General features: G+C 66.1%; 43 protein-coding genes and 1 tRNA gene. 11 read left to right on the top strand and 33 right to left on the bottom strand.

What is annotated here, in order from left to right:
- Window positions 1–712 precede the first annotated feature (712 nt).
- Window positions 713–789 (bottom strand) — tRNA-Arg (locus BM297_RS19105).
- Between the two features lie 210 nt (window positions 790–999).
- Between BM297_RS19105 and gabD the strand changes: the two genes are divergently transcribed.
- From gabD to BM297_RS19120, 3 genes are all read left to right on the top strand, one after another.
- Window positions 1000–2454, top strand: coding sequence for an NADP-dependent succinate-semialdehyde dehydrogenase (gabD, locus tag BM297_RS19110; RefSeq protein WP_092434734.1), 1455 nt, complete (start codon window positions 1000–1002; stop codon window positions 2452–2454).
- Window positions 2455–2595: 141 nt separating this feature from the next.
- Window positions 2596–3876 carry a 4-aminobutyrate--2-oxoglutarate transaminase gene (gene gabT, locus BM297_RS19115; RefSeq protein WP_092434737.1) on the top strand — a complete coding sequence of 427 codons (1281 nt, stop codon included), beginning with the start codon at window positions 2596–2598 and terminating at the stop codon, window positions 3874–3876.
- A 270-nt stretch (window positions 3877–4146) separates the two neighbouring features.
- The gene (locus BM297_RS19120; protein ID WP_092434740.1) at window positions 4147–5217 is read left to right on the top strand and encodes an FAD-dependent oxidoreductase; all 1071 of its coding nucleotides are present in this window, start codon (window positions 4147–4149) and stop codon (window positions 5215–5217) included.
- Window positions 5218–5230: 13 nt separating this feature from the next.
- On the opposite strand, the gene siaD is transcribed toward BM297_RS19120, so the two are convergent.
- From siaD to rpmH, 28 genes are all read right to left on the bottom strand, one after another.
- Window positions 5231–6055 (bottom strand): biofilm regulation diguanylate cyclase SiaD, encoded by an 825-nt coding sequence (gene siaD, locus BM297_RS19125; protein WP_092434743.1) that lies wholly within the window; start codon window positions 6053–6055, stop codon window positions 5231–5233.
- Window positions 6056–6062: 7 nt separating this feature from the next.
- Window positions 6063–6443: a biofilm regulation phosphoprotein SiaC gene (gene siaC / locus BM297_RS19130; RefSeq protein ID WP_092434746.1), complete on the bottom strand. Its 381-nt coding sequence runs from the start codon at window positions 6441–6443 to the stop codon at window positions 6063–6065.
- A gap of 21 nt (window positions 6444–6464) precedes the next feature.
- The gene (gene siaB / locus BM297_RS19135; RefSeq protein WP_092434748.1) at window positions 6465–7007 is read right to left on the bottom strand and encodes a biofilm regulation protein kinase SiaB; all 543 of its coding nucleotides are present in this window, start codon (window positions 7005–7007) and stop codon (window positions 6465–6467) included.
- An 8-nt stretch (window positions 7008–7015) separates the two neighbouring features.
- Window positions 7016–9007 carry a biofilm regulation protein phosphatase SiaA gene (siaA, locus tag BM297_RS19140; protein WP_092434751.1) on the bottom strand — a complete coding sequence of 664 codons (1992 nt, stop codon included), beginning with the start codon at window positions 9005–9007 and terminating at the stop codon, window positions 7016–7018.
- Window positions 9008–9138: 131 nt separating this feature from the next.
- A complete protein-coding gene (locus BM297_RS19145) occupies window positions 9139–10179 on the bottom strand; it encodes an NADP(H)-dependent aldo-keto reductase (RefSeq protein WP_092434754.1) in 1041 nt (346 codons plus the stop codon).
- Window positions 10180–10280: 101 nt separating this feature from the next.
- Window positions 10281–13199, bottom strand: coding sequence for a bifunctional diguanylate cyclase/phosphodiesterase (locus tag BM297_RS19150; RefSeq protein ID WP_175526690.1), 2919 nt, complete (start codon window positions 13197–13199; stop codon window positions 10281–10283).
- Between the two features lie 270 nt (window positions 13200–13469).
- Window positions 13470–14654: a C17 cyclopropane fatty acid synthase CfaB gene (gene cfaB / locus BM297_RS19155; RefSeq protein ID WP_092434760.1), complete on the bottom strand. Its 1185-nt coding sequence runs from the start codon at window positions 14652–14654 to the stop codon at window positions 13470–13472.
- A gap of 197 nt (window positions 14655–14851) precedes the next feature.
- Window positions 14852–16687, bottom strand: coding sequence for a glutamine--fructose-6-phosphate transaminase (isomerizing) (glmS, locus tag BM297_RS19160; RefSeq protein ID WP_092434763.1), 1836 nt, complete (start codon window positions 16685–16687; stop codon window positions 14852–14854).
- Window positions 16688–16701: 14 nt separating this feature from the next.
- A complete protein-coding gene (locus BM297_RS19165; RefSeq protein ID WP_092434766.1) occupies window positions 16702–17466 on the bottom strand; it encodes a DeoR/GlpR family DNA-binding transcription regulator in 765 nt (254 codons plus the stop codon).
- A 316-nt stretch (window positions 17467–17782) separates the two neighbouring features.
- On the bottom strand, window positions 17783–19150 hold the full coding sequence (glmU, locus tag BM297_RS19170) for a bifunctional UDP-N-acetylglucosamine diphosphorylase/glucosamine-1-phosphate N-acetyltransferase GlmU (protein ID WP_092434770.1): 1368 nt from the start codon (window positions 19148–19150) through the stop codon (window positions 17783–17785).
- Window positions 19151–19232: 82 nt separating this feature from the next.
- Window positions 19233–19667 (bottom strand): F0F1 ATP synthase subunit epsilon, encoded by a 435-nt coding sequence (locus BM297_RS19175; protein ID WP_092434773.1) that lies wholly within the window; start codon window positions 19665–19667, stop codon window positions 19233–19235.
- A gap of 76 nt (window positions 19668–19743) precedes the next feature.
- Window positions 19744–21120, bottom strand: a complete 1377-nt coding sequence (gene atpD, locus BM297_RS19180; protein ID WP_092434776.1) for a F0F1 ATP synthase subunit beta — start codon at window positions 21118–21120, stop codon at window positions 19744–19746.
- A gap of 28 nt (window positions 21121–21148) precedes the next feature.
- The gene (gene atpG / locus BM297_RS19185) at window positions 21149–22018 is read right to left on the bottom strand and encodes a F0F1 ATP synthase subunit gamma (RefSeq protein ID WP_092434779.1); all 870 of its coding nucleotides are present in this window, start codon (window positions 22016–22018) and stop codon (window positions 21149–21151) included.
- 50 nt (window positions 22019–22068) lie between these two features.
- Complete coding sequence (atpA, locus tag BM297_RS19190) at window positions 22069–23613, bottom strand: F0F1 ATP synthase subunit alpha (RefSeq protein WP_092434782.1); 1545 nt, start codon at window positions 23611–23613, stop codon at window positions 22069–22071.
- A gap of 15 nt (window positions 23614–23628) precedes the next feature.
- Window positions 23629–24165 carry a F0F1 ATP synthase subunit delta gene (locus BM297_RS19195; protein ID WP_092434785.1) on the bottom strand — a complete coding sequence of 179 codons (537 nt, stop codon included), beginning with the start codon at window positions 24163–24165 and terminating at the stop codon, window positions 23629–23631.
- A gap of 12 nt (window positions 24166–24177) precedes the next feature.
- Complete coding sequence (locus BM297_RS19200; protein WP_090313488.1) at window positions 24178–24648, bottom strand: F0F1 ATP synthase subunit B; 471 nt, start codon at window positions 24646–24648, stop codon at window positions 24178–24180.
- Between the two features lie 103 nt (window positions 24649–24751).
- Window positions 24752–24979, bottom strand: coding sequence for a F0F1 ATP synthase subunit C (atpE, locus tag BM297_RS19205; protein WP_072325766.1), 228 nt, complete (start codon window positions 24977–24979; stop codon window positions 24752–24754).
- Between the two features lie 65 nt (window positions 24980–25044).
- Complete coding sequence (gene atpB / locus BM297_RS19210; protein WP_092434787.1) at window positions 25045–25863, bottom strand: F0F1 ATP synthase subunit A; 819 nt, start codon at window positions 25861–25863, stop codon at window positions 25045–25047.
- A 15-nt stretch (window positions 25864–25878) separates the two neighbouring features.
- Window positions 25879–26277, bottom strand: coding sequence for a F0F1 ATP synthase subunit I (locus tag BM297_RS19215; RefSeq protein WP_092434790.1), 399 nt, complete (start codon window positions 26275–26277; stop codon window positions 25879–25881).
- A gap of 145 nt (window positions 26278–26422) precedes the next feature.
- Window positions 26423–27292, bottom strand: coding sequence for a ParB/RepB/Spo0J family partition protein (locus BM297_RS19220; protein WP_092434793.1), 870 nt, complete (start codon window positions 27290–27292; stop codon window positions 26423–26425).
- Between the two features lie 10 nt (window positions 27293–27302).
- The gene (locus tag BM297_RS19225; RefSeq protein WP_092434795.1) at window positions 27303–28091 is read right to left on the bottom strand and encodes a ParA family protein; all 789 of its coding nucleotides are present in this window, start codon (window positions 28089–28091) and stop codon (window positions 27303–27305) included.
- A gap of 17 nt (window positions 28092–28108) precedes the next feature.
- Complete coding sequence (gene rsmG / locus BM297_RS19230) at window positions 28109–28756, bottom strand: 16S rRNA (guanine(527)-N(7))-methyltransferase RsmG (RefSeq protein WP_092434798.1); 648 nt, start codon at window positions 28754–28756, stop codon at window positions 28109–28111.
- Complete coding sequence (mnmG, locus tag BM297_RS19235; RefSeq protein ID WP_092434800.1) at window positions 28756–30648, bottom strand: tRNA uridine-5-carboxymethylaminomethyl(34) synthesis enzyme MnmG; 1893 nt, start codon at window positions 30646–30648, stop codon at window positions 28756–28758. The genes rsmG and mnmG overlap by 1 nt, the downstream gene beginning before the upstream one ends.
- Window positions 30649–31208: 560 nt before the next feature.
- Window positions 31209–32576: a tRNA uridine-5-carboxymethylaminomethyl(34) synthesis GTPase MnmE gene (mnmE, locus tag BM297_RS19240; RefSeq protein ID WP_092434803.1), complete on the bottom strand. Its 1368-nt coding sequence runs from the start codon at window positions 32574–32576 to the stop codon at window positions 31209–31211.
- Between the two features lie 78 nt (window positions 32577–32654).
- Window positions 32655–34325 carry a membrane protein insertase YidC gene (gene yidC, locus BM297_RS19245; RefSeq protein ID WP_092434806.1) on the bottom strand — a complete coding sequence of 557 codons (1671 nt, stop codon included), beginning with the start codon at window positions 34323–34325 and terminating at the stop codon, window positions 32655–32657.
- Between the two features lie 4 nt (window positions 34326–34329).
- The gene (gene yidD / locus BM297_RS19250) at window positions 34330–34575 is read right to left on the bottom strand and encodes a membrane protein insertion efficiency factor YidD (protein ID WP_092434808.1); all 246 of its coding nucleotides are present in this window, start codon (window positions 34573–34575) and stop codon (window positions 34330–34332) included.
- A complete protein-coding gene (rnpA, locus tag BM297_RS19255; protein WP_092434811.1) occupies window positions 34568–34972 on the bottom strand; it encodes a ribonuclease P protein component in 405 nt (134 codons plus the stop codon). The genes yidD and rnpA overlap by 8 nt, the downstream gene beginning before the upstream one ends.
- 13 nt (window positions 34973–34985) lie before the next feature.
- Window positions 34986–35123: a 50S ribosomal protein L34 gene (rpmH, locus tag BM297_RS19260; protein WP_090313513.1), complete on the bottom strand. Its 138-nt coding sequence runs from the start codon at window positions 35121–35123 to the stop codon at window positions 34986–34988.
- A gap of 647 nt (window positions 35124–35770) precedes the next feature.
- Here rpmH and dnaA point away from each other — a divergent pair.
- From dnaA to BM297_RS19285, 5 genes are all read left to right on the top strand, one after another.
- Window positions 35771–37240, top strand: coding sequence for a chromosomal replication initiator protein DnaA (dnaA, locus tag BM297_RS19265; protein WP_092434814.1), 1470 nt, complete (start codon window positions 35771–35773; stop codon window positions 37238–37240).
- 31 nt (window positions 37241–37271) lie between these two features.
- A complete protein-coding gene (gene dnaN, locus BM297_RS19270; RefSeq protein ID WP_092434817.1) occupies window positions 37272–38375 on the top strand; it encodes a DNA polymerase III subunit beta in 1104 nt (367 codons plus the stop codon).
- Between the two features lie 152 nt (window positions 38376–38527).
- Window positions 38528–39628, top strand: a complete 1101-nt coding sequence (recF, locus tag BM297_RS19275) for a DNA replication/repair protein RecF (protein ID WP_092434819.1) — start codon at window positions 38528–38530, stop codon at window positions 39626–39628.
- Window positions 39625–42045 carry a DNA topoisomerase (ATP-hydrolyzing) subunit B gene (gene gyrB, locus BM297_RS19280; RefSeq protein ID WP_092434824.1) on the top strand — a complete coding sequence of 807 codons (2421 nt, stop codon included), beginning with the start codon at window positions 39625–39627 and terminating at the stop codon, window positions 42043–42045. Before recF ends, gyrB begins: the two co-directional genes overlap by 4 nt.
- A gap of 161 nt (window positions 42046–42206) precedes the next feature.
- On the top strand, window positions 42207–42455 hold the full coding sequence (locus tag BM297_RS19285) for a hypothetical protein (RefSeq protein WP_092434827.1): 249 nt from the start codon (window positions 42207–42209) through the stop codon (window positions 42453–42455).
- Window positions 42456–42469: 14 nt separating this feature from the next.
- Here BM297_RS19285 and zapE read toward each other — a convergent pair whose 3' ends face one another.
- From zapE to BM297_RS19300, 3 genes are read right to left on the bottom strand one after another with little or no spacing between them, the layout of a single operon-like run.
- The gene (zapE, locus tag BM297_RS19290; protein ID WP_175526691.1) at window positions 42470–43612 is read right to left on the bottom strand and encodes a cell division protein ZapE; all 1143 of its coding nucleotides are present in this window, start codon (window positions 43610–43612) and stop codon (window positions 42470–42472) included.
- Complete coding sequence (locus BM297_RS19295) at window positions 43609–44001, bottom strand: cupin domain-containing protein (RefSeq protein ID WP_092434830.1); 393 nt, start codon at window positions 43999–44001, stop codon at window positions 43609–43611. The genes zapE and BM297_RS19295 overlap by 4 nt, the downstream gene beginning before the upstream one ends.
- A gap of 25 nt (window positions 44002–44026) precedes the next feature.
- Window positions 44027–44917, bottom strand: a complete 891-nt coding sequence (locus BM297_RS19300) for a pseudouridine synthase (protein ID WP_092434833.1) — start codon at window positions 44915–44917, stop codon at window positions 44027–44029.
- A 168-nt stretch (window positions 44918–45085) separates the two neighbouring features.
- Here BM297_RS19300 and ald point away from each other — a divergent pair, with 168 nt between their 5' ends.
- Complete coding sequence (gene ald, locus BM297_RS19305) at window positions 45086–46207, top strand: alanine dehydrogenase (protein ID WP_092434836.1); 1122 nt, start codon at window positions 45086–45088, stop codon at window positions 46205–46207.
- Window positions 46208–46241: 34 nt separating this feature from the next.
- Here the strand turns inward: ald and BM297_RS19310 are convergent, their stop codons facing one another.
- The gene (locus BM297_RS19310; protein ID WP_092434839.1) at window positions 46242–47945 is read right to left on the bottom strand and encodes a sigma-54-dependent Fis family transcriptional regulator; all 1704 of its coding nucleotides are present in this window, start codon (window positions 47943–47945) and stop codon (window positions 46242–46244) included.
- Window positions 47946–48472: 527 nt separating this feature from the next.
- On the opposite strand from BM297_RS19310, the gene BM297_RS19315 reads away from it, so the two are divergent.
- Window positions 48473–48700 carry a hypothetical protein gene (locus BM297_RS19315; RefSeq protein WP_092434842.1) on the top strand — a complete coding sequence of 76 codons (228 nt, stop codon included), beginning with the start codon at window positions 48473–48475 and terminating at the stop codon, window positions 48698–48700.
- Window positions 48701–48708: 8 nt separating this feature from the next.
- Entirely contained in the window at window positions 48709–49011 is a 303-nt protein-coding gene (locus BM297_RS19320) for a 2Fe-2S iron-sulfur cluster-binding protein (protein WP_092434845.1), read from the top strand.
- Window positions 49012–49164: the final 153 nt, after the last annotated feature.

Consider the following 49164-nt stretch of genomic DNA (forward strand, 5'->3'; position numbering starts at 1 on the left):
TGATCAAACTCTTCAGTTCACATCATTGCGGGTTTTGAGAAAACCCTAAACTTGGCTCAGCAATCGCAAATAAACTCATGAATTCACGAGACTACTTGTGACGCTGATAATCTTGCGACCATCAGTCTTATCTCACAAGCACCCACACGAATTGCTTGATTCAACTTGTTAAAGAGCGTTTCGATCAAGTCTTTCGTCTCAACCGAGGCCGCGAATTCTACAGCAGCCTTGCAACCTGTCAAGCGTTTTTCGAAATTTTCTTTTCTACTCAACCACTTGCGTAACTCTTCCGCTGAGACAACCCGGGGGCCGCTGCAGCGAGGAGGCGAATAATACAGCCTGGAAAAATGCTGTCAACACCCCGATTAACTTCTTTCGTTTCAGTAACTCGGTCGGCTGATGCCTGCATACCCACATGTGAATGGCCATGCATCTCACGACAGCAATCCACCGGTTACCTCTCCGCGCCTCCATATATATAAGAAACGCGCCTGAGCACCGTAGCGCCACTACACCGCGACCATGGATCGCGCGAAACCTCACCACCCATTCGTCATGGGCATCGACACGCTGTCGCTTGCTGCCCCCCCCCTTCGCCGGCGAGGCCACCTCAACAGGTCAGAGCAGTTGACTACAGCAATCCGAACCTGCGCCTACACTCAGGTGCGGCACACAAAAAAGGCCTGCGTTTTCACGCAAGCCTTTCCGTATATGGCGCACCAGGCGGGATTCGAACCCACGACCCCTGCCTTCGGAGGGCAGTACTCTATCCAGCTGAGCTACTGGTGCGTGCGGGCGCATGATACGCATCTTGGCTGACGTCGTCCATCACCCGACACTCGTTCGCGATCTCGAACGCACGCGCTCAGAAAGCCACAAAAGGCAGTGGAAATCTTACAATCGAGACATCTTTGTTGTTTTTTTTGCACGGACTCTTGCCATCCAGCCAATCTGATCCTAGGATTGTTTGACATTTCGAACATACCGCCGGAGACCGCGATGGAACTGAAAGACCCCAGCCTGTTCCGCCAGCAAGCCTATCTCAATGGCCAATGGTGCGAGGCCGACCACGGTGCGCGGACCGACATCCTCAACCCGGCCACCGGCGAGAAGCTGGGCAGTGTGCCGAACATGGGCCGCGCGGAAACCCGCCGTGCCATCGAGGCCGCGCGTCTGGCCCAGCCGGCCTGGCGTCGGCTCACCGCCAAGGAGCGCGCCGGCCGGCTGCGCCAGTGGTTCGAGCTGATCATGGCCAACCAGGAAGACCTGGCGCAGATCATGACCGCCGAGCAGGGCAAGCCGCTGGCCGAGGCCCGCGGCGAGGTCGCCTACGCCGCTTCCTTCATCGAGTGGTTCGCCGAGGAGGCCAAGCGCGCCTACGGCGACGTGATCCCGGCGCATGCCGCGGACAAACGCATCCTGGTGCAGAAAGAGCCGGTCGGTGTCACCGCAGCGATCACGCCGTGGAACTTCCCCAGCGCGATGGTCACCCGCAAGGCCGGCCCCGCGCTGGCGGTAGGGTGCGCGATGGTACTCAAGCCGGCCCCGCAGACGCCCTTCTCCGCCCTGGCCCTAGCCGAACTTGCCGATCGCGCCGGCATTCCGGCCGGGCTGCTCAGCGTGCTGCCTGCGGATGTCGCCACCAGCCGCGAAGTCGGCGCCGAGCTGTGCGAGAACCCGGTGGTTCGCAAGCTGTCGTTCACCGGCTCGACCGGCGTCGGCATCAAGCTGATGGAGCAGTGCGCGCCAACCCTGAAAAAGCTGTCCCTGGAGCTGGGCGGCAACGCACCGTTCATCGTCTTCGAGGATGCCGATCTGGATGCGGCGGTCGAGGGCGCGATCATCTCCAAGTATCGCAACGCCGGGCAGACCTGCGTCTGCGCCAACCGCCTCTACGTGCAGGACAAGGTCTACGACGCCTTCGCCGCCAAGCTGGCCGACGCCGTCGCCAAGCTCAAGGTCGGCAACGGTGCCGAACCGGGGATTACCACCGGCCCGCTGATCGATGGCAACGCCGTGGCCAAGGTGCGCCAGCACCTCGACGATGCGCTGAGCAAGGGCGCCCGGGTGCTGGCCGGCGGCAACGGACTGGGCGGCAATTTCTTCGAGCCAACCATCCTCCTCGATGTGCCGCAGAACGCCAGGGTCGCCAAGGAGGAAACCTTCGGCCCGCTGGCTCCGCTGTTCCGCTTCAGCGACGAAGCCGACGTGATCGCCCAGGCCAACGACACCGAATTCGGCCTGGCCGCCTACTTCTACGCCCGCGACCTGGGCCGGGTGTTCCGCGTCGCCGAGGCGCTGGAGTACGGCATGGTCGGCATCAATACCGGGGTGATCTCCACCGAGGTGGCGCCCTTCGGCGGCATGAAGGCTTCCGGCCTCGGTCGCGAGGGCTCCAAGTACGGTCTCGACGAGTACCTGGAAATCAAATACCTGTGCCTGGGCGGCATCTGATTGCACGAACTCCGGGCCACGGCCCGGGGTGGGTGAAGGCCATGTTTTTGTCGGCGATGGTCCTTCACCCCTCTATTCCGGCGGCGCCTGCAACCTGACAGACCGCGCCCGACCTACGAACCTCTGTTGCGAGATGAATCCATGAGCAAGAGCAACGAATCCCTGATGCAGCGCCGCCAGGCGGCAGTCGCCCGTGGCGTCAGCGCGATCCATCCGATCGTCGCCGACCACGCCAAGAACAGCACCGTGGTCGACGTCGAGAGCCGCGAGTTCATCGACTTCGCCGGCGGCATCGCCGTGCTCAACACCGGCCACCTGCATCCCAAGGTGATCGCCGCGGTACAGGCGCAGCTAGGCAAGCTCACCCACACCTGCTTCCAGGTGCTGGCCTACGAGCCGTACATCGAGCTGTGCGAGAAGATCAACGCGCGGGTGCCGGGCGACTTCGCCAAGAAGACCCTGCTGGTCACCACCGGCTCGGAGGCGGTGGAAAACGCGGTGAAGATCGCCCGCGCCGCCACCGGCCGCAGCGGGGTGATCGCCTTCACCGGCGGCTACCACGGCCGCACCATGATGACCCTGTCGCTGACCGGCAAGAAGGTACCCTACGCCGCCGGCATGGGCCTGATGCCAGGCGGCGTGTACCGCGCCCTGTATCCCTGCGAACTGCACGGCGTCAGCGTGGACGAATCCATCGCCAGCATCGAGCGGGTGTTCAAGAACGATGCCGAGCCGCGCGACATCGCCGCCATCGTCATCGAGCCGGTGCAGGGCGAGGGCGGCTTCTACCCCGCGCCGAAGGAATTCATGCAGCGCCTGCGAGCGCTGTGCGACCAGCACGGCATCCTGCTGATCGCCGACGAGGTGCAGACCGGCGCCGGGCGTACCGGCACCTTCTTCGCCATGGAGCAGATGGGGGTGGCCGCCGACCTGACCACCTTCGCCAAGTCCATCGCCGGTGGCTTCCCGCTGGCCGGCGTATGCGGCAAGGCCGAGATCATGGATGCCGTCGCCCCCGGTGGGCTGGGCGGCACCTATGCCGGCAGCCCGCTGGCCTGTGTCGCCGCACTGGCGGTACTCGAGGTCTTCGAGGAAGAGCAGCTGCTGGATCGCTGCCAGGCGGTGGGTGAGCGGCTGAAGGCCGGCCTGCGCGACATCCAGGCCCGCCACCCAGTGATCGGCGACGTGCGCGGCCTTGGCGCGATGATCGCCGTCGAGCTGTTCGACGCGGGCAATCCGGAAAAGCCCAACGCCGAGCTGGTCGCCAAGGTCGTCGCCCGTGCCCGCGACAAGGGACTGATCCTGTTGTCCTGCGGTCCCTACTACAACGTGCTGCGCATCCTGGTACCGCTGACCGCCGAGGACGAGCTGCTCGACCGCGGCATGGCGATCATTGCCGAGTGCTTCGACGAACTGGCCTGAGTCATCACGACGCACTCCCCTGGCGCGGGTTGCCTGCCTCGACATGGCAACCCGCGAGCAGACCAGTAGCGCAAAGCCCGCGACCGCCATGGTCGCGGGCTTTGCCATTTCTGTGCCCCGCCCGCAGCGGAACCTGGCGGGGCTGTGCTACAAAAGGCCGACAGTGCCGGCCGGCGCGATGCGGAACCTCCCGACCGGCCAGTGCCCCTGCACCCGCCCCACGGAGCCGCCCCGCCATGTTCGTCCCCGCCGCAGTCCCACGAGGCGCCGATGCCCAACCATGACCTGCTGCTGGTCGGTGCCGGCCACAGCCATCTCGGCGTGTTGCGCCGTTGGGCGCGTGGCCAGCGGCCACCAGGGCGCCTGGCGCTGCTGACGGACAGCGCGCACGCCTGGTATGCCGGACGTCTGCCGGGGCTGCTGGCTGGCCGCTACCAGGAAGCCGATAGCCGCATCGAGCTGGCCCCGCTGTGCCGCGCCGCCGGGGTGGAGCTGCTGCTGGGCGAGGTGACAGGGCTGGACGCCAACGAGCGGCGCCTCACGCTGGCCGACGGCCGCACCCTGCAGGCTAGCTGGCTGTCGCTGAATGTCGGCGCGGCGCCAGCGACTCCCGAGCAGCGCAGTGGCGGCATGCAGGTGCTGGCGATCAAGCCCTTCGCGGCGTTCCTTGCCACCTGGGGCGAATGGCAGCGCGACCCGCAACCGCTGGCGATCGTCGGTGGCGGCGCGGCGGGAGTCGAAGTGGCGCTGGCCCTGGCCGAGCAGGTGCCGGAGCTCAGCCTGTTCTGCGCCGGTTCCCTGCTCGAGGGCGGCTCGCCGGGCCTGCGCCTGCGCGCCCTCGGCCACCTGCGCCAGCGCGGCGTGATCGGTCGCGAACACTGCCCGGTCAGCCATGTCGACGGGCAGACCCTGTACAGCGACGCCGGCAGCGTGTGGGAGGGCCCGCGCCTGCTGCTGACCAGCGGCAGCCAGCCGCTACCCTGGCTGATCCACAGCGGCATGGCGTGCGCCGACGACGGCTTCATCCAGGTCGGCAGCACGCTGCAGAGCCACAGCCATCCACGGATCTTCGCCAGTGGCGACTGCGCCAGCCTGGCCGACGCACCACGCAATGCCTGGCAGGCCACACGCCAGGCGACACGGCTGGCTGCCAACCTCGTCGCGGTGCTGCAGGAACGACCACTGCTCCGCTACCGGCCATCCCGCCAGCGGGTGCTGCTGCTCGCCACCGGTGACGGCGGTGCCCTGCTCGACTGGAACGGCTGGTCCGCCGGTGGCCGGCTGTGCGGCTGGTGGCGCGACCTGCGCGACCGCCAGTTCATCATGCGTCATCAGGGCTGAGCGTGCTGGCGCCTCAGGAGGGCTGCAGCGCCGCCGCCGAGAGGCTGCCCCCGGCCGCCGCCAGCACGCAGCGGTCGCGGCCACTGCGCTTGGCCACCAGCAACGCAGCATCGGCGCGGTTGAGCACCTGCGAGTAGCCTTCCGGCGCCTGGTACTCGGCCACGCCGAAACTGGCGGTGATCGACAGGCGCTCGGTACCGACCATCACCCGCAGCTCGCGCAGCGCGTCGCGCAACCGCTCGATCAGCGGTTGCGCCTCGGCCAGCCCGGTTTCCGGTAGCAGCAGCAGGAACTCCTCGCCGCCCCAGCGCCCGCACAGATCGCTGCCGCGCACCGCGCCCTGCAGCACCCGGGCGATCTCGCTGAGGGCGCGATCACCGACCTCGTGACCCCAGGTGTCGTTGATCTGCTTGAAGTAGTCGATGTCGATCATCGCCAGCACGAACGAGCGCCCGCTGCGCTGGCTGCGCAGCTCCTCCTCACGCAGGCGCTCCATCAGCAGCCGGCGGTTGGCAAGGCCAGTCAGCACGTCGCGCTGCGAGGCGGTCTGCAGCGCCTGATTGAGATCGCGCAGCATGTCCTGGTAGCGGTCGGAAATGCGCGCCACCTTCTCGAGCTGGCGCAGCTGGCGGTGGTAGCGCTCGGACAGCGAGAGGTTCTGTTCGCGCGCCAGCGACTGGTAGCCGTCGGAAATCCGCGCGATGCGCTCGAGCCGCGACAGCTGGTCGAGGTTCTGCTGCTGCAGGCGCGCCAGCGCCTCGCGCAGCGGATGCCCGTAATGCAGGGGGTCGCTCAACAGCCCTTCCACCAACAGATCCAGCTCGCGCTCGCTGCTCATCGTTCGCTCACTCGCCGTAGGGCAGGATGGCAAAGGGAAAACTGCAATCCTCGCGGAACTCCTCGGCCAGCTCGGCGACCCGCTCGTTGCGGCTGTCGTAGTGCCAGTTGACGCTGACTGGCTGGCCCTTGCGGTGTGCCTCCTCGAGCAGGTCGAGGATGTCCATCAGCGCCTTGATCGAACTGGTATTGAGGTACAGCAGGCGCAGCTCCAGGGCCAGCGGCCGGGCCGTCTCGTCCAGGAAGCGTTCGACCCAGTCGATCACCTGGCCGAACAGCTCGAAGGAGTTCTCCGGATAGGAGTCGCCCTGCATGGCCAGCACGCCAGCGAGCCAGTCGCCCTGAATCGCCGGCGTTGACTGGGTTGCGTCAATGTTCAGTGCAGTCATGGTCATTCCCGTGAAAAGTGGTCAGATGACGGCGCGCAGGCTGAAGAAGGCGCGTCCTTCCGCCTGCTCGCTGAGCGAGGCCAGCAGCGGCACACTCGATTTGCGAGCGATATCGAGCAGACCGAGACCGGCGCCACTGGCGCTGTCGCCGTTGCGCGGCTTGCGCAGCTGCTCCTTGTAGGCGGCCTTGAGCTGGGCCTTGTCCAGCGGCGCCAGACCCTCGACCCACTCGACCAGGCGCCGGCCATCGTCGCACTCGACCAGATTGCCGGCCGCCACCACATAGCGGCCCTGCTCATCGCGGGAAATCGCCACGGTGGCCGCCGCATCCGCCTCGGCGTAATTCATCCGGGTGGCATAGTGGCGGATATTCTGGGTCATTTCGATATACACGGCGAACACGTCCATCGCCGCCGAGGGCTGTGCCTGTTCGGCGCTCAGGTAGTTGCGCAGGGCATTGCCGATTTCCTCGATCAGGCTGCGCGAAATCGGCCCGTTGAAGCAGAGCATGATGCGCTGGCGATTGTAGTTCTCGCGCATGGCCAGCAGGTCGTAGGTCTCCATGAGCACCCCTAGTCGAAGCGGAAGGAAAGAACGGTGATGTCGTCGCGCTGCGGCAGCTCGCCCTGATAGGCAGCGAGACTGGCAACGAACAGCTCGGCCTGCTCGGCCAGCGGCCTTCGCGCATGCTGGCGCAGCAGCTCGGTGAAGCGCCGGTTGCCGAAACCGAAACCATGCTCGCCGCCCGCCTGGTCGAGGAAGCCGTCGGTGCACAGGTAAAAGGTCCAGCCCGACTGCAGCTCGATCTCGAGGTTGGCGTAGTCGCCCTGGCGCTTGTCCGCCAACGCCCGCCGCGCTCCCTTGAACTCGCGCACCTCGCAGCCATCGCTGGCGAACAGGGCGATCTTCGCCCCGGCAAAGCGCAGGCGCCGGCCGACGGGGTCGACCCACACCAGGCCGGCGTCCATGTTGGTCGCCAGCACCCGCGACACCTGCTCTTCGCGCAGCATGCCACGCACGGTGCGGTCGGTCTCGCGGAGAATGGCTGCCGGGTCGTCGACACCGGCCACGCCGATGGCATGGTCGATGGCCGCCTGCGCCAGCATGGTCATCAGCGCGCCGGGCACGCCATGGCCGGCACAGTCGACCACGCCAAGCAGATAGCCGTCGGCGCGTTCACGGTAGACGTAGAAGTCGCCGCCGACCACGTCGCGCGGCTTCCACAGGACGAAGTGGTGCTCGCCCAGCGAAGCGGACAGCTGGCGATCCGGAAGGATGGCGCGCTGGATCAGGCTGGCATAGTCGATCGAGTCGTCGATCTGCTTGTGCGCGGCGGCCATCTCGCGGTTGGCCTGCTCGAGTGCGTGGGTCCGCTCGCGCACCCGGCCCTCCAGCTCGGCGGTGTGCCGGTGCACCTGCGCCGCCATGCTGGCGAAGGCCGCCGACAGCTCGCCGATCTCGTCGCCGCGCGCCGGCGGCAGGCGGGTGTCGTAGTGACCGGCGGCAATCGCCTTGGCCGAGTGCTTGAGGCTGCGCAACGGTTGCAGAAGCAGGCGATCAACCGCATAGGCAAAGCCCAGCAGCAGCGCGGCCAGCAACACCACCAGGGTACCGAGCAGCGGCCACAGCCAGCGGTTGTCGAGCACCTGGGCGGCGTGCAGATCGACGGCGGTGAGCAGGTGCCAGCGCAGCGGCGCGATGTAGCTGAGGGCCAGCAGTTGCGGCTTGCCGTCCAGGCTGGCATGCAGGATCTGCACCCCGTCCGGCTCAGCCTCGGCGCGGCGCATGGCCGCCTGCAGCGCGTCGCGCTCGCCCGGGCGGGGCAGCAGGTCGAACACCCGCGCGCCGTCGCCGCTGCCGTCGACCCCCGAGTTGAAGGCAATCCGCGCCCGATCCGGGTGGGCCTGGATGGCACCGTCGGCGGCGAGAATCATCGGCGTCACCCCCGGCTCGCGACTGACCATGAAGCTGTCGAGAAAGCCGCTCAGGTCCAGTCCGGTCCCCGCCAGACCGAGCACCCGCGCACCATCGCGGACCAGGATGTTGAACCACACCTTGGTGACCTTGAGCTTGGCGTCGACATTGACGTTCAGGTTGTAGTCGGCCGTCCCCGCCACGCTGGCGAAGAACCAGGCATCCTGCGGGTCGTCCGGGTTCAGCACATAGCGCGGCTGCTGGCTCTGCGGCTGCAGGGCGTCGTTGAAATAGTAGTGGCGGCTGGCATGGGCGATGACGAACCAGGAGTGGTCGCGGAAGTCGCGCTGGTAGCCTTCGGCCTCGGCGAAGAACTGCGCGCGACGCTGCGGGTCGTCCTCGGCCTGCAGCCACTGGCGGGTCAGCTGCGCGTCGGCGAAACGCCGCGCCAGCGCCAGCTCGCGGGTCACCGGAGCGAGGATGCGCTCGCGGTGCAGCAGGGTGAAGTTGCGCGCATAGGCTTCGCCGAAGTGCTGGCGGATGTCCTCCATGGCCCGCCAGCCGAGCAGGATCGCCGGAATCAGCGCCAGCACGCACGCCAGCAGCAAGGCCAGTACCGACTTGCTGCGCAGCCCCCAGTTCGCCGCCATGAAGTGTCCCCCGGCCCCCGCCGCCCCACCGATACGGTGGGCAAAGCCGACATTGTGCAATGCGCGCGCAGCAAGGGGTATGGTCTGCGCCAAAAAAATGTCTGCTCGGCGGGCGGCGGCGGGGCGCGCCCTCAGGGCGCCGGGTTCGGCTGCGCGCTGTGGATGCGCTCGATGCCGGCCAGCAGCTCGTCGCTGAGCGTCAGGTCGAGGCTGGCCAAGTTGCTGTCCAGCTGCTCGAGGGTGGTGGCGCCAATGATGTTGCTGGTCAGGAACGGCCGGCTGTTGACGTAGGCCAGCGCCAGCTGCGCCGGGTCGACGCCATGCTCGCGGGCCAGCGCGACGTAGGCGCTGGCGGCCTGGCGCGCCAGCGGGTTGTTGTAGCGCTGGAAGCGCTCGAACAGGGTCAGTCGTCCCTTGGGCGGCTGCGCGCCGTTCTCGTACTTGCCGCTGAGCAGACCGAAGGCCAGCGGCGAATAGGCCAGCAGACCGACCTGCTCGCGAATCGCCATCTCCGCCAGGCCCACCTCGAAACTGCGGTTGAGCAGGTTGTAGGGATTCTGGATCGACACCACCCGCGGCCAGCCACGGCTCTCGGCCAGCTGCAGGAAGCGATGCACGCCCCAGGGCGTCTCGTTGGACAAGCCGATGTGGCGGATCTTGCCGCTCTGCACCAGTTCGGCGAGCACTTCCAGCGAATCCTCGATCGGGGTGATGTGCGCATCCGGCTCGTGCCGGTAACCGAGCTGGCCGAAGAAGTTGGTCTGCCGGTCGGGCCAGTGCAGCTGGTAGAGGTCGATGTAGTCGGTGTGCAGGCGTTTGAGACTGCCCTCCACCGCGGCGATCAGGTTGGCGCGGTCGTGGTGCGGCTGGCCGCCGCGAATATGGCTGATGCCGTTGCCCGGCGCCGCCGCCTTGCTGGCAATGATCCAGTCGCCACGTCCGCCGTGGCGCTGGAGGTAGTTGCCGATGATGGTCTCGGTGGCGCCACAGGTCTCGGCCCTGGGCGGCACCGGATACATCTCGGCGGTGTCGATGAAGTTGATCCCCGCGGCCTGGGCGCGGCGGATCTGCGCGAAGCCCTCGGCTTCGCTGTTCTGTTCACCCCAGGTCATGCTGCCCAGCGCCAGTGCGCTGACCTGGATGTCGGTCTTGCCGAGTGGGCGGTAAATCATCGGGAACTCCTGCAGGGAAGAAGGCTGAACGAAGCTGGGGGCTAAATGTACCGCAGATCGTCCCCGCTACCCGGCCGCCGATGCCTGTCGCCCTGCCCCGATCAGCAGGTGGTTGCGGCGCGCTGCGCATGGCGTCCCGTGACCAGCTGCTGCTGGCGCACCCGGGCGTCGAACTCCGCCGCCGCCATCGGCTTGCCGAACAGGTAGCCCTGCACCTCCGCGCAGCCGAGCCGCTCGAGCTCGGCCAGCTGCGCAGAGGTTTCCACCCCCTCGGCGATGGTCAGCATTCCCAGGCTGCACGCCATGCCGAGGATCGCGCGCACGATGGACTGGTCGTGACCGTCCTCGCTGATCTGGCGGATGAACGACTGATCGATCTTCAGCTTGTGGACCTGGAATTGCTTGAGGTAGCTGAGCGACGAATAGCCGGTACCGAAATCGTCGACCGACAGCCGCACCCCGAGGGCATGCAGGCGGCGCACCACCGCGATGGCCGCTGCCGGATCGTGCATGGCCACGCTCTCGGTCAGCTCCAGCTCCAGGCAGTGGGCCGGCAGGCCGCTCTCCTGCAGGACATCCACCACCAGCTCGACCAGCCCCGGGTGGCGGAACTGTACCAGCGACAGGTTCACCGCGATCGTCATCTCCGACGGATAGTCCTGATCCAGCCAGGCCTTCATCTGCCGCACGGCGCTGCGCAGCACCCATTCGCCGATCGGCAGGATCAGCCCGCTGCCCTCGGCGATGGGAATGAACTCGGCCGGGCTGATCACTCCCAGTTGCGGGTGGGTCCAGCGCAGCAGGGCTTCGGCGCCGACCAGCCGCTGTCCGTCGATGCTCACCTGCGGCTGGAAGCACAGGTGCAGCTCGCGGTTGGCCTGCGCCTGGCGCAGGGCGCTCTCCAGCTGCAGGATGCGCGCGGACTGGCGCTGCATCTCGCTGGTGAAGAAACGGTAGCCGTTGCGCCCCTCCTGCTTGGCACGGTGCATGGCGATGTCGGCGCGCTGCGACAGACTCTCGAAGTCGCGGCCGTCCTCGGGAAACACCGCGATGCCGATCGAGGTGGTGACCACCAGACCGTGCTCCTCGACCTGGCAGGGGCTGGCCAGCAGGTTCTTGAGCCGCTCGGCGACATGCGCGGCCCCCTTGGCATCGGTGTAGGGCAGCACCAGCACGAACTCGTCGCCGCCCTGGCGCGACAGGGTGTCCTCGTCGCGCAGCACCGACTTCAGGCGCTGGGCAACCTCGACCAGGAAGGCGTCGCCGACCCGGTAGCCCAGCGAATCGTTGATGTGCTTGAAGTGGTCGAGATCCAGGTACAGCACCGCCAGCGGCTGGTGGCTGCGCTCGGAGAGGCTCAGCGCCTGCTCGCAGCGGGAGGCGAACAGCTTGCGGTTGGGCAGGTCGGTCAGCGCATCGAAATGCGCCAGACGCTCGATACGCTGCTCGTCCAGCTTGCGCTGGGTGATGTCTTCCTTGATCGCCAGGTAGTGGGTGGGCAGGCCGGCATCGTCGAAGACCGGCGAGATCAGCACCGCCTCGGTGTACTCGCTGCCGTCCTTGCGCCGGTTGACGAACTCGCCGCGCCAGGCCTCGCCGCGGGTGAGCTGCTGCCACATGTCCTCATAGGTGGCCTGCGGCGTCTTGCCCGAGTGCAGCAGCTTGGGATTCTGGCCGATGGCCTCCTCCAGGCTGTAGCCGGTGGCGCGGGTGAACGCCTGGTTGGCGTATTCGATGCGCGCGTCGAGGTCGGTGATGACGATGGTGCTCGCGCTCTGCTCGACGGCCTGGCTCAGCTTGCGCAGGGTGGCCTGGTCGCGGGTGCGTGCGGTGATATCGCGCGACAGCATGACCAGGCGCGGTTCTTGATGCTGCGCCTGGCGCATCAGCGACACCGACAGCTCGAACCAGTGGTTGCCGTCGGCCAGCGGGATCTGCACCTGCCGGCCGACCGAATAGCCGTGGGCCAGCGCCTCCTGCAGCGCTGCCATGCAGATCTGCGCACTCTCGACCGGCAGTACCTCGTGGAGGGTCCGGCCGAGCAGCTGATCGGCCGCCGCGCTCAGCTGCTCGCTGCGCGGCGCGCGCACCTGCAGATAGCGACCGTCGCGGTCGAACTCGAACAGCAGGTCGGGAATCGCCTCGACAATCGCCTGCGCGTGCTGGCGGGCCTCGCTCAGCGCCCGGTAGGGGGCGGCAATCATCTCGACGAAGACCGCGCGATACAGCAGCAGGTAGGCCAGCACCTTGTAGACGTGGCCCATCAGGTTGAACACATCGGTGGCCGAGGCGTACAGGGTGAAGAATCCCTCGCTGAGGATCATCGCCAGCACCGCACCGAGCAGCAGCGAGACGTTGAAGTCGCCGGCCTGGCGCAGACGGCCGAACAGCACGCCGACGGTCAGCAGGTGCACGACGATCACCCCGTACTCCGCGCCCAGCTTGAAGGCGGTGAGTCCCTGCCCGGGCACGAAGGTCGCCGGCACCCATTGCGGGTGAACGAGGAAGACCCAGTGGACCACGGCCACGCCGCTCAGCACGCCCAGCAGCGGCAGCCAGCGCCGCCGCGCGGAGCGGCGGTCCTGGGCGACGCCGAGCGCCGACCAGGGTAGCCAGGCAACCAGCAACAGGGCGCCGGCGGCCAGGTAGCGGGCCACAAGCCAGAAGTGGATGGCCTTTTCCACCCCGCTGGGGGTCACGTAGTCGGGCATCCCCAGGTACGACAGCATGTGGGAAAAGTCGAGAATGGCGACGCCGAGAAACCCGCAGGCCAGCAGCAGGATATTGCGCTGCGGATGCAGGCTGTGGGTGTTCCAGCCGACGGCAAAGACCAGCACCGCCACGGCGATGGCGGTGGTTTCCAGCAGCATGTGCCAGACCAGGTAGCTGTCGACAGACGGCAGCGCCGCGCCGAACTGCACGGTCAGCAGCACGCCGGCCAGCAGGAGGACCAGAACCGCCAGTGGCTGGCCGAGGGATTCCCGGTGTTGCGGATGCACCCGCTTCAAGCCCAATCGCACGCGCTCACCACCCCTATCCATGAGAAGCGCCGCCAGCCCCGTTCGGCGGTCGACAACCGCCAGTCTGCCGGTTGCCCGCGGCACCAATGTGACGCGCGACTGTGCCTGCATGCCCGACGGGCGTCAATGACTGTCGGTGCGCACGCGGATAGGCCGCAAAACCGAGCGGAATTGCCGTTTTTCTGGCGACAACGAAACAAGCCAAACCCAGCAAGGCGCACCGCCAACCGCTGCCGTCATACCGCAGTCGCTCCCCCGCCGCGCACGGGATCAGCGATAGATATCCGCCCGACTCCACGGCAGATCGTGGGAGCCATCCGCGCGCGGGCGCACGGCGAGGATCTGGTGCAGGTTGATCCAGTCGTGTTCGAAGCCGTAGGCGCAGCCGGCCAGGTACAGGCGCCAGATGCGCAGCGCCCGCTCGGGAACCAGCCGCGCCGCTTCCTCCAGATGCTGCTCCAGGCGCTCGCTCCAGAAGCGCAGGGTGCGCGCGTAGTGCAGACGCAGACTCTCCACGTCCACCACCTCCAGCCCCTGCTCGCTCATCCGCGCCACCGCGGTGGCCAGGTGCGGCAACTCGCCGTGGGGGAACACATAACGGTCGATGAACTCGCCCGCCCCCCGGCCAACCGGACGGCCGTCGGTGTTCTTCGCGGTGATGCCGTGGTTCATCACCAGCCCGCCGGGCTTCACCGCCTGATACAGGGTCCGAAAGTACAGGCCCAGATTGGCGTGACCGACGTGCTCGAACATGCCGACACTGACCACCTTGTCGAAGCGGCCATCGCTGGGCAGGTCGCGGTAGTCCTGCAGTTCCAGCTGCACGCGATCCTGCAGGTCCTCGGCCGCCACCCGCGCACGTGCCAGCTTGAGCTGCTCGCCGCTGAGGGTGATGCCGTAGACCTCGGCACCGAACTCGCGGGCGGCAAAGCGCGCCAGCCCACCCCAGCCGCAGCCGACGTCCAGCAGCCGCTCGCCGGGCTTGAGGCGCAGCTTGCGACACAGATGGCGCAGCTTGGCCTGCTGGGCGCTGTCCAGGTCTTCCGTGCCGGTCTCGAAATAGGCGCAGGAATAGACCATGTCGCGATCCAGCCACAGTCGGTAGAAGTCGTTGGACAGGTCGTAGTGGTAGTGGATGTCCTCGGCGTCGGTGGCCTTGTCGTGGGCGGGGCGCGGCTGCGCCGCCACCTCCTGCTCACCGAGCAGCGCCGCGCTGAGGGCATCGGCGATGCGGATCACCGCGTCGATCGGCCCCTGGATGTCCATCGCGCCCTCGACGTAGGCGCTGCCCAGCAGGGAGAGGCTGGGCCGACCGAGTCCGCTGAGCAACTGCGGGTCGCGCACCACCAGGGTCACCTGCGGCTCGGGGCCGAGATCCAGTTGATGGCCGTCCCACAGCCGCAGTCGCAATGGCAGTTGCAGATTGCGCAGGACGGGCGGAAGCATCGCCAGCATGTCCAATTCCCCTTCGATGGAAGCCATTTCAAGGGTAGACCAGTCCGGCGGGATTGTCGGGAGACACCGGGGCGGCATTGTTCCACGTGGAACATCATGGCTGGCCAGGCAAGGCAGCCCCGCTTCCCCGGACACAAAACGCCAGTGCCCGGCATAGGCCGGGCACTGGGGATCAGGCAATGGTGTGGCTGGCAGACTTACTCCACCGTCACGCTCTTCGCCAGGTTGCGCGGCTGGTCGACGTCGGTGCCCTTGAGCACGGCGACGTGGTAGGACAGCAGCTGCAGCGGGATGGTGTAGAGGATCGGCGCCAGCAGGTCGTGGATCTGCGGCATGGTCACCACATGGGTGCCTTCACCGTCGCTCATGCCGGCCTGCCGGTCGGCGAAGACGATCAGCTCGCCGCCGCGGGCGCGCACTTCCTGCAGGTTGGACTTGAGCTTCTCCAGCAGCTCGTTGTTCGGCGCCACGGTGACCACCGGCATGTCGCTGTCGACCAGCGCCAGCGGGCCATGCTTGAGTTCGCCGGCCGGGTAGGCCTCGGCGTGGATGTAGGAGATCTCCTTGAGCTTGAGCGCCCCCTCCATGGCCACCGGGTACTGTGCACCGCGACCAAGGAACAGCGAGTGGCTCTTCTCGGCGAACAGCGCGGACACCTGCTCCACGGTCTTGTCCATCGCCAGCGCCTCCTGCAGGTTGCCCGGCAGACGCCGCAGGGCGTCGACCAGTTCGGCCTCGACACCAGCGGCGAGGGTGCCGCGCACCCGACCGAGGGCCAGGGTCAGCAGCAGCAGGCCGACCAGCTGGGTGGTGAAGGCCTTGGTCGAAGCCACACCGATCTCGGGACCGGCGTTGGTCAGCAGGGTCAGGTCGGACTCGCGCACGAGCGAGCTGGTGCCGACGTTGCAGATCGCCAGACTGGCCAGGTAGCCGGCCGACTTGGCGTTGCGCAGGGCGGCCAGGGTATCGGCGGTTTCCCCGGACTGGGAGATGGTGACGAACAGCGAGTCGGGCTGCACCGCCACCTTGCGGTAGCGGAACTCGCTGGCCACCTCGACCTGGCAGGGAATGCCGGTCAGCTCTTCCAGCCAGTAGCGGGCGACCATGCCGGCGTGGAAGCTGGTGCCGCAGGCGACGATCTGCACGTTGCGCACCCGGGCGAACAGCTCGGCCGCCTGCGGGCCGAAGGCCTGCACCAGCACGTGATCGGAGCCCAGGCGGCCTTCGAGGGTGCGCTGCACCACCTTGGGCTGCTCGTGGATTTCCTTGAGCATGAAGTGGCGGTACTCGCCCTTCTCCGCCGCCTCGGCGCCCTCGTGGAACTGCACGGTGTCGCGCTGCACGACGCGGCCTTCGCCATCCCAGATCTGCACGCTGTCCTGGCGGATCTCGGCGATGTCGCCCTCCTCCAGATAGACGAAGCGGTCGGTGACCTGACGCAGGGCCAGCGGGTCGGAAGCGAGGAAGTTCTCGCCCAGGCCCAGGCCGATCACCAGCGGGCTGCCGCTGCGCGCGGCGAGGATGCGGTCCGGCTGCGCGGCGCTGATCACCGCCAGACCGTAGGCACCGTGCAGCTCCTTGACCGCCGCCTTGAGCGCATCGGCCAGGTTCGGCAGGCGCTGCAGGGTGTGGTGCAGCAGGTGGACGATGGTCTCGGTGTCGGTCTGCGAGGTGAACAGGTAACCGAGACCCTGGAGTCGCTCGCGCAGCTGCTCGTGGTTCTCGATGATGCCGTTGTGCACCACCGCCAGCTCCTCGCCGGAGAAGTGCGGGTGGGCGTTGGCCTCGCTGGGCACGCCGTGGGTGGCCCAGCGGGTATGGGCGATGCCAAGACGGCCGAGCAGCGGCTCTTCCACCAGCGCCTGTTCCAGCGCGGCGACCTTGCCGATGCGGCGGCTGCGGCGCAACAGGCCGTCGTTAGTGTAGACCGCCACGCCGGCGCTGTCGTAGCCGCGGTATTCGAGCCGCTTGAGGCCCTCGATGAGGATGGCACTGATATTACGCTCGGCAATCGCGCCGACAATTCCGCACATGCGTGTTCTCCTTGCTAGACGGCGGCGCAGATCAGCTTGATGCCACGCGCCAGGATCTGTTCGCGTGCCTCGGGCTCGAGGCGCGCATCGGTAATCAGAGTGTGGATGCTGCTCCACGGCAGTTCCAGATTGGGCATGCGCCGGCCGAGCTTGTCAGCCTCGGCCATGACGATCACTTCGCGGGCCACCTCAGCCATGACCCTCGACAGGCCCAGCAGTTCATTGAAGGTGGTGGTGCCGCGCGTCAGGTCGATGCCGTCGGCGCCGATGAACAACTGGTCGAAGTCGTAGGAGCGCAGCACCTGCTCGGCGACCTGGCCCTGGAACGACTCGGAATGCGGGTCCCAGGTGCCGCCGGTCATCAGCAGCACCGGCTCCTGCTCCAGCTCGCGCAGGGCGTTGGCCACGTTCAGCGAGTTGGTCATCACCAGCAGGCCAGGACGACGGTCGAGCTCGGGGATCAGCGCGGCGGTGGTGCTGCCGCTGTCGATGATGATCCGCGCATGCTCGCGGATACAGGCCGCCGCGGCGCGGGCGATGGCCTGCTTGTATGGCGACACCGGCTGGCTCGGCTCGGCGACCAGCTCGTGGGGCATCGGCAGCGCGCCGCCGTAGCGACGCAGCAGCAGGCCGTTGCTCTCCAGCGCGGCCAGATCCTTGCGGATGGTCACTTCCGAGGTCTCGAAGTGGCGGGCCAGCGCGTCCACGTGCACCTCACCCTGCTCGGCGAGCAGGGTGAGGATGGCGTGGCGGCGCTGCGGTGTATTGCGTTTCGACATGCCTAAGTTTCGATTCGTAACTTAACAGGTGTGAATCAAAACTCAGGAAGGCATGAACGTCAAGTGTCTGTGGATAGAACTATCCACAGATCGATGATCGGCAAGCAAAGAGCAGCCGGGGAAGCACTGTGGATAGTAAAGACTGCCGCAGCGTCATTTTTGTCCACAGGCCGAATCGCCGCTCAACCTGGATCGCCTGTGGAAAACCCTGCCGCCGGGTTTTCCACAGGCGGTAAAGCACACCGTGCACGATGCGCCCCGCGACAGTTATCCACATTGCGCAGGGGCGTCATGCACACCGACCGGCCGGCGTGGCTCAGGCCTTGGGCTTCTTCACCGGGCGCTGCCAGCCGTCGATGTTGCGCTGGCGCGCACGACCGACCGCCAGGGTGCTGGCCGGCACTGCGCTGGTGATCACCGAGCCGGCGGCGGTGGTAGCACCGTCGCCGATGGTGACCGGCGCCACCAGCGAGTTGTTGGTGCCGATGAAGGCATCCTCACCAATGACGGTACGATGCTTGTTGGCACCGTCGTAGTTGCAGGTGATGGTGCCGGCGCCGATGTTGCTCAGTGCACCGATCTCGGCATCGCCCAGGTAGGCCAGGTGGCCGGCCTTGGCGCCCTCGCCGAGCACCGCGTTCTTCAGCTCGACGAAGTTGCCGACGTGCGCCTTGGCGCCCAGCACGCTGCCCGGACGCAGGCGGGCGAACGGTCCGCAATCGGCGCCCGCGCCCAGTTCGGCACCTTCCAGATGGCTGTTGGCCTTGACCACCGCGCCGCGGCGCAGGGTGCTGTCGCGAATCACGCAGTTGGGGCCGATCTGCACATCGTCTTCGATGATCACCTTGCCTTCGAGGATCACGTTGATGTCGATCAGCACGTCGCGGCCGACCGTCACCTCGCCACGCACGTCGAAGCGCGCCGGATCCCGCAGGGTCACGCCCTGGGCCATCAGCCGGCGGGCCGCGCGCTGCTGGTAGTGGCGCTCCAGCTGCGACAGCTGCAGGCGGTCGTTGGCGCCCTGCACCTCCATGGCGTCTTGCGGCTGGGCGGTGGCCACGCTGAGGCCGTCGGCCACCGCCATGGCGATCACGTCGGTCAGGTAGTACTCGCCCTGGGCGTTGCTGTTGGACAGCCGGCCCATCCACTCGGCCATGTGCGCGCCGGGCATGGCGAGGATGCCGGTGTTGCCCTCGCGGATCGCCAGCTGCTCGGGACTGGCATCCTTCTGCTCGACGATGGCGGCCACCCGGCGTTCCGCGTCACGGATGATGCGCCCGTAGCCGGTGGGATCGGCCAGTTCGACGGTGAGCAGGGCCAGCTGCGCCGGGCCGGCGTGGGCCAGCAGGCGTTCGAGGGTGGGCGCCTCGATCAGCGGCACGTCGCCATACAGCACCAGCACCTGCTCGGCACTGATGAACGGCAGGGCCTGGGCCACCGCGTGGCCGGTGCCGAGCTGCTGCTCCTGGAGAACGAAATTCAGGTCGGCGGCGGCCAGGCGCTCACGCACCGCTTCGGCGCCATGGCCGATGACCACATGGATGCGCTGCGGGTTCAGCGCCCGGGCGGTGTCGATGACATGGCCCAGCATGGACTTGCCGGCGACCGGATGCAGGACCTTGGGCAGCGCCGAACGCATGCGGGTGCCCTGGCCGGCGGCGAGGATGACGACTTCCAGACTCATGACGTGATTTTCTCCATGAAAAGAAAAGGGGTAGCCGAAGCTACCCCTTTCATATACCTCAGGCGACCGGCCGCAATGCGGATCAGTGCGCCGAACCACCGAACTTCTTGCGCAGTTCCTGAATGGTCCGCAGCTGTGCGACAGCTTCGGCCAGACGCGCGGAAGCGGTGGAGTAGTCGAACTCGGCACTCTTCTCGTTGAGCGCCTTCTCGGCCGCCTTGCGGGCTTCGAGAGCCGCTGCTTCGTCGAGGTCGGCAGCGCGGATCGCGGTGTCGGCGAGGACCTTCACCATGTTCGGCTGCACTTCGATGAAACCGCCGGAGATGTAGTACACCTCCTGCCCGCCACCCTGCTTGATCACCCGCACCGGACCCGGCTTGAGATCGGTCAGCAGCGGGGCGTGGCCCGGCAGAACACCGATATCGCCCATGTTGCCGTGGGCGACGACCATTTCCACCAGCCCCGAGAACAGCTCTTCTTCCGCACTGACGATGTCGCAGTGGACTGTCATAGCCATATTCACGCCTCGGTAAGCAGGCGACGCTACCGGGGTAGCCGCCGCCTGGTCGAGCGCCCGCTAGCGGGCGCGCCAGTTACAGTTTCTTGGCTTTTTCGACAGCTTCGTCGATGGTGCCAACCATGTAGAACGCCTGCTCCGGCAGGTGATCGTAATCACCGTTGAGGATGCCGGCGAAACCACGGATGGTCTCTTTCAGCGGAACGTACTTGCCCGGGGCGCCAGTGAAGACTTCGGCCACGAAGAACGGCTGGGACAGGAAGCGCTGGATCTTACGCGCGCGGGATACCAGCTGCTTGTCGGCCTCGGACAGTTCGTCCATGCCGAGGATCGCGATGATGTCCTTCAGTTCCTTGTAGCGCTGCAGCACGTACTGCACACCGCGGGCGGTGTCGTAGTGCTCCTGGCCAACCACCAGCGGATCCAGCTGACGGGAGGTGGAGTCCAGCGGGTCGACGGCCGGGTAGATACCCAGCGAGGCGATGTCGCGGGACAGTACCACGGTGGCGTCGAGGTGGGCGAAGGTGGTCGCCGGGCTCGGGTCGGTCAGGTCGTCCGCGGGAACGTAGACGGCCTGCACGGAGGTGATCGAGCCGTTCTTGGTGGAGGTGATGCGCTCCTGCAGAACGCCCATTTCCTCGGCCAGAGTCGGCTGGTAACCCACTGCGGACGGCATACGACCCAGCAGCGCGGACACTTCGGTACCGGCCAGGGTGTAGCGGTAGATGTTGTCGACGAACAGCAGAACGTCGCGGCCTTCGTCACGGAACTTCTCGGCCATGGTCAGGCCGGTCAGTGCCACGCGCAGACGGTTGCCTGGCGGCTCGTTCATCTGACCGTAGACCAGGGCTACCTTGTCCAGAACGTTGGAGTCCTTCATCTCGTGATAGAAGTCGTTACCTTCACGAGTACGCTCGCCCACGCCGGCGAACACGGAGTAACCGCTGTGTTCCATGGCGATGTTGCGGATCAGCTCCATCATGTTCACGGTCTTGCCGACACCGGCGCCACCGAACAGACCGACCTTACCGCCCTTGGCGAACGGGCACACCAGGTCCATGACCTTGATGCCGGTTTCCAGCAGCTCGTTGCCGCCAGCCTGCTCCGCGTAGGACGGGGCAGCGCGGTGGATGCTCCAGCGCTCTTCCTCGCCGATCGGCCCAGCTTCGTCGATCGGGTTGCCGAGGACGTCCATGATGCGGCCCAGGGTCTGCTTGCCGACCGGCACGGAGATACCGGCACCGGTGTTGCTCACGGTCAGGCCACGCTTGAGACCTTCGGTGGAGCCCATGGCGATGGAACGAACCACGCCGTCGCCCAGCTGCTGCTGGACTTCCAGGGTGGTCTGCGCGCCTTCGACTTTCAGCGCGTCATAAACGCTCGGCACCTGATCGCGCGGGAATTCCACGTCGATAACGGCGCCAATGATTTGAACGATACGTCCGCTACTCATATCTGGTTCCTCTGAATATTTGAACCTGTTAAACCGCGGCAGCGCCGCCGACGATTTCCGAGATCTCTTGCGTGATCGCTGCCTGACGCGCCTTGTTGTAGATCAGCTGCAGATCCTTGATCAGCTGACCGGCGTTGTCGGTGGCATTCTTCATGGCGATCATCCGCGCCGCCTGCTCACAGGCGTTGTTCTCGATCACGGACTGATACACCTGCGATTCGACATAGCGAACCAGCAGGGCATCCAGCAGTTGCTGGGCGTCGGGTTCGTACAGGTAATCCCACAGGCCCTGCTTCGCGCCGTCATCGGCCTCGGTAGCGGGAGCCAGGGGGAGCAATTGTTCAACCGCCGGCTTCTGGGTCATGGTGTTCACGAACTTGTTGGACGCCAGGTACAGGCGATCCAGCGATCCTTCGTTGAACCTGTCGAGCATGACCTTGACGCTGCCGATCAGATCGTTGACCGACGGCGCATCACCCAGGTGGCTGATCGCAGCGACCACGTTGCCGCCGTAGCTGCGGAAGAAGCTGGCGCCCTTGCTGCCGATGACGCAGAACTCTGCCTCAACGCCGGCATCGTGCCAGTCCTTCATGTTTTTGATCAGGGCCTTGAACAGGTTGATGTTCAGGCCACCGCAGAGACCACGGTCACTGGATACCAGGATGTAGCCGACACGCTTGACCGGACGCTCCACCATGAAGGCATGGCGGTACTCCGGGTTGGCCTTGGCCAGGTGACCGATCACCTCACGGATACGCACCGCGTACGGACGACCGGCAGCCATGCGCTGCTGAGCCCTGCGCATCTTGCTGACCGCCACTTTCTCCATGGCGTTGGTGATCTTCTGCGTGCTCTTGATGCTCGCAATCTTGCTGCGAATCTCTTTTGCGCCTGCCATGTGACACCTTTCGGGTTAGCAGGCGGGAGCCTTGCGGCTCCCGCTGCGGCTTACCAGCTCTGAGTGGCCTTGAACTTCTCGATGCCGGCCTTGAGGCCTGCGTCGATTTCGTCGTTGAAGTCGCCCTTCACGTTGATCTTCGCCATCAGGTCGGCGAACTCGCGGTTGAAGAAGGCGATCAGGCCCTGCTCGAAGGCGCCAACTTTCTTCACGTCGACGTCAGCCAGGAAGCCACGCTCGGCGGCGTACAGGGACACCGACATGTCGGCGATCGACATCGGCGCGAACTGCTTCTGCTTCATCAGTTCGGTAACGCGCTGACCATGGTCGAGCTGCTTGCGGGTCGCATCGTCCAGATCCGAGGCGAACTGGGCGAAGGCCGCCAGTTCACGGTACTGGGCCAGCGCGGTACGGATGCCGCCGGACAGCTTCTTGATGATCTTGGTCTGGGCGGCGCCACCAACGCGGGATACCGAGATACCGGCGTTGACCGCCGGACGCAGACCCGAGTTGAACATGGCCGATTCCAGGAAGATCTGACCGTCGGTGATCGAGATCACGTTGGTCGGAACGAACGCGGAAACGTCGCCAGCCTGGGTTTCGATGATCGGCAGCGCGGTCAGCGAACCGGTCTTGCCAGTCACGGCACCGTTGGTGAACTTCTCGACATACTCTTCGGAAACGCGGGAAGCGCGCTCCAGCAGGCGGCTGTGGAGATAGAACACGTCACCCGGGTAGGCTTCGCGGCCCGGCGGACGGCGCAGCAGCAGGGAGATCTGGCGGTAGGCCACGGCCTGCTTGGACAGGTCGTCGTACACGATCAGAGCGTCTTCACCGCGGTCGCGGAAGTATTCGCCCATGGTGCAACCGGAGTACGGTGCCAAGTACTGCAGGGCAGCGGATTCGGAAGCGGACGCAGCCACCACGATGGTGTTGGCCAGCGCGCCGTGCTCTTCCAGCTTGCGCACCACGTTGGCGATGGTCGACTGCTTCTGACCGATCGCCACGTACACGCACTTAATGCCGCTGTTCTTCTGGTTGATGATGGCGTCGATGGCCATCGCGGTCTTGCCGATCTGGCGGTCGCCGATGATCAGCTCGCGCTGGCCACGGCCTACCGGGATCATCGCGTCGACCGACTTGTAGCCGGTCTGTACCGGCTGGTCGACCGACTTACGCCAGATCACGCCCGGAGCGACCTTCTCGACCGCATCGGTTTCCTTGGCGTCGATCGGGCCCTTGCCGTCGATCGGGTTGCCCAGGGCATCGACCACACGACCCAGCAGTTCCGGACCAACCGGAACCTCGAGGATGCGGCCGGTGCACTTGGCGCTCATGCCTTCGTTCAGGCTCTGGTAGCTGCCCAGTACCACGGCGCCAACGGAGTCCTGCTCCAGGTTCAGCGCCATACCGTAGACGCCGCCCGGGAACTCGATCATTTCGCCGTACATTACATCGGCCAGACCGAAGATACGCACGATGCCGTCAGATACGCTGACGACGGTGCCTTCGTTACGGGCCTGCGCGGTCACATCAAGCTTGGCGATACGCTGCTTGATGATTTCGCTAATTTCGGAAGGATTCAGTTGCTGCATGCCATGCCCCTCAAATCAGGATTTCAACGCTTCGGCCAACTGGTTCAGTTTGCCGCGGACCGAACCGTCGATAACCAGGTCACCCGCACGAATGATCAAACCGCCGATAAGGGCGGGATTGACGACCGGGGTAGGCTGGACGGTACGATCTAGCCGCTTCGACAAGGCGGCAGCCAGAGTTTGGAGTTGTTCGGCGCTCAGTTCGTGAGCCGTTTCGACCTCGACCTCGATCGAACGCTCGGCTTCCGCCTTGAGCAGCTCGAACTGGTCGCGCACGGTCGGCAGCAGCTCCAGGCGATCGTTTTCACCCAGTGCCGCCACGAAGTTGCGGAACGACTCGTCGATGCTTTCAGCGCACAGCTGAACCAGAACCCCGGCCTTGCGGTCGTGGGTCAGGGCCGGGTTATGCAGCTGGGCGATGACTTCGGGAGACTCCACGAAGGCGGCGCTCAGAGCCAGCATGTTCGACCAGGCATCGGTTTGTTTGGCGGCGGAAGCGAACTCGAAAGCGGCTTTCGCATAAGGCCGAGCAAGCGTATTGATAGTTGCCATCGCTCGCCTCGCTTAGAGTTGGGAGGCCAGTTTTGCGACCAGATCGTTGTGTGCCTTGGCGTCCACGGAGGACTCCAGGATCTTCTCGGCACCAGCGACGGCGAGAGCCGCTACCTGGGCGCGCAGTTGATCCTTGGCGCGATTCACTTCAACCTCGATTTCGGCCTTGGCGGCGACAAGCAGACGCTCGCCTTCGCTACGGGCCTGCTGCTTGGATTCCTCGACGATCGCGTTGGCGGTCTTGCTCGCCTTGTCGAGAATCTCGGCAGCCTGCTCCTTGGTTTCACGGAGCGTCTGGGCAGCTTTTTCCTGGGCCAGTTGCAGGTCGCGCTGGGCACGGCCGGCGGCATCCAGACCTTCGGCAATTTTCTTCTGGCGGGCTTGCATGGCAGCCGTGATCGGCGGCCACACAAACTTCATGGTGAACCAGACGAAAATAGCGAAGGAAATCGTTTGACCGAACAGCGTCAAGTTAATGTTCACAGCGATTTACCTCGTGCTATCTCGTGGGTCCGGGTAGTCAGAGCCTCGGCAGGCCGGACTGCGCGCTGGCGCAGACCGGCCAAAAATCCGCGGATGCCTGAACTTAGCCGGCAACAACGAAGATGAGGTACATCGCGATACCAACGCCGATCATCGGCACGGCGTCGAGCAGACCGGCCATCAGGAAGGTCTTGGTTTGCAGCTGGGCGCCCAGCTCCGGCTGACGCGCGGTGGATTCCAGCAGCTTGCCGCCCAGCAGGGCGAAGCCAATACCGGTGCCCAGAGCACCCAGACCGATCATGATGGCGGCGGCGATGTAGACGAGTTCCATAACAGCTCCTGAGGTTTTTTAAAGGTTAAGGTTTCGTGGTTAAGACTAGGGTTGGTTCCACTGACTCAGTGGTGGTCTTCGTGGGCAGCGCTCAGGTAGACCACTGTCAGCACCATGAAGATGAAGGCCTGCAGCGGGATCACCAGGATGTGGAAGATCGCCCAAGGCACATTCAGGAACGGCTGCGCGAAGAACGGCAGCAGGGCGATGAGGATGAACACCACCTCACCGGCGTACATGTTGCCGAACAGACGCAGGGCGAGACTCAGCGGCTTGGTCAGCAGGCCGAGGATCTCGAGGAACAGGTTGAACGGGACCAGCGACCAGTGGTTGAACGGGGTGAACGCCAGCTCCTTGGTGAAGCCGCCGAAGCCCTTGACCTTGACGCTGTAGAACAGGATCAGGATGAACACGCCGAGGGACAGGCCGAAGGTGCCGTTCGGGTCGGCGGTCGGCACGATCTTGAAGTAGGGCACGCCCATCAGGCTGGCCAGACCCGGGATGTAGTCGACCGGGATCCACTTCAGGCTGTTCATCAGGAACACCCAGACGAAGATGGTCAGCGCCAGCGGGGCGACCACCGGGTTGCGGCCGTGGAAGGTGTCCTTGACCACGCCCTCGACGAACTCGATGACCATTTCCACGAGGTTCTGCAGGCCGCTGGGAACACCGGCGTTGGCCCGCTTGGCGACGCGACTGAACAGGAACAGGAACACCATGCCCATCGCCACCGACCACCCGAGGGTGTCGACGTGGATGGCCCAGAAGCCCATTTCCTTCACTTGTTCGTGGTTCTGGGCAAAGCTCCAGCCGTTTACCGGGTGGGAGCCAAAGACCAGGTTCTGCAGGTGGTGCTGAATGTATTCAGCCGGTGTGTTAGCCATAAACGCCTCAATGCTCTAATGCTTTGGAAAGCCTTTCACCAGCAGGAGGGAACATGCGGAGGTGCCTAGCACCAGTCCGTAGCCGACAAACAGCGCCGCCACGTTCAACCGCTCCACTCCTGCAAACACCAGCGCAAACAACGCTGCCGTCAGAATCAGTTTGCCCATCTCGCCCGACCAGAAGGACTGGACGATGGCGTCGACCGAACGCGCTCCGAAGTAACGAAACGCTTTGTACGTGAAGTACAGGTTCGGCACCAGCGCTATCATGCCGCCGAGCAGCGTGGAGTATCCGGCAACCGGACCCTTCCACAGCCAACCGACTGTAGCAGCCAGCACAGCCACCGCCAGCTGCGTCAGCAGCAACGGAAACACCGCCAGGCGATGCAGGGGGGTCTTGTTGCGAATTTTCACCGCGTTGCCCCGCTTCCGTGTTGCTGGACCGTCTGCAGCGCAGACTCTATGCCGGCAAAAATTGCGCCGGGAGTATAGGGGGGTAAATTCCCCCGTTCAACTGTCAGGTAGTCAAAAATAGCCATTCGCTACATGTCCGCATATGTCAGCGGATATGCGCCAGCACGCCCTGCAACTCATCCAGCGAGCTGTAGCGGATCACCAGCTGGCCCTTGCCCTTGTCGCCGTGGCGGATCTGCACCGCCGCGCCAAGGCGCTCGGCCAGGCGCTGCTCGAGGCGGGCGATGTCCGGATCGGCCTTGACCGCGACTGCTTCGGGCTTGCCGCTCAGCCACTGGCGAACCAGCGCTTCGGTCTGCCGAACGGTGAGGCCGCGCGCGACAACATGTCGCGCCCCTTCCACCTGCTGCGCGGCCGGCAAGCCGAGCAGCGCACGGGCGTGGCCCATCTCCAGATCGCCATGGGCCAGCAGGGTCTTTACTTCATCCGGCAGGGCAATGAGACGCAGCAGGTTGGCAATGGTCACACGCGATTTGCCCACCGCGTCGGCGACCTGTTGCTGGGTCAGCTGGAAATCCTGCTGCAGGCGCTGCAGGGCGACGGCTTCCTCGATCGGATTGAGGTCCTCGCGCTGGATGTTCTCGATCAGCGCCATGGCGATCGCCGCCTCGTCGCTGACCTCGCGGACCAGCGCCGGGATGCGCTCCAGGCCGGCCAGCTGGCTGGCCCGCCAGCGCCGTTCGCCGGCGATGATCTCGTAGCGCTCGCCATCGATCGGACGCACCACGATCGGCTGCATCAGGCCCTGGCGGCGGATCGACTGCGCCAGCTCCTCGAGCGCCTGCGGATTCATGTCGCGGCGCGGCTGGTACTTGCCGCGCTGCAGCAGGTCGAGCGGCAGCTGCTGCAGCTCCTGGCGATCGACCTTGGCCGCCTGCTCCTGCAGAGCGCTGACGCTGGTGCCGCCGAGCAGGGCGTCCAGGCCGCGACCGAGACCGCGTTTCTTCACAGCCATGTGCTACTCCTCAAGCGGTGACGGCGCGCTTGACGCGGCGCTGACGGGTGACCAGTTCCCTGGCCAGTTCCAGGTAGGCCCTGGCCCCGCGCGAGGCCTTGTCGTAGACCAGCGCCGGCATGCCGTGGCTGGGTGCCTCGGCCAGGCGCACGTTGCGCGGGATGGTGGTTTCGTAGAGGGTCTCGCCGAAGTGCGCCTGCAGCTGCGCGGTGACCTCGTTGGTCAGGCCGATGCGCGCGTCGTACATGGTGCGCAGGATGCCCTCGATGCGCAGGCTCGGATTGAGCAGCTGGCCGATGCGCTGGATGCTGTTGACCAGGTCGGACAGCCCTTCCAGTGCGTAGTACTCGCACTGCATGGGGATGATCACCCCGTCGGCGGCGACCAGCGCGTTGATGGTCAGCATCGACAGCGCCGGCGGGCAGTCGATCAGGATGAAGTCGTAGTTGTCGCGGATCGGCGCCAGCGCCTGGCGCAGGCGCTGCTCCTTGTTCGGCAGGTCGAGCAGGGTGACCTCGGCGGCGGTGAGGTCGCGGTTGGCCGGCAGCAGCTGGTAGCCGCCGTGCTCGGAACTCTGCATGGCCTGGGCCAGGTCGCAGTTGCCGACCAGCACGTCGTAGACCGAATGCTCGAGATTGAGCTTGTCCACGCCGCTGCCGGTGGTGGCGTTGCCCTGCGGATCGAGGTCGATCAGCAGCACACGGCGCTGGGTGGCCACCAGCGAGGCGGCCAGGTTGACGCAACTGGTGGTCTTGCCCACCCCGCCCTTCTGATTGGCGATCGCAAATACTTTAGCCATGCTCGGCAGTCTCTCCCTTAGGCGCTGCGGCGCAGTATCAGCAGATGGCGCTGGCCCTGGCAACCGGGCACCTGCAGCACATGTTCGGCTTCGACGCGAAAGTCCGCCGGCAACGCGGCGAGTTCGTCGTGTGGATATTGGCCCTTCATCGCCAGCCAGCGGGTCTCGGCGTCGCCCAGATGGCGGGTCCAGTGGGCGAAATCCGCCAGCGAGCTGAACGCCCGCGACACTATGCCGGCAAACGGCTGCGCCGGTTGGAAGTTTTCCACCCGGCTGTGGACAACTTCCAGGTTGGCCAGCTTGAGTTCCAGCTTGACCTGGGTCTGGAAGCGGGTCTTCTTGCCGTTGGAATCCAGGGTGGTGAAGCGCCGCTCGGGGAACAGGATGGCCAGCGGGATGCCCGGCATGCCGCCGCCGCTGCCGACGTCCAGCCAGCTGTCGCCGCCCGCGCGGACGAACGGCACCAGGCTCAGGCTGTCGAGCAGGTGGCGCGACACCATCTCGTCGGGATTGCGCACGGCGGTGAGGTTGTAGGCCTGGTTCCACTTGATCAGCAGGGCCAGGTAGGCGAGCAGCTGTTGCTGCTGCAGGTCGTTCAGCTCGACACCGAGCTGGGCGGCGCCGCGCGCCAGTTCGGCGGCGTGGGCCGGGGTCACGGCGGACATCAGAGGTTCTGCTCCAGCTGGCGGCCGGCGCCGCGTTTCTTCAGGTGAATCAGCAGCAGCGACACGGCCGCCGGGGTGACTCCGGGAATCCGCGAAGCCTGGCCGAGGGTCTGCGGGCGGGCGGCGCCGAGCTTGCCCTGGATTTCCTTGGACAGCCCGGAAATGCCGGCGTAGTCGAGGTCGTCCGGCAGCGCGGTGTCCTCGCTGGCGCGCAGGCGCTCGATCTCCTCCTGCTGGCGGTCGATGTAGCCGGCGTACTTGATGCGGATTTCCACCTGCTCGGCCACCTGCGGGTTATCCACAGACTCGCCGGTGATCTCGGCCAGTCCGGCGTAGTCGATCTCCGGACGGGCCAGCAGGTTGTGCAGGTTGTACTCGTGGGTCAGCGGGGTGCCGAAGCGCGCGACGATGGCGTCGCCCTGGGCGGTGCCCGGACGCACCCAGCTGCTCTTCAGGCGCTGTTCCTCGCGCTCGATGCCCTCGCGCTTGGCGCAGAACGCCGCCCAGCGGCGGTCGTCGACCAGACCCAGTTCGCGGCCCTTCTCGGTCAGGCGCAGGTCGGCGTTGTCCTCGCGCAGGATCAGCCGGTACTCGGCGCGCGAGGTGAACATGCGGTACGGCTCCTGGGTGCCGAGGGTGATCAGGTCGTCGACCAGCACGCCGATGTACGCCTCGTCGCGGCGCGGACACCAGGCCTCGCGGCCTTGGGCGCGCAACGCGGCGTTGGCGCCGGCGAGCAGGCCCTGGGCGCCGGCTTCCTCGTAGCCGGTGGTGCCGTTGATCTGCCCGGCGAAGAACAGCCCGCCGATCACCTTGGTCTCCAGCGAGTACTTGAGGTCGCGCGGATCGAAGAAGTCGTACTCGATGGCATAGCCGGGACGCACGATGTGGGCGTTCTCCATGCCGCGGATCGAGCGGACGATCTGCAGCTGCACGTCGAACGGCAGCGAGGTGGAGATGCCATTGGGATACAGCTCGTGAGTGCTCAGGCCTTCCGGCTCGATGAACACCTGATGGCTGTCCTTGTCGGCGAAGCGGTGGATCTTGTCCTCGATCGACGGGCAGTAGCGCGGGCCGATGCCCTCGATCACCCCCGAATACATCGGCGAGCGGTCCAGGTTGCCGGCGATGATCTCGTGGGTGCGCGCGTTGGTGTGGGTAATCCAGCAGCTGACCTGCTGCGGATGCTGCTCGCGCGAACCGAGGAACGACATCACCGGCACCGGGTTATCCCCAGCCTGCTCGGTCATCAGCGAGAAATCCACCGAGCGGCCGTCGATGCGCGGCGGCGTGCCGGTCTTCAGGCGGCCGACGTGCAGCGGCCGCTCGCGCAGGCGCCTGGCCAGGGCCAGCGACGGCGGATCGCCGGCGCGTCCCCCGGAGTAGTTCTGCAGACCGATGTGGATAAGTCCGCCGAGGAAGGTGCCAGCGGTCAGCACCACGTTGTCGGCGTGGAATTTCAGGCCCATCTGGGTGACCACACCGCGCACCTGTTCGCCCTCGACGATCAGGTCGTCGGCGGACTGCTGGAATATCCACAGGTTCGGCTGGTTTTCCAGGATGCGGCGCACTTCGGCCTTGTACAGCGCGCGGTCGGTCTGCGCGCGGGTCGCCCGTACCGCCGGGCCCTTGCGGCTGTTGAGGATGCGGAACTGGATACCGCTCTTGTCGGTAGCCTCGGCCATGGCGCCGCCGAGGGCATCGATTTCCTTGACCAGATGGCTCTTGCCGATCCCGCCGATGGCCGGATTGCAGCTCATGTGGCCGAGGGTTTCCACGTTGTGGGTTAGCAGCAGGGTTTTCACCCCCATGCGTGCTGCTGCCAGTGCCGCTTCGGTACCGGCATGGCCGCCACCGATGACGATCACATCAAAACGGGAAGGGAAATCCACCACGCACCTCGTGCCTGTTTGGGAAGGGAATTCAGAGAGCCGCGCAGTATAGAGGCTTATCCGGGGTGAATGAAGCAGTGTGGACAAAAAATAGCCAGTCGGTCGGGGGATCGATCGGAATGCGTGATCAACAAGAAAAGAGAAAGAAGGATTTTTTAAAGGCTTGTTTTAGAGCTTGTTATAGGTGTGCACAGTTTCTGTGGATAGTTTTATATAGCCCTTTAAAATCAATTAGTTATGCACTGAATAAGGCTGTATGCAAGCACCCGTGAGGGCTCTGGACAACCGGGTTGAGCCTGTGTGTGGACAAGTCATTTATCCACAGCCAGGCTTATCCACAGGCGGAACGCCGTCTTGTCTACGGAGCTTGTGATGAGTTGTCCACAGAGCTTATGCGCCGCGATTTTTGTGTGCACAACTGGGATGCGATGGTGACCAGGCGAAAACGCCGCGGGGTGCAGGCGCAACGAGGCTCGGGCCCGCTGCTGAAAGCGGGTCCGGGGAGGGGGGAAAGGCAATGGCCAGCCGCCGCGCGGGTCGACTGGCCGGGTGGCGCTCGGCTACTTGCCGATGCAGAAGCTGGAGAAGATCCGCCCGAGCAGGTCGTCGGGGGTGAAGGCGCCGGTGATCTCGCCGAGCGCCTGGTGGGCCATGCGCAGGTCCTCGGCGAGCAGTTCGCCGGCGCCGAGCAGGGTCAGCTGCTGGCGGCCGTGGTCGAGGCAGGCGCCAGCCTGGCGCAGGGCGTCGAGGTGGCGGCGGCGGGCGCTGAAGCTGCTTTCGGTGGTCTGCTCGAAGCCCATGCAGGCCTTGAGATGCTCGCGCAGCAGGTCGAGGCCGGCCCCCTGGCGCGCCGACAGGCTGAGGGTGACGTGGCCATCGCTGCAGGTTTCCAGGCGCACCGCCTCGCCGGACAGGTCGGCCTTGTTGCGGATCAGGGTGACCCTGGCCGGGTCGGGACGCTGGTCGAGGAATTCCGGCCACAGGGCGAACGGATCGAGCGCCTCCGGCGCGGTGGCGTCGACCACCAGCAGCACGCGGTCGGCCTCGCCGATGGCCTTGAGCGCGCGCTCGACGCCGATCCGTTCCACCTGATCCTCGGTGTCGCGCAGGCCGGCGGTGTCGACCACGTGCAGCGGCATGCCGTCGATGTGGATATGTTCGCGCAGCACGTCGCGGGTGGTGCCGGCGATCTCGGTGACGATCGCCGCCTCGCGCCCGGCCAGGGCGTTGAGCAGGCTGGACTTGCCGGCATTCGGCCGCCCGGCGATCACCACGGTCATGCCGTCGCGCAGCAGGGCGCCCTGCCCCGCCTCGCGCTGCACCGCCAGCAGTTCGCTGCGCACGCCGTCGAGCTGGCCGAGCACGTGGCCGTCGGCGAGAAAGTCGATCTCCTCCTCGGGGAAGTCGATGGCCGCCTCGACGTACATGCGCAGCTCGATCAGCCGGTCGGCCAGGCGCTGCACCTTGCGCGAGAACTCGCCCTGCAGCGAGCGCACGGCGTTGCGCGCTGCCTGTTCGCTGCTCGCCTCGATCAGGTCGGCGATCGCCTCGGCCTGGGCGAGGTCAAGCTTGTCGTTGAGGAAGGCGCGTTCGCTGAATTCGCCGGGGCGCGCCAGCCGCGCGCCCAGCTCCAGGCAGCGGCGCAGCAGCATGTCGAGCACCACCGGGCCGCCGTGGCCCTGCAGCTCGAGCACGTCCTCGCCGGTGAACGAGTTCGGCCCGCGGAACAGCAGCAGCAGGCCTTGGTCGATCACCTCGCCGTCGTCGGCGAAGAACGCGCAGTAGTAGGCGTGGCGCGGCTCGGGCTCGCGGCCGCTGAGGCTGATGGCGATGGCCCGCGCGCGCGGACCGGAAACGCGGACGATACCGACCCCGCCGCGACCCTGCGCGGTGGCGACTGCGGCGATGGTGTCACGGACGGATTGCATGGCGGTCTCCGGATGGCGGATAGCAAGACGCCCCACAAGGGGGCGTCTGCACTCGGGGAATCACTCGCGGCAGCTGATTCAGGCCTTGTTCATGGCCGCTTCGATCTTGCGGTTAATGTACCACTGCTGGGCGATGGAGAGGACGTTGTTGACCACCCAGTACAGCACCAGACCGGCGGGGAACCACAGGAAGAAGAAGGTGAAGATGATCGGCATCAGCTTCATCACCCGCGCCTGCATGGGATCCGGCGGCGTCGGGTTGAGGGTCTGCTGGAAGAACATGGTGGCGCCCATGATGATCGGCAGGATGAAGTACGGATCCTTGATCGACAGGTCGACGATCCAGCCCAGCCACGGCGCCTGGCGGATTTCCACGCTTTCCAGCAGGGTCCAGTACAGGGCGAGGAACACCGGCATCTGCACCAGGATCGGCAGGCAGCCGCCCAGCGGATTGATCTTCTCCTTCTTGTACAACTCCATCATGCCCTGGGACATCTTCTGGCGATCGTCGCCGTACTGCTCCTTCAGGGCCTGCAGCTTGGGCGCCACTGCGCGCATGCGCGCCATGGACTTGTAGCTGGCTGCCGACAGCGGGAAGAACGCCAGCTTGATCAGCACGGTGAGGACGATGATCGACCAGCCCCAGTTGCCGAGGATGCTGTGGATAACCTGCAGCAGCCAGAAGATCGGCTGGGCGATGAACCACAGGAAGCCGTAGTCGACGGTCAGTTCGAGACCCGGCGACAGCGCCTCGAGCTTGTCCTGGGATTTCGGACCGGCGTACAGGGTGGCGCTGGTTTCGGCGCTGGCGCCGGCGGCCACGTTCAGCTGCGGACCGACGAAGCCGATGATGTAGTTGCCCTGGCTGTCCTTGCGGGTGCTGACCTGGTTGGTGTCGTCCTTGCTCGGCACCCAGGCGGTGACGAAGTAGTGCTGCAGCCAGGCGACCCAGCCGCCCTGCACGGTTTCGCGCAGGTTCGCGTCGTCCATGTCGCCCATCGGGACTTTCTTGTACGGCTCGTCGGCCGTCCACAGTGCGGCACCCAGGTAGGTGGCCATGCCGGTGGCGCTGGTCTGCGACGGATCGCCGCTGGCGTCGCGTTTGAGCTGGGCGAACAGGTTGCCGTTCCACGGCTTGTCGCTGTGGTTGGCGATGCGATGGCTGACCGCGAAGGCATAGTCGCCGCGCTTGAAGCTGAAGCGCTTGACGTAGTCGACGCCGGCCTCGCTGAACTTCAGCTCGACCACCAGCTCATCCTGGCCGTCGGCCAGGCGGTACTGCTGCTTTTCTGCGCTGTACAGCGGACGACCGCTGGCACGGGCATCCGGACCGTCGCCGACCAGACCGCTCTGGGCGATGTAGGTGCGCTCGTTGCCGTTGTCGAACAGGGCGAACGGCACGTCGCGGTTCTGCAGGCTGCGCGGGTAGGCCGGCAGCGCCAGCTGCACCACGTCGCCGCCCTGCGGATCGATGGCCAGCTTGAGCACATCGGTTTCCACCTGAATCAGCGCACGGCCGGTGGCGGCGACCTGGCTGGCCGGTTCGTTCTGCTGGTTGCTGGCGCTGGGCACGTCGGCGCTGCCGTTGCCCTGGGCCTCGCCGGTAGGCAGCGACTGCGACTGCGCGGCGGTGCTGGCCACCGCCTGCGGCGGCATCTGCGGCTGGCCGTAGTCCTCGTTCCACTTGAGAACCATGATGTAAGACACGACTGCCAGAGCGACGATCAGTATCGAGCGTTGAATGTCCATGATTTTATTCGGCCATCGATGAGGGTCGGGACGTACGGGAAGCTGGCACCGGGTCATAACCACCGGCATGCCAGGGGTGGCAGCGGGACAGCCGACGCAGGGTCAGCCAGCCACCACGAGCAAAGCCATGCGCACTGATGGCTTCGTGGGCGTAGCAGGAGCAGCTGGGATAGAAGCGGCAGCGACTGGCCATCAGGGGACTGATGGCATAGCGATAGAACTGGATCAGGGCGAGGGCCAGTTTACGCATGGGATCCGTCGGCCAGGGGCTGTTCGGGGCGGGCTTGCGGCGCAGGCCGGCTGCGTGCCAGGCGTTTCCAGAGCTTGGCGAACTGCTGGTGCAATTCGGGATTGTCCAGATCGCCGAGACCCTTGCGCGCGACCATCACGATATCCAGACCGGCGAGCATCTCCTGATGCAGACGGAAGGAATCGCGGATGAGGCGCTTCAGGCGATTGCGCTCGACGGCAAGCTTGACGCTCTTCTTGCCGATCACCAGGCCGAGGCGTGGATGATCGAGGCCGTTTTCACGGGCCAGCAGCAGAACGGACTTGCCGGGAGCCTTGCCGGTGGGGGAGTCGAAGACTGCCGTGAATTGTCGGGACGTGAGCAGACGCTTGTCCCGGCCGAAACTCCGACTCACCACCCGTTCCGGGCAATCAGACTGTGGTCAGACGCTTGCGGCCCTTGGCGCGGCGACGCGACAGGACTGCACGACCGTTCTTGGTTGCCATGCGCGCACGGAAGCCGTGGGTGCGGGCGCGCTTCAGATTGCTGGGCTGAAAGGTGCGTTTCATTGGTCATTTACCTAGTGATCACAGGGACCCGGAAGGGGTCCGCAGTTAAAGAGACCGGCGATTCTAGAGAAAGCGGCGGCGTAGGTCAATTTCCAACCAGCAGGTTGCCACGCTAATCCACAGGCCTTCCTGAGCGCCTGGTGTCGCTCCTGCACGTGGCGGCGGTCATTCTCTGCGGGTCGAGGAGGTCCGAGTGAGCGGATCGGTCCGACGCGGCTTTTCCCTTGTGCACAAACAACATAAACGAAGAAAGATTCTTAAAAGATCGTTTTGGTAATGATATATACACAGCCCGTTTTCTGTGGATAACCATGCGCAGCCCTTTATCCACAAGGCTTTGCCGGAAGCAAAAGGTTGTCGAGAAGGTGGGCTGCGGGTGTGTGGGTCCGTGGGGAAAGCTGGGGATGAAAGGCATTTTTATCCACAGGCGGATTGTCGACCAAGTTTTCCCAAGGGCTCCGGGAGCTTTTGCAGGCCGGTTATCCACATGGCTTGGAGAACCTCGGGCCTTGTCGGCGGAGAAAGCGTGAATTTGCTCCTGCAACAGATGCAGGAGCTGACTCGCCATGTGGATAACTTTGCGGCGCGCCGCTACAATGCGTCCTTTGCCCTGTCTATCAAGACGCTTTCCTAGCGAGGGAAACCGAGTGTCCGTGGAACTGTGGCAGCAATGCGTGGAGGTCCTGCGCGATGAGCTGCCTTCCCAGCAATTCAACACCTGGATCCGTCCGCTGCAGGTCGAGACGCACGGCGACGAGTTGCGCGTGTACGCGCCCAACCGTTTCGTGCTCGACTGGGTCAACGAGAAGTACATCGGTCGCCTGCTCGAGCTGATGGGCGAGCGCGGCAACGGCCAGATGCCGGCGCTGTCGCTGCTGATCGGCAGCAAGCGGCCGGCCGCGCCCCGCCCGGCGCCCGCCGCGCCGAGCGCGCAGGTGGCCCAGGTGGCGTCGGCGCCGATGTTCGAGCCGACGGCGGCCGACAGCGCCGTGGCCAGCGCCGAATCAGCGGCGGCGAGCAAGGCGGTGACCGAGGTGCAGAGCGCGCCGCTGGTGCGCACCGAGCGCACCGTGCAGGTCGAGGGCGGCCTGAAACACACCAGCTACCTGAACCGCAACTTCACCTTCGAGAACTTCGTCGAGGGCAAGTCCAACCAGCTGGCGCGCGCCGCCGCCTGGCAGGTGGCCGACAACCCCAAGCACGGCTACAACCCGCTGTTCCTGTATGGCGGCGTCGGCCTCGGCAAGACCCACCTGATGCACGCGGTGGGCAACCACCTGCTGAAGAAGAACCCGAATGCCAAGGTGGTCTACCTGCATTCCGAGCGCTTCGTCGCCGACATGGTCAAGGCCCTGCAGCTCAACGCGATCAACGACTTCAAGCGCTTCTACCGCTCGGTGGACGCCCTGCTGATCGACGACATCCAGTTCTTCGCCCGCAAGGAGCGCTCCCAGGAGGAGTTCTTCCACACCTTCAACGCCCTGCTCGAGGGCGGCCAGCAGGTGATCCTCACCAGCGACCGCTACCCCAAGGAGATCGAGGGCCTGGAAGAGCGCCTGAAGTCGCGCTTCGGCTGGGGCCTGACCGTCGCGGTCGAGCCGCCGGAGCTGGAAACCCGCGTGGCGATCCTGATGAAGAAGGCCGAGCAGGCCAAGGTCGACCTGCCGCACGACGCCGCCTTCTTCATCGCCCAGCGCATCCGCTCCAACGTGCGCGAGCTGGAAGGCTCGCTCAAAAGGGTGATCGCCCACGCCCACTTCACCGGCAGCGAGATCAGCATCGAGCTGGTGCGCGAGTCGCTCAAGGACCTGCTCGCCCTGCAGGACAAGCTGGTCAGCATCGACAACATCCAGCGCACTGTGGCCGAGTACTACAAGATCAAGATCGCCGATCTGCTGTCCAAGCGCCGCTCGCGCTCGGTGGCGCGTCCGCGCCAGGTGGCCATGGCCCTGTCCAAGGAACTGACCAACCACAGCCTGCCGGAAATCGGCGATGCCTTCGGCGGTCGCGACCACACCACCGTGCTGCACGCCTGCCGCAAGATCGCCGAACTTCGCGAGCAAGATGCCGACATTCGCGAAGACTACAAGAACCTGCTGCGTACCCTGACCACCTGACGGGCGCGCCTCCAGAGGCCAAGGACTCAAGATGCATTTCACCATTCAACGCGAAGCCCTGCTCAAGCCGCTGCAACTGGTCGCCGGTGTCGTCGAACGCCGGCAGACCCTGCCGGTGCTGTCCAACGTGCTGCTGGTGGTACAGGGCCAGCAGCTGTCGCTGACCGGCACCGACCTCGAGGTCGAGCTGGTCGGTCGCGTGCAGCTCGAAGAGCCGGCCGAAGCCGGCGAGATCACCGTGCCGGCGCGCAAGCTGATGGACATCTGCAAGAGCCTGCCCAGCGACGCGCTGGTCGACATCCGCGTCGACGAGCAGAAACTGCTGATCAAGGCCGGGCGCAGCCGCTTCAGCCTGTCCACCCTGCCGGCCAACGACTTCCCCTCGGTGGAGGAAAGCCAGGGTTCGCTGACCTTCGCCGTGGCGCAGAGCAAGCTGCGCCGGCTGATCGAGCGCACCAGCTTCGCCATGGCCCAGCAGGACGTGCGCTACTACCTCAACGGCCTGCTGCTGGAGGTCAACGCCGGCCGCCTCAGCGCGGTGGCCACCGACGGCCACCGTCTGGCGCTGTGCTCGCTGGAGGCCGGCATCGAAGCGGCCGACAAGCACCAGGTCATCGTGCCGCGCAAGGGCATCCTCGAGCTGGCACGCCTGCTGACCGCGCCGGACGAGGCGATCAGCATCGTCCTCGGTCAGCACCACATCCGCGCCACCACCGGCGAGTTCACCTTCACCTCCAAGCTGGTCGACGGCAAGTTCCCCGATTATCAGCGCGTATTGCCGCGCAATGGCGACAAGCTGGTCGTCGGTGACCGCCAGGCCCTGCGCGAGGCGTTCAGCCGCACGGCGATCCTCTCCAACGAGAAGTACCGCGGCATCCGCCTGCAGCTGAGCAACGGCCAGCTGAAGATCCAGGCCAACAACCCGGAGCAGGAAGAGGCCGAGGAAGAGGTGCAGGTCAACTACTTCGGCGACGCCCTGGAGGTCGGTTTCAACGTCAGCTACCTGCTCGACGTGCTCGGCGTGATGACCGCCGACCAGGTGCGCATCACCCTCGCCGATGCCAACAGCAGCGCCCTGCTGCAGGAAGCCGACAACGACGATTCGTCCTACGTCGTGATGCCGATGCGCCTGTGACCGAGTCGAGCGGATCCTGTGGATAAGATGTGGATGCACCCGCCACAGGGTCTGCCCCGCCACGGACTGTGCCGCATGTGGGTCGACAACCTTGTGGATAACCTTGTGCACAAGCTGTCAGCTGCCCTTGTCTCCGCTTCTGGCGGCTGTCCATGTCGCTGATCCGCCTGAGCGTCAGCGCCATCCGCAACCTGCAGCCGCTGGAGCTGCTGCCCTCGCCGCGCATCAACCTGCTGCACGGCGACAACGGCAGCGGCAAGACCAGCGTGCTGGAAGCCATCCACCTGCTCGGCCTGGCCCGCTCGTTCCGCAGCACCCGGCTGACCCCGGTGATCCAGCACGACCAGGAGCGCGCCGTGGTGTTCGGCCTGGTGCAGCTGGCCGACGGCCGGCAGAGCAGTCTCGGCATCGCCCGCGAGCGCAACGGCGACTGCCAGATCCGCATCGACGGCCAGAACGCGCGCAGCGCCGCACAGCTGGCCGAGGTGCTGCCGCTGCAGCTGATCAACCCGGACAGCTTCCGCCTGCTCGAAGGCGCCCCGAAGATCCGCCGGCAGTTCCTCGACTGGGGCGTGTTCCACGTGGAACCACGCTTTCTCGGCGCCTGGCAGCGCCTGCAGGCAGCCCTGCGGCAGCGGAACTCGTGGCTGCGCCATGGTAGAATCGACCCCGCTGCGCAGGCGGCCTGGGACCGCGAACTGGCCCTGGCCAGCGAGGTGATCGACGAGTACCGCCGCGCCTACATCCAGGCGCTCAAGCCGGTGTTCGAACGCACCCTGGCGCAGCTGGTCGAACTGCCGGAACTGACCCTCAGCTACTACCGCGGCTGGGACCGCGAACGCAGCCTGGACGAGGTGCTGGCGGCCAGCCTGCTTCGCGACCAGCAGCTCGGCCACACCCAGGCCGGACCGCAGCGTGCCGACCTGCGCCTGCGCATCGGCAGCCACAACGCCGCCGACATCCTCTCGCGCGGCCAGCAGAAGCTGGTGGTCTGCGCCCTGCGCATCGCCCAGGGCCACCTGGTCAACCAGGCCAAACACGGACAGTGCGTCTACCTGGTGGACGACCTGCCCTCGGAACTCGACGAACAGCACCGGCACGCACTGTGCCGCCTGCTGGAAGACCTCGACTGCCAGGTATTCATCACCGGCGTCGACGGCGAAACCCTCAAAGACGGCTGGCGCACGGATACGCCGGTCGCCATGTTCCACGTGGAGCATGGCCGTATTGAATCCTCGGGAGTTAAGGCATGAGCGAGAACAACACGTACGACTCCTCCAGCATCAAGGTGCTGAAAGGTCTGGACGCCGTACGCAAGCGCCCCGGCATGTACATCGGTGACACCGACGACGGTACCGGTCTGCACCACATGGTCTTCGAAGTTGTGGATAACTCCATCGACGAGGCGCTGGCCGGTCATTGCAACGACATCAGCATCACCATCCACACCGACGAGTCGATCACCGTGCGCGACAACGGTCGCGGCATTCCGGTGGATATCCACAAGGAAGAAGGCGTCTCCGCGGCCGAGGTCATCATGACCGTGCTGCACGCCGGCGGTAAGTTCGACGACAACAGCTACAAGGTCTCCGGCGGCCTGCACGGCGTCGGCGTGTCGGTGGTCAACGCGCTGTCCGAACTGCTGGTGCTGACCGTGCGCCGCAGCGGCAAGGTGTGGGAACAGACCTACGTGCACGGCGTGCCGCAGGCCCCGCTGGCGCCGGTCGGCGACACCGACAGCACCGGCACGCAGATCCACTTCAAGCCTTCGGCCGAAACCTTCCACAACATCCACTTCAGCTGGGACATCCTCGCCAAGCGCCTGCGCGAACTGTCGTTCCTCAACTCCGGGGTGGGCATCGTCCTCAAGGACGAGCGCAGCGGCAAGGAAGAGGAGTTCCGCTACGAGGGTGGCCTCAAGGCCTTCGTCGACTACCTGAACACCAACAAGACCCCGGTCAATCAGGTGTTCCACTTCAACGTGCAGCGCGAGGAAGACGGCGTCGGCGTGGAAGTGGCGCTGCAGTGGAACGACAGCTTCAACGAGAACATCCTCTGCTTCACCAACAACATCCCGCAGCGCGACGGCGGCACCCACCTGGCCGGCTTCCGCTCGGCGCTGACCCGCAACCTGAACAACTACATCGAGGCCGAAGGCCTGGCGAAGAAGTTCAAGGTGGCCACCACCGGCGACGACGCCCGCGAAGGCCTGACCGCGATCATCTCGGTCAAGGTGCCGGACCCCAAGTTCAGCTCGCAGACCAAGGACAAGCTGGTCTCTTCCGAGGTGAAGACCGCGGTCGAGCAGGAAATGGGCAAGCAGTTCGCCGACTTCCTGCTGGAAAACCCCAACGAGGCCAAGGCCGTGGTCGGCAAGATGATCGACGCCGCCCGCGCCCGCGAGGCGGCGCGCAAGGCCCGCGAGATGACCCGCCGCAAGGGCGCGCTGGACATCGCCGGCCTGCCCGGCAAGCTGGCCGACTGTCAGGAGAAGGACCCCGCCCTCTCCGAACTCTACATCGTCGAGGGTGACTCCGCCGGCGGCTCCGCCAAGCAGGGCCGCAACCGCAAGACCCAGGCGATCCTGCCGCTCAAGGGCAAGATCCTCAACGTCGAGCGCGCCCGCTTCGACCGCATGATCTCCTCCCAGGAGGTCGGCACGCTGATCACCGCGCTGGGCTGCGGCATCGGCCGCGACGAGTACAACATCGACAAGCTGCGCTACCACAACATCATCATCATGACCGACGCCGACGTCGACGGTTCGCACATCCGCACCCTGCTGCTGACCTTCTTCTTCCGCCAGCTGCCCGAGCTGGTCGAGCGCGGCTACATCTACATCGCCCAGCCGCCGCTGTACAAGGTCAAGAAGGGCAAGCAGGAGCAGTACATCAAGGACGACGAGGCCATGGAGGAATACATGACCCAGTCGGCCCTCGAGGACGCCAGCCTGCACGTCAACGAGAGCGCCCCGGGCCTGTCCGGCACCGCGCTGCAGACCCTGGTCAACGACTACCGCACGGTGATGAAGACCCTCGCCCGCCTGTCGCGACTCTATCCACAGGAAATCACCGAGCACTTCGTCTACCTGCCGCGCGTCGACGTCGAGCAGCTGGCCGACCATGCCGCCATGCAGACCTGGCTGGCCAGCCTGGGCGAGCGTCTCAAGGCGGTGGAAAAGTCCGGGCAGAGCTACCAGCTCAGCCTGCGCGAGGATCGCGAGCGCCACCTGTGGCTGCCGGAGGTCGAGCTGGTCGCCCACGGCCTGTCCAGCTACGTGACCTTCAACCGCGACTTCTTCGCCAGCAACGACTACCGCACCGTCACCGACCTCGGCATGCAGCTCAACAGCCTGCTCGAGGAAGGCGCCTACGTGCAGCGTGGCGAACGCAAGAAGCCGGTGACCACCTTCAAGGAAGCGCTCAACTGGCTGATGACCGAAAGCACCAAGCGGCACAGCATCCAGCGCTACAAGGGTCTCGGCGAGATGAACCCCGAGCAGCTGTGGGAAACCACCATGGACCCGGCGGTGCGCCGCATGCTCAAGGTGACCATCGAGGATGCCATCGCCGCCGACCAGATCTTCAACACCCTGATGGGCGACGCCGTCGAACCGCGCCGCGAATTCATCGAGACCAACGCCCTGGCGGTGTCGAATCTGGATGTGTGACAGCAAAATCTGTGGATAACCCGGTTATCCACAGGTGAGGCAGACAAAACCCCCGGCGGACTCGGTTCGCCGGGGGTTTTGTTTTACTGAGCGGCGAATGGGCTCAAGTAGCGGTCCGATGCTGCCGAAACTGTGGGTAACTCTTGGAGAAAGCGCTAGCTATGGACAACATGAACGACGCCAGCCAGTTGGGCGCCCGCGTGCTGGTCGACGCGGCCGGGCTGAGCCTGCCCGACAGCAGGGCTGTGGATATGTCGCTGCGGGCCAGCGTGGTCTTTGCGCTGAGGGTCTACAACGCGCAGATTCTCGAGGGCCAGTTGCGGTCGCATATCGCCATGGCGCTGACGGCGCAGACCGTGGGCCAGGTGCGCCGGATCATTGCGGCGGCCGATCGGCTGTTGCGCCGCTGAAGCCGGCGCAGAGGTTATCCACAGCGGTCGCCGAACCGCGCCAGCTGCATCTCCCGCAGCCGGCTCAGGGTGCGGCGGAACGGGAATTCCAGATAGCCTTCTGTGTATAACTCTTCCAGCGGCACGGCGGCCTCCAGGTACAGCGGCACGCGGCGGTCGTAGCATTCGTCGACCAGGGCGATGAAGCGGCGCACGCTGTCGTCGTGGACGGCCAGCGCCGGCAGCTGGCGGTCGCCGGCGACCACCCGTTCGCTGCCGTCCTCGGTGCCGCGGGCAATCTTCGCCGCGCGTTGCCGGCCGCCGAGGCGCGGTACGTCGCCGAGCAGGATGGCGCTGAAGCGGTCGCACAGGGCGACGAAGTCGAAGGCCGACAGCGGTTGCTCGCACAGCTCGGCATAGCGGCACCAGACCACCGTGGTGCTGTGCTGCACGGCGGCGATGCGCCGCCGGCCCAGTTCGATGGGCGCCGTGGATAGCGGCTGGCCCGCGCTCAGGCGGTCGAATACCGTGCGCAGGGCGCTGCTCCCGGCCGGGTCGGCGATCCAGTAGCGCGGCTGCGGCGCGCCGGGGTGCAGGCGGTGGTCCTGGCCGCCGTCGACGGCGAGCGCCTGCATGTGCTGCTGGATGGCGGCAATCGCCGGCAGGAAGCGCTCGCGGTTGAAGCCGTCGGCATACAGCTGCTCGGGCGGCTGGTTGGAGGTGGCGACCACCGTCACCCCGGCGGCGAAGATCGCCTGCAGCAGCGGGCCGAGCAGCATGGCGTCGCCGATGTCGCTGACGAACAGCTCGTCGAAGCACAGCACGCGCACTTCCGCCGCCAGTTCGCCGGCCAGCGCCTGCAGCGGCTCCGGCGTACCGGTGAGCTGGAACAGGCGGCGGTGCACCCAGCGCATGAAATGGTGGAAGTGCTGGCGCCGCGCCGGGATGCGCAGGCTGTGGTGGAAGCGGTCCATCAGCCAGGTCTTGCCGCGCCCGACCGGCCCCCACAGGTACACCCCGCGCGGCGGCGCCAGCGGATCAAACCGCCGGTGCAGGGCCTGGTGGCAGGCTTCCAGCCGCTGTACGGCCTGCCATTGCGCCGCATCGGCGACGAAGCCGTGCTGGTCGATGGCCTGCTGGTAGGCGACCAGGGGCGAGACGACATCCGGGGTGTTCACGGGGCGGGGTTTCCTTGCGGTTCGGCGCGCGCGGCTGGCGACTCGCCCGCCCGCACGGGCGCAGCGGCTTCGCCACAGTGTACCGCCAGCCACACCGTCGGCTCGCCCGCGGCGGTGGCTTCGACGCGATGGCGCACGCCGGCCGGGATCAGCAGGTGGTCGCCGGGCCGCAGGGCGACGGGGTCGGCCTGCGGCTCGAGGCGCAGCACGGCACTGCCGCTGAGCAGCAGCACCCATTCGTCCCAAGCCTGGTCGTACCAGAAGCCCGGCGGGCTGGTCTGGCCGTGGGAGACGATGCGCTCGACCCTGCAGCCGGGCCGGCTGAGCAGGTCGTCGAAGCACTCGCCGCTGCGGGCATCGGGCAGCGGCTGGAACAGATTGGCGGGCATGGCGTGCTCCTGTTGCCGGCAGCGCTTACCAGTCGAGCTGCAGGCGGCTGGCAAACGCGCGCTGCTCGCCGCTCAGCGGATCGCGAAAGCGCAGGCCGCGGGCCAGCAGCTTGAGCGGACGGCGGTAGTCGTCGGCGACGTCGGCCGGCAGCGGCTGGGGATAGAAGGGATCGTTGCAGATCGGTGCGCCGAGGGCGGCCAGGTGCACGCGCAGCTGGTGCTGCCTGCCGGTGACCGGCTGCAGCGCGTAGCGCCACAGCTCGCCGTTGCGCTCGAGCACCGCCAGTAGCGTCTCGCTGTTCGGCGTGCCGGGCGCCTCCTGCATGCGGAAGAAGGGTTCGCCGCGCACCATGCGGCTGGTGTGGCGGTACGGGAAGTCGAGCTGCGCCAGCGCCGGGGCGATCGCCTCGTAGTGCTTGTCGATCTGCCGCTCGCGGAACAGCGCGTGATAGTGGTCGCGGCTGGCCGGGTTGGTGGAGAACAGCACCAGTCCGGCGGTGTGGCGGTCGATGCGGTGCAGTGGCACCAGCTGCGGATTGCCCAGGCGGCGGGTCAGGCGCGCCAGCAGGGTTTCCTCGACGTAGGGTCCGGAGGGGATCACCGGCAGGAAGTGCGGCTTGTCCACCACCAGCAGGTGCTCGTCGAGGTGGAGGATCTCCTCGCTGAAGGGAATCGGCGTCTCCTCCGCCACCTCGCGGAAATAGTGGATGCGCAGGCCGACCCGGTAGGGATGCGCGGCGTCGAGCGGCGCGCCGTCGCCATCCAGCACCTTGCCGCGCTGCATGCGCGCCAGCCAGGTGGCGCGGTCGATGGCCGGGAAGTGGTCGCACAGGCAGTCGAGCACCGTGGCCCAGGCGCCCGGCGGCAGGTGCAGGGTGCTCGGGCGCATGACGGCGCTGGACGACGGAAGGGGCATGGCGGCACTCGGGCTGGCGGGTGGGCATGCATTAGGCCGCAGGCGGCCGCCGCCGTCAAAAGCGCGCGACCATTTGCGCGCGGAGGTTGTACCGCCGTTGGTCGGCGGCGGAGTGCTGGCCCCGTGCTACGCTCAGGAAAAGTCCATGTGCGGCTACGGAGAACTGCCATGCGTATCGGTGTCCCCAGGGAAATCAAGAACCACGAGTATCGCGTCGGCCTGACTCCGCAGTCAGTCGCCGAACTGCGCGCGCTCGGCCACCACATCTGGGTGGAGACCCAGGCGGGGGCGGCCATCGGCTTCAGCGATGCCGACTACGAGAAGGCCGGGGCGCGAATCGCCGCGGATGGCGAGCAGGTGTTCGCCGAGGCCGAGCTGATCGTCAAGGTCAAGGAGCCGCTGGCCTCGGAGCGCGCCCGCCTGCATGCGGGGCACACCCTGTTCACCTACCTGCACCTGGCGCCGGACCGGCCGCAGACCGACGAGTTGCTGGCCAGCGGCGCCACCTGCATCGCCTACGAGACCGTCACCGATGCCAAGGGCCGGCTGCCGCTGCTGGCGCCGATGTCCGAGGTGGCCGGGCGTATGTCGATCCAGGTCGGCGCCCATTGTCTGGAGAAGGCCAGTGGCGGGCGTGGCGTGCTGCTCGGCGGCGTGCCGGGGGTGGCGCCGGGCAAGGTGGTGATCGTCGGTGGCGGCGTGGTCGGCAGTCATGCCGCAGCGATGGCCATCGGTCTCGGCGCCGAGGTGACCATCCTCGACAAGAACATGGAGGCCCTGCGCCGCCTGGATGCCCAGTACGGCAACCGCATCGCCACCCGCTACTCGACCCGCGCGGCGCTGAGCGAGCTGGTCCTGGCGGCGGATCTGGTGGTCGGCAGCGTGCTGATTCCCGGGGCGACGGCGCCCAAGCTGATCAGCGCCGGCATGGTCCGGCAGATGAAGGCCGGCGCGGTGCTGGTCGACGTGGCCATCGACCAGGGCGGCTGCGCCGAGACTTCGCGGCCGACCACCCACACCCATCCGACCTACGTGGTCGACGAGGTGGTCCACTACTGCGTGGCCAACATGCCCGGCGGCGTGGCGCGCACCTCGACTCTGGCGCTGAACAACGCCACCCTGCCCTTCGTCGTCGCCCTGGCCGAAAAGGGCAGCCGGCGCGCGCTGGAGGAGGACGTGCACCTGCGCAACGGGCTCAACGTCGCCGCCGGCGCGATCAGCAATGCCGGCGTGGCGCAGGCGCACAAGTTGCCGTACGTGCCGGCCGAGGAAGTGCTGATGCGCCTGTGAGTGTTCCACGTGGAACAGGTGAGGCCGGGGCGGGCTAGCCGCCCGGCATGCCACCCTCGGCCTTCTTCAGCCGGTAGGCCAGCGCCGGGCGGGTCACGCCGAGCAGGCGCGCGGCGCGCGAGACCTTCTGCTGGCTGCGCTGCATGGCCTCGCGCATCAGGATCGCCTCCACCTCGTCGAGGCTGATGCCGCTCTCCAGGATCTGCTCGACCCAGTGCACCGCCGCCGTTGCGGTATCGCTGGTCAGCTCGCCGGCCCTGGACAGGCGCACGTCGCTGTTCTGCCCCTCGAGCAGCAGCCCGGGAAACAGCGCCTCGACGCTGATGCTCTCGTTGCTGTCGGTGAGGATCACCCCGCGCTCGATGACGTTCTCCAGCTCGCGGATGTTGCCCGGCCAGGCGTAGTGCTGGCAGGCCTCGAGGGCGCGGTCGGAGAGGCCGAGGGTCTTCTTGGCGTACTCGGCGTGGAACTTCTTGAGGAAATGCTCGGCCAGCAGCGGGATGTCCTCGCGGCGCTCGCGCAGCGGCGGGATCTGCACCGGGAACACGTTGAGGCGGTAGAACAGGTCGGCGCGAAAGCGCCCGGCCTGCACCGCATCGGCCAGATTCTCGTTGGTGGCGGCGATCACCCGCACGTCGATCTTGCGCGTGCGCTCGCCGCCGACCCGCTCCAGTTCGCCTTCCTGCAGCACGCGCAGCAGGGTGGCCTGGGCGCGCGGGGTCAGCTCGATCACCTCGTCGAGGAGGATGGTGCCGCCGCTGGCCCGCTCGAAGCGCCCGGCACGTGACTGGGTGGCGCCGGTGTAGGCGCCCTTCTCCACGCCGAACAGTTCCGCCTCGATCAGGTCCGGCGGAATCGCCGCACAGTTGACCGCCACGAACGGCTGCTCGGCGCGGGCGCTGCGCAGGTGCACGCTGCGCGCGATGACCTCTTTGCCCACCCCGGTTTCGCCGAGCAGCAGCACCGAGACCTTGCCGCGCGCGGCCTTGTCGATGGTCTGGCAGATGCGCTGGTAGGCCGGCGACTGGCCGACGCCGTAGTACTGGCCGTCGTGGGTCTGCAGGCGGCTGCGCAGGGTGGCGACCTGCGACTGCAGCTCGTAGAGCTCCTCGATCACCGGGTCGCTCTTGAAGTAGGCCTTGAACTCGGCGGCGTCGGCCCACTCCTCGGCGGTCTTGCCGATCACCCGGCACTTGTCGTCGCCGCGGCCGCGGCAGCTGACTTCCTTGAAGATGATCTCGCGGCCCATGAACGCCGAGGTGTAGCTGCAGGCGTAGCCGAGCAGGGTCCAGCAGGCCGGCTGGTCCATCAGGCCCAGCTCGGTCTGGCAGATCTCCACCTCGAAGGAGTCCAGCCAGTCGATCTCGGCGTAGAAGCGCCCCTTCTCGACGTCGAGGTCCACCTCGATCGGCCGCGAGCGCAGCATGCCCTTGAGCATGTGCAGCTGCGGGCCGGCGAGGAAGATGTCCAGTTCGCTGGAGTCCGGGCGCAGCTTGCGCGCCAGCTCGGCGTCCTTGAGGCCGGACTGGTAGCCCAGGCGCAGGAAGAAGCCCTTGGCGCGCTCGATGCCGAGCAGGTCGACCATCTCGCGGCGAAAGTTGGCCAGCGCGGAGAGCGGCATCAGCAGCATGCGCTGCTCGCCCAGCCAGATCTTGCCTTCCTGGCTGACGAAGCGGATCTGGTTGCTGAGGTCCTGGATGTCCGGGTATTGCAGTTGCGGCTTGTACTTGATGGCCATCAGGCAAATCCCCTGGTTGTTGTTGTGGCGGGGGCTGCCGGCTCCCGCAGGGCTGGTGGATGCGGGGCAGCGGCGAGCAGGCAGGTGCGCGGGCGAGAAGCCTGATTCGCGGCGCAGACAGCTGCATGGAAGCCGGTTTGCGGAAATAATTCAACCAAATGATCAAAAAATCCACCAGTTGAGGTTTTGGAGCATTGCCCACAACGCGTCTGGATTGACGATTTGCTGATCAATCGCCCCGCCATCCACCGATATCTTGAGCAAATGGTGAAAATTGCCTGCCCAGATACGCCTGTCCGTACGGCGCGAAGCTGCATCGGCCGCTTACGCTCGCCCGATGTAAATTAAAAAATGCTTATAAATCAAATGCTTGTGGCTTGATGGCGAGGGTGACGGACAAGCTTGGCACAACCGTTGCTCCGGTGTTGCGTACAAGCAGAGCTGTCTGACGCCGCCCGCCAGCGGAGTGCGCGAAGCGATCAGCCTGCTGCCGCCAACCGACACAAAAACAAAACGGTACGGTCGACATGAGCGTTCAAGCCAAGATCCATGCGCTGGGGTCAATCCGCCAGCCCTCCCCCTGCGGCGCCCGCGTACGGCGCCGTGCCCGCATCCAGGAAATCGCTGCCCTCACCCTCGTCATTGCCTTTGGCGCGCTGGGCAACCTGCAGTCAGACCTGATCTCCCCAGTGGCCACGGGCGTCGACCTCGACGGCTCCGCCAGCGCGCCTGCCGCGCTGCCCCAGCGGAACTGAGGTGACCCATGGGCCAATCCTTCCGCATTACCGAAACCCACAGTGGGACCAGCTTCAGCTGCAGCGATGAGCAGACGGTGCTTGCCGCCATGGAGCAGCAGCGCCAGCACTGCGTGCCGGTCGGCTGCCGCGGCGGTGGCTGTGGCCTGTGCAAGGTGCAGGTGCTCAGCGGCGAGTTCGACTGCGGGCGGATGAGCAGCCGCCACGTGCCGGCCGAGGCGCGGGCGCGTGGCGAGGTACTCGCCTGCCGGCTGTTTCCGCGCAGCGACCTGGCCATCCAGCGCCCGGCGCCGGGCGAGCCGGCGCGCTAGCCGGCGCGTCCCCGCTGCATAGCTTCCAACGAACCACGCTAGACCCCACAACAAAGACAAGAGGTGTCGAGATGAAGAAAGGTGTAATGCGCCCAGGGCACATCCAGCTGCGCGTCCTGGACATGGCCAAGGCCCTCGAGCACTACGTCGAGC

This window comes from Geopseudomonas sagittaria, assembly GCF_900115715.1.
GTDB classification, from domain to species: Bacteria; Pseudomonadota; Gammaproteobacteria; order Pseudomonadales; family Pseudomonadaceae; genus Geopseudomonas; species Geopseudomonas sagittaria.

Bases quoted from the DNA above. Each gene is read 5' to 3' on its own strand.
- gabT (WP_092434737.1), top strand. From the start codon at position 2,596: ATGAGCAAGAGCAACGAATCCCTGATGCAGCGCCGCCAGGCGGCAGTC.
- siaD (WP_092434743.1), bottom strand. From the start codon at position 6,055: ATGAGCAGCGAGCGCGAGCTGGATCTGTTGGTGGAAGGGCTGTTGAGC.
- siaC (WP_092434746.1), bottom strand. From the start codon at position 6,443: ATGACTGCACTGAACATTGACGCAACCCAGTCAACGCCGGCGATTCAG.
- BM297_RS19165 (WP_092434766.1), bottom strand. From the start codon at position 17,466: ATGTCGAAACGCAATACACCGCAGCGCCGCCACGCCATCCTCACCCTG.
- cfaB (WP_092434760.1), bottom strand. From the start codon at position 14,654: ATGCTGGCGATGCTTCCGCCCGTCCTGCGCAATCTGCAACTGCCATTG.
- ald (WP_092434836.1), top strand. From the start codon at position 45,086: ATGCGTATCGGTGTCCCCAGGGAAATCAAGAACCACGAGTATCGCGTC.
- siaA (WP_092434751.1), bottom strand. From the start codon at position 9,007: ATGGCGGCGAACTGGGGGCTGCGCAGCAAGTCGGTACTGGCCTTGCTG.
- rsmG (WP_092434798.1), bottom strand. From the start codon at position 28,756: ATGTCCGCCGTGACCCCGGCCCACGCCGCCGAACTGGCGCGCGGCGCC.
- BM297_RS19220 (WP_092434793.1), bottom strand. From the start codon at position 27,292: ATGGCTGTGAAGAAACGCGGTCTCGGTCGCGGCCTGGACGCCCTGCTC.
- atpD (WP_092434776.1), bottom strand. From the start codon at position 21,120: ATGAGTAGCGGACGTATCGTTCAAATCATTGGCGCCGTTATCGACGTG.
- BM297_RS19225 (WP_092434795.1), bottom strand. From the start codon at position 28,091: ATGGCTAAAGTATTTGCGATCGCCAATCAGAAGGGCGGGGTGGGCAAG.
- gabD (WP_092434734.1), top strand. From the start codon at position 1,000: ATGGAACTGAAAGACCCCAGCCTGTTCCGCCAGCAAGCCTATCTCAAT.
- BM297_RS19320 (WP_092434845.1), top strand. From the start codon at position 48,709: ATGGGCCAATCCTTCCGCATTACCGAAACCCACAGTGGGACCAGCTTC.
- atpA (WP_092434782.1), bottom strand. From the start codon at position 23,613: ATGCAGCAACTGAATCCTTCCGAAATTAGCGAAATCATCAAGCAGCGT.
- BM297_RS19285 (WP_092434827.1), top strand. From the start codon at position 42,207: ATGGACAACATGAACGACGCCAGCCAGTTGGGCGCCCGCGTGCTGGTC.
- glmU (WP_092434770.1), bottom strand. From the start codon at position 19,150: ATGAGTCTGGAAGTCGTCATCCTCGCCGCCGGCCAGGGCACCCGCATG.
- BM297_RS19295 (WP_092434830.1), bottom strand. From the start codon at position 44,001: ATGCCCGCCAATCTGTTCCAGCCGCTGCCCGATGCCCGCAGCGGCGAG.
- siaB (WP_092434748.1), bottom strand. From the start codon at position 7,007: ATGGAGACCTACGACCTGCTGGCCATGCGCGAGAACTACAATCGCCAG.
- BM297_RS19300 (WP_092434833.1), bottom strand. From the start codon at position 44,917: ATGCCCCTTCCGTCGTCCAGCGCCGTCATGCGCCCGAGCACCCTGCAC.
- BM297_RS19175 (WP_092434773.1), bottom strand. From the start codon at position 19,667: ATGGCTATGACAGTCCACTGCGACATCGTCAGTGCGGAAGAAGAGCTG.
- BM297_RS19310 (WP_092434839.1), bottom strand. From the start codon at position 47,945: ATGGCCATCAAGTACAAGCCGCAACTGCAATACCCGGACATCCAGGAC.
- BM297_RS19145 (WP_092434754.1), bottom strand. From the start codon at position 10,179: ATGATTTACCGCCCACTCGGCAAGACCGACATCCAGGTCAGCGCACTG.
- atpE (WP_072325766.1), bottom strand. From the start codon at position 24,979: ATGGAACTCGTCTACATCGCCGCCGCCATCATGATCGGTCTGGGTGCT.
- BM297_RS19315 (WP_092434842.1), top strand. From the start codon at position 48,473: ATGAGCGTTCAAGCCAAGATCCATGCGCTGGGGTCAATCCGCCAGCCC.
- BM297_RS19120 (WP_092434740.1), top strand. From the start codon at position 4,147: ATGCCCAACCATGACCTGCTGCTGGTCGGTGCCGGCCACAGCCATCTC.
- yidD (WP_092434808.1), bottom strand. From the start codon at position 34,575: ATGCGTAAACTGGCCCTCGCCCTGATCCAGTTCTATCGCTATGCCATC.
- gyrB (WP_092434824.1), top strand. From the start codon at position 39,625: ATGAGCGAGAACAACACGTACGACTCCTCCAGCATCAAGGTGCTGAAA.
- glmS (WP_092434763.1), bottom strand. From the start codon at position 16,687: ATGTGCGGAATTGTCGGCGCGATTGCCGAGCGTAATATCAGTGCCATC.
- mnmE (WP_092434803.1), bottom strand. From the start codon at position 32,576: ATGCAATCCGTCCGTGACACCATCGCCGCAGTCGCCACCGCGCAGGGT.
- rpmH (WP_090313513.1), bottom strand. From the start codon at position 35,123: ATGAAACGCACCTTTCAGCCCAGCAATCTGAAGCGCGCCCGCACCCAC.
- recF (WP_092434819.1), top strand. From the start codon at position 38,528: ATGTCGCTGATCCGCCTGAGCGTCAGCGCCATCCGCAACCTGCAGCCG.
- yidC (WP_092434806.1), bottom strand. From the start codon at position 34,325: ATGGACATTCAACGCTCGATACTGATCGTCGCTCTGGCAGTCGTGTCT.
- BM297_RS19195 (WP_092434785.1), bottom strand. From the start codon at position 24,165: ATGGCAACTATCAATACGCTTGCTCGGCCTTATGCGAAAGCCGCTTTC.
- atpG (WP_092434779.1), bottom strand. From the start codon at position 22,018: ATGGCAGGCGCAAAAGAGATTCGCAGCAAGATTGCGAGCATCAAGAGC.
- dnaN (WP_092434817.1), top strand. From the start codon at position 37,272: ATGCATTTCACCATTCAACGCGAAGCCCTGCTCAAGCCGCTGCAACTG.
- atpB (WP_092434787.1), bottom strand. From the start codon at position 25,863: ATGGCTAACACACCGGCTGAATACATTCAGCACCACCTGCAGAACCTG.